Source organism: Leptotrichia sp. oral taxon 847 (assembly GCF_001553645.1).
Taxonomy (GTDB): Bacteria; Fusobacteriota; Fusobacteriia; order Fusobacteriales; family Leptotrichiaceae; genus Leptotrichia.
Window position 1 is genome coordinate 749,730 of the sequence record NZ_CP014231.1, and the last position, 57,671, is coordinate 807,400.

Here is a 57,671-nt window from a genome sequence, read left to right on the forward strand (position 1 = left end):
TTCATTTTTTATATAATATACATTGTATTTATCTTTTCCATATAATGTAGCATATATTATTCCATTTGGCAAAAATTCAAATGTTTCAGGATTTTTAATTTTTCCTAATAATGGAGAAGGATCTATTACTTCATTCCCGCTATAAACATGATTTTTATCCTTTGCATAATCTTCATTTAAAACTTTAAAACTCATAATATCAGCATTTTCTATTTTTTTATCCCGATAATAAATTTTATTCTCATTTCTCCAATAATTCCATCCCAATTTCTCAAAATTTTTAATTTTTAATTTTTTATTTTTTCACCCATATAATAAACATTCTTATCATCTTTCAAAAGATTATCTCCTATCAACTCAGCAGTTTTTGGATTTGCCCCTTTTAAAATTTTACTTTCATAATAAACCTTACCTTTATCTATCGAATAATATTCTCCTATAATTTGTGCAACATCCCCAAATTCCACATTTGATAAAACTAGAAATAACAATATTTTCAAGATATTTTTCTTCACATATTCTCCTTTCGATTCAAACTCAAAATTTTATAAATTTCTTTTCAAACAAAAATTACAATAAAAAATCTCACTCCCAAACATCATCTTTCATATCCGCTTTCCTTATCCCCGAAACAAACCTATTCCCGTCTACAAAAAACCTCAATTTTTTCTCAGTCCAAACACCTTTATTCGGGACTCCAATTCTCGCAGAAGTACCTATTTTCTTAGGAATTTTAGCATTTTCAAAATCAAGATACAAATATTTTTCATTTATTTTAGAAATGTCATATTTAATTCCAAAATTTTCATTTTCTAATTTTTCAGAAAAATTTTCAATTTCAAACATATTTTTCTCAATAATCTGAATTTCCGTCTTATAAAATCTATCGTCAATCCCAAACGCCTTTGTAAATTTTCCTGGACCATTACTCACTAAAATTCCACTTTTTCCACGATTTTCTTCCATTCTTTCGACATTCAAAATTGGCTCTATTGCTCTAATTAACACACTTTGCGGATTTCCTTCCTCACAAGTTACAATATTTAACATTTTATGAGAGTGTATCGAGTGAATATAGACAGTTCCAGCCTTTTCAAACAACGCTTCTACTTTTGGAGTCCGTTTTTTCGCGTAACCGTGAGCCGCTCTGTCAAATTCACCCAAATACGCCTCCGTTTCAACAATATATCCAGCAAATATCTCATTTTCATTCTTTGAAATCAAAATTTTCCCAAGTAACTCCTTTGCTATTGCAACAGTATCTTTTTGATAAAATTTCTCTATTTCTTCAAAAGTCATTCTTTTACTTCCTTTATTCTTTTGTATTCTCAAATTTCTGTATTTTAAAACTTTTAATCAACATATTTTTTCAACTGGCTTTTATGAATAAAACCTCTATATTCCTTTGTTTTTGAGAGTTTATTACTCTCATCAGGATACTCAACATCAAAAATATAATACCAGTCGCCAGATTTTGTAATATATTTTACAATAGTTCCGTTGTCCATTTTTGAAATAATTTTTGAGTCTGTTGTCGGTTTTTCACGCAAATTCGCATATCCATCCTTTGAACTCACTTTATATTTTTTCAAATCAAAAGGCTCATTAGGATCTGCAAACTCTTCTTCAGAATCCTTCGATTTTTTCGTTTTTATTTCAGTAATTTTCGATTTTGCACCATCAACTCTCTTTAATTCTGTAGCATAAGCGTAAACAGTCGTAAAATCACATTCCGTATACGGCAAAACCTTTTTTATCTTGACTGTCGCTGGAACTTCAAATTCTCCTTTACGAATTTTTTGCATTTTTTTGTACTCTTCTGGAAAACTTTTCTTCAATGTTTCAGTTATAATTTTCTCATCCTTAGCTGCTTCCTTTTCATAATCCACATTCACATCTGGATTATTATAGTCAAAATCTCTAAGTCTTAAAACCAGTGGCTTCCCATTCACAATATCCCTATTTTCAGGATAAAACAGCATCTCACCATACCCAGTACCCGAGCAAGGCACCTCTGGATCACTTTTATCCCAATCCATCTTAAAAATTCCTCTTAAATTCAAAATTACACCGTTATCAGTCAATAAAATTTCTTGAGCATTTGTATTTTTCCCAAAACTAATTACAGAAATTAATAGCAAAAATACAAAAAATAAATAATTTTTAAATTTCATCTTTCCCACCTCTTTTTTATTAAAAAAATACAAATATTTAATATCCAGAACCTTTACTTTTAGCCCAGTCACAATCGCAATTCCAGAACTTGTTCCCAATCTTTCAGCACCCAATTCAATATATTTTTTCGCAGCTTCAAAGTCTTTTACTCCACCACTTGCCTTAACCAACATACCTCATTTACGTAAACAGAATAAAATCTATACTTCTTAGCCTCTTCACAGAATTTTTTCACATCTTTTCTCACAGTAATCGCTTTCAAAATTGTATGATCGATAAATTTGTTTATTTCCATTATTCCCATTCTGTTATTTTTTTGTTTTTCTATTATATTATATCGGCTTTTTTGGGTTTTAGCAACATTATTTTATATAGCAGAAAATGCTGAAAAATATTATTTTTAATCAGTGTTGTTCTTTTCAATTATTCATTTTTTTAGCTATCTTCTTTTGTTAAAAATTCTATTAAGTTTACATGCTTTATCCCATTTCTTGACATATCAAATTCATCCATCGACAGCACATATTTTGGATAATTGTCTTTAATGTTTTCTAAAACTGAAAATTCTTTTTCTTTTGTATCTTCTGAGGCTAATAAATAACTTACTTGAATATATATTATTTTATCATTTTTTTTACAGACAAAATCTATTTCAAGATTATCTACCTTTCCAATTTTTACATTATATCCTCTTCTCAGCATTTCAAAATACACAATATTTTCCAGCACTTGATTTATATTTTTCTGATTATTTTCCATTATAGCTTCTCTTATCCCATGATCAGCTATATAATATTTTTCATTCACATTCAGTATCTTTTTTCCTAATAAATCATTTCTAGCAACTCTATAAATTAAAAATGCCTCTTCATATGCCTTTATATAGTTCAGTATTGTTTCTGTTGCCACTTTTCTATTTTCACTTTTAAAAAATTTAGAAATTGATGTCGCTGAAAATGTATTTCCAATATTCATAACAATATAATTTAGTATTCTTTCTAGCAAATCTGTATCTCTAATATTATTTCTCTGCGTAATATCTTTTAATATAATAGAAGCATATAAATCCTGTAAATACTGCATACTTGCTTCATAATTATAATCCAAATTATGAAGAAACGGCATTCCTCCAAATTTTATATATTTTTGAAATGCTTCTTTTACTTTTATTTCTTGATTTTTCTCCTGTATAATTTTAAAAAACTCTTTAAATGAAAACGGATACACAACAAACTCAATATACCTCCCAGCCAGATATGTTGAAAGTTCTCCTGAAAGCAGCTTAGCATTTGAGCCTGTAATATAAATATCAAATCTAAACTCTTCATCTACCCTCAAAGAGTTCACACAACTTTCCCATTCTTCCACTTCTTGAATCTCATCTAAAAAAATATAGTAACTCTTATATTTATCATCAACCTTATTTAAAATAAAATCATACAATTTCTCATAATTTTTTAGATTTCTATATTTCAAATTTTCAAAATTAATATGAATAAACTGATTTTCATTTATTCCTCTATTTTTCAATTCCTCCATTAAAAGTTTTAACATAACTGATTTTCCACTTCTTCTTATTCCTGTCAAAACTTTTATCACATCTTTATCAATAAAAGGTACTATTTTTTTTATATATTCATCTCTTTTTAACATCTTATCACCTCTTTTCAATTATAACTTACAAAAAATCGAAAATCAACATTTTTATTAGTTATATCTTACAAAAATATTTTTTTCTACAATTTTATCAGTTATAACTTAGGTAAATAAATATAAAAATTTAAAAAGATTAGCTTTCACTTTATACAAAAACTAATCCTTATTTAATCCATTAAAATTCATAATGTGTCCACATACTGATAATATTTATTCTTTTTTCTTCCTCAATAACTTCATATACAAGTCGATGTTGCTTATTAATTCTTCTTGAATAATATCCCCTCAAATCTTTCGTTAAAATTTCATAAGATGGTGGCGTCTGAAAAGGATTTCTCTTTAGAAGATTTATCAATTTATCTACATTATTTTTTAATGCTGGAAATTGTTTTATTTTCTCCTTGTCTTTATTAGCTTTCTTTAAAATATAAATCTTATATTCTTCTACCATTCAAAAACCTCATAATCTTCATCAGTAGCATTCTTTGCAGTTTCAATCTTTTCTTTCATATTTGGATCCGATAATAAGTATAAAGTTTCTAATAAACCGTTATATTCAGCTTCACTAATAATAATCGCATTTCCTTTTTTTGTATTCACGTTAATAACATCATTATAGTCAATCGCTGATTCTAAATAAGAAAATAAATTTTTTCTCAAATTAGTTGCATTTGTATTTGTCATAAAAATCACTCCTTTTACCTATGTACATAATACAGTACATAAATAGAAAAGTCAAGATTTTTTTCATATTTTCATGTTTATTTTTTTTGTTGCACTTGATTTGACAAGACATCACCTCTAAATATTTTGTTCAATCTTAATATTTTCTTAATAAAAAGTTACTAAAATTAAAACAGCTTATGATAACAGCTACATTTTTTAAATTTTAAAAAAAAATAAAACCCAGATAGTTTTATTTTAGTCAATTTATCTGAGTTTTTTTAAATTATTTAGTTTGTATTGGTTGTACTGGCTGTATATTTACATATCCTTCCAGTTGTTTAAATTTATTTGTATTCACAAATTTTTTTCGCATTTTTTCATAATCTACATCTGTCAATCTCTTAGCTTTTTCTCCATTTGAATATGAGCTTCTCAAAAATATTGCAACTTCAACCATTCCAAAAGCGTTTTTATCAGCATCATAATTATCTTTTAGTGCCTTTTTAGAAACTTTAGCGTTTTCAATATCATTTATATAATCATCCACAAGTCGTATCTTATCTCCAGTTTCAAGATATTTTTGAGCTTTTTTCATAAAATTTTCCAAGACTTTCGCATATTCTTGACTATTCAGCTCTTTCGAACTGCTTTTTATATTTTTCAACTTAATCGTAGTTTTTTTGCCATTTTTAAATCTTCTTTGTTTTACTTTTGCATTTCCAACAGAATTTACACACATTACTAACAAAATTGCTAAAATTATTTTTTTACCTTTTTTCATTTTGAACTCCTTTTTTACAATTAATAACTATTTTTACAATTGTTAAATTTCTAAATACTTATTTAGTCTGAACCTCTCATGACTGAAGTTGTGAGGTTCTTAAGTACTATTTAGTTTCTTTTGAATATCTAATATTCAAATACTAGCTAATTTCCTTAAGACTTTAATGGACAAACTCTCCGTTGAGAATATTTACATCCTGTTGGCTTGGTTCAAAACCAGTTTTTATTTTAAAATCCCATACATTTTAATGTTTTTACATTTCCTTTTTTTATTCTTTCAATTTCTTCTTTATGCAATTTAACAAAATTTTTAAATTCTTTTTGTGCTTTTTCTATATTTACTTCTTCTAAATTTTCTTTTACATTCTTTATTAAAAATGCAGAATACAAATCTCTTTGTATTTTATTTCCTAATATTTCTACCCATCTTTTTGATAGACTTTTCTTTTCATATTCATTTGTACTATGATTTAGTTGACTAGCTTTTACTTTAAAAGTATCAATTTTTATTATATTTTTTCCAATATATTCTAATTTTCTATTTATTATTTCAATTAATAATGCAGGTGCTCTATTTGATAAAGATTTTCCAAATCTCTTTTTCTTTTTAAATTTTCCAGTCTTTTCAGATATTTCAGTTTTCTTGCTTCTTCTCTGTAAACCTTTAAAACTCATATTTTCAACTTTTACTATTGTTCCAATTTCTAGTATACTATTCGCTAAAATATTATGAGATTGTTCCCTTTTCTCTGCGATTTTTCTCTGTAAATTTGAAAGTTTTAACTTTGTTTTTACATATGATTTGCTCTTTTTCCATTTTTCTTTATTTTCTATATTAATAGTACCATCAGCATTGTATTTATTAGGATTGTTTGCTCTTCTCTGTCTATCTAGTTTTCTTTGTAGCCTTGTTTTTTCTTTTTCATTTATTTCTATATTTTCAGCTAAAATCTTTAATTCTACTTTATTATCACTAACGATTGCTATTGTTGAAGTTCCTATATCAATTCCAATTTCATTTTCTCCACCGACTTTATGTTTTTTAGGAGGTGTCCCCTCAAAAGTTATTTGAACGTAGTATTTATTTTTTCCATTTACAACCCTCTTAAGTAATCTACAATACAATAACTTATCTAAAAAACAACTTTGTGCATATTTATCATTATTTTTTATTATTACAGGAATCTTTAAGCCTAACCAAGATATGCAACAATCTTCTTTAAAAAATCTAAGTCCTGTAATATTACCTTTTTCTCTAACTGAGTAGAAATTTCCATAACTTTTAAAATATACTTTTTTAGCTTTACCATACTTAAATTTTTCATAAGTCGCAAAAGCTCTTTCAGCTAATTCTTGTCCCATTTGTGAACCTATATTTTTTTTAAATTTTTGAGTCATAGCTTTTACAAATTTATTTAATTCAAATTTAGATATTAGATATTTTTTCTTAAGTTCTTTATATTTTTTAGATTGTTCTTTTTTATCTAATTTCTTAATTTCTTTATATTCAGAAGAATTTATCATTTTTCTATGTCTTTTAAGAATTTCACTAAGGCAAGAATTATATATCATTCTGGCTATGTTTAGTCTCTTTTCTAAAATATGTTCTTGCCATAGTTCAGTTTTTAAAGCTAATGTTAATACATAATTCGCCATAATTCCTCCTTCTCATCTTTCTTTTTGAGTTTGGATATATCTTTTTATTTGTTCTTCAGTATTTTCAGAAACAGTTGCAACAAAATAACTAGGGTTCCATAAGTGTCCATTCCATAACTTATTTTTTATCTCAGGATGTTTTAAAAAAAGTTTTCTTGCAGAAATTCCTTTGAATATTTTCAAAATATTAGGTATGAAATGTTGAGGACTACACTCAAGTAATATATGAATATGGTCTAAATTTGTTTCCATTTCTATTATTTTTATATTATTTTCATTAGAAATTTCAATTAATAATTCTTTTAAAGTTTTTTCAATATCATCAATTAATACTTTTCTTCTATATTTTACAAACCACACTATATGATATTGAATTGAATACACATATCCTCTTCCAAAATTAATATTTATCATCTTTTATCACTATTTTTATTATACCATATGTATTTAATTATTTCAAAGTCTTTGTAAACAAAAAAATTACTATTCATCTCATTCCTTGCGTTGCGAGTGTTCTGGCATAACTTCATAAACTATGACTATTATTACAATTATTGAACAAACTGTTAATTTACTTATATTTAGTATACTATATCTCGTTTTAAAGTTATTTCCACGATACAATACTCTTTAAAAAAAAATACAAAATTTTCCAAAAAAAGTAGTTGAAATTTCTTTATTTTTATGATATACTTAATAAGTAATGTGATGGTCGCATAGCTCAGTTGGGAGAGCACCTGCCTTACAAGCAGGGGGTCATTGGTTCGAGCCCAATTGTGACCACCATTTTTTTTGGAGGTGTAGCTCAGCTGGTTAGAGTGCTTGCCTGTCACGCAAGATGTCGCGAGTTCAAATCTCGTCACTTCCGCCATTTATTTGCCCAGATAGCTCAGTCGGTAGAGCAAGGGACTGAAAATCCCTGTGTCCGTGGTTCGATTCCGCGTCTGGGCACCATTATTCATGTGATAACGTAGGTTATCATTTTTTTATTTTAAACTTTTCTGAAATCACTTAACCAAATGAAATAATGAAATGAAATTACCCCGAAATCTTTAAAAAATATTCATTTACATTTTTACATAATTCTTAAAAATGTGCTTGTTTAATAAAAAATGTATCTTTTGATTTTTTACCATCAGATACATTTTTAATTTAAATTAACTAAAAGTTTTTATGATTAAGATTACAATTATTTCTACACTAATTCATAAGGAAAAAACGGTTAAAAAATTTTCTTATTTATTTGGATTATTTCCTGAATCATTTATTATGATTAAAATAATTATAATCCAAATAATTAAGTTTAGGTCCAAGATATCCACCTCTTACTTCAAAAACAAAAATTTTTATTTATTTTCTAATTTTCTTTCCAATTTTTTGACTTTTTTTACTAACTCAGGAACTCTTCCCATAGACATTTTTATTCGTAAATCATCTATATGCTCTCTTAGTGGAAATCCCGACATTTGTTTTCCATCTGGCACATTATTTGTAACACCTGATTTTGCAGCAATTACAACATTGTTTCCTATTTTTAAGTGTCCAGCTACTCCTACTTGACCCGCAAGAATTGTGTTATTTCCAACTTCTACGCTTCCTGAAATTCCCACTTGTGCTATTATAAAACAGTTTGAGCCTATTATGTCGTTGTGAGCGATGTGAACTAAATTATCAATTTTAGTTCCTTTTTTTATTATTGTATCACCGATCGCCCCTCTATCAACACAAGTATTAGCCCCTATTTCTACTTCATCTTCCAAGATTACATTTCCAATTTGTTCTATTTTTACATTATTTCCTTTTACTTTTATGTAGCCAAATCCGTCCGAACCAATTACTGCTCCTGGCTGAAAAATACATCTTTTACCTATTTTAGAAAACTCTCTAATTGTAACATTTGAATAAACTATTGTCCCGTCACCTATTTCAGTTCCTTCAAATATGGAAACATTTGGATAAATAACAACATTTTTCCCTATTTTTACATTGTGACCTATATATGTGTTAATATTTGAAACACTTGCAGTTTCGTCTATCACTGCTGAATCTTCTATTGCTTTTTCAAAAGATTTTATTTTAGGTTTAAAATAATTTAATAAAATTGGCATTATTTCTCTCGGATTTTCATCTACCACAATAAATGTCTTATCTTCTGGCAAATTTGGAATTTTGGGGACTATTAACGCTCCAGCATTACATTTATCAATATTTTTTAACATTTTTTCATCTGCGGCAAAAGCCAGTTCTTCTCCATTTGCTGCAAAAAAAGGAGCTAGCCTTGTAAATTTTATTTCATTATTTCCGATAATTTTTCCATTTATTAAGTTTGCTATCTCTTTTATATTATACATCTTTTCCATTTTTCACACCTCTTTTTATTTTTAAAAAATTAACAGGGAATCCCAAAATCCCCTGTTTATAAAATAACTTTGTATTTATAATTTTCAACTGTAAATTATATTTTAGAATGATTGTCCAAAACTGAAATAAAATTTACCGTGATCTTTTTTCTGACCTGGTTTTTCAGGATCCATTGGCCAACCATAATCAAATCTTAATGGACCAACTGGTGTATTTAATCTAAGTCCAATTCCGTAACCTTTTTTAAGATCTTTGAAATCGTGTGAATTTTTTCTATCTGGTGAATATGTTCTTCTTCCTGTTGCTGGATTTACTCTTTCTTTTTGCCAAGCGTTTCCTATATCAAAAAAGGCAACTAACTGTACTGTGTCATTAATTTTTGTTCTATTTTCAATACTTGCGAAAAATTCATCATATCCATCAAATGCTCCATATTCATACCCACGAAGTGTTTCAGCTCCTCCGACACTAAATCTCATTGCATCAGGAGTTCCACTTCCTGTTGTTCCCCAAACTGCTCTATATGCCATTATATTTCGTTTTCCAAATAATGGATGGAACGCTCTTAAATCTGCTTCAAATCTGTCATATTTTCTAGGATCTTTAAGTAGCTCTCCTCTTTCATAAGTTAGATTTGCATAAAGTCCTTTTGATGGATCATTTATATTATCTCTTGTGTCATAAATTAGTTGTGGAGTTAATGCTATTAAGTTATATTTGTCTTTAACTTCTCCTCCTGAATAAATTTCTTTTTTATGATCATATCTAGCTGCAAGTCTTACGTAAATATCTTTATTTAATCCCTTACCAATTGTCCATCTTGTTCCTATTGTTTTAACTTTTTCTAGTTCGTCCCAGTCAGCATCATCGTCAACAGATTGTGTCCAATAAGCAGAACCTCCTAATTGAACTCTTTCAGTTCCTCTTACCCAAGGATCAAACCAGTCTATTGAAAATGTTTTATCCCCTTTGTTTGAAGCTTCCAAGTTAATTGATGCCTGTTGATCTCTTCCTAAAAAGTTATCATCTGATAATTTAAGTCCTCCAACTAATCCAACTGAAGTACCATAAGAAATACTTCCATTAATTGTTGTGGTAGGTCTTTCTTCCACTATGAATTTTACATTTCTTTCATTTGGATCATCTTCACTTCCGTAAAGTTCTGGTGTTATTCTTGTAAAAATACCTGTTCTGTATAATTCAGCCATTGTTTGTTCTATATTTTTTTCTTCTAATACTTGCCCAGGTTTTACTTCTAATACTCTTTCAAAGACATAATCTTTTGTTTTTAATTTTGTATTCTTATCTGTTTGTCTGTCATCATCTTTTTTTGATATATATTTTTCAAAAGTTACATTCTTAACTATTCCTTCACTAAGACCTATATTTACATCTCCTGCTTCTGATACATTTATTGATTCAATTCTCGCCGTTGTATATCCATTTTTAGAATATAACTTAACTACACCGTTTGAATCAGGATCTAATAAATTACCGTTTAGTATTTCTCCTCTTTTTAATCCTAGTGCTTTTTCCAATTGATCATTAGTAAACAGAGTGTTTCCTTTAAAGTTTACACTCTGAACAGGTGGATTTTCCTGCACTATATACAATATTGAAACTGTATTGTCAGCTTTTCTATCTATCTTAGGCTCAACACTTGAAAAATAACCTGAAGAAAATATTTTTTTGGCACCATCAATTGCTTTTTGTGGAATAAGTTTATCTCCTTCTTTTATTGGAAGATCTTTTAAATAATCATCTTTATTTAAAGTTTTGATACCTTGAATATCCACACTTGTTACTGTAAAATTTGTTTCTTTTTGATTTTCTTCATTTTGCACTTCTCTTTGAACAATATTTGCTGCATTTGGAGCTTCTTCAACTCTAACATCAATATTTACCGCATTTCCAACGATAGTCGGAACTACATTTACATTTGAGATATATTTTTCTCTTTTTAATGCCAAATAAATATCACTTAAATCTTTATTTGAGTAGTTTTCACCAGAATGAACTGGAATTTTTGATCTCACTAAATCTTCTGGCAATTCATTTAAGTTAGAAATTTTTATTTCTCCAACTGTCAAGTCATTTCTGTTTACTACTACCTCTTTTACCTTTTTTTCTTTTTTCTTTTTACCTTTTTTTCCTTCATCTCCAACTTCTTCACTAAAATTCGCTGTAGAATTAGTTTCTTCATCAGCTGGCTGTATTTCCTGAGCTTGAGATGTTTTTTCATTTTCATCTTCAGCCGCCGGCGTCAAAGAATTTGTCGTGGTGTCCGCTACTAGCACTGCTGTAGATTTAGTTTCAGTTTTAGTTCCAACAGTTTTTTCTCCCTCTTCAGCTGCTTGTGCCATATTATTCATCGAAACGAATAATGTTACTACCACAATCAAAGCATAAATTTTACTTCTCATTTTTCCTCCTATTTTGTTAATGTATCCAATTTTCTTTTTTTGAATATTTTTCTAAATAAATCACCAATACTATTGGCTTTCGTTGAAAAATCAACTCCAAAATAATAATTTATTTTGTTTTGTTTTTTCGTTGTATTTGTATTTATTTTATTATTTTTTCTTGCTGTTTCTCCTCCAAGTCTAAAATCAAGACCAGTTGCGACATTATAACTTAACCAAGCATTGTAGCCTATCGGATTGTCTTCCTGTTCTTTTGAAGATTGGAAAGGAAATTTTATTGCTAAATTCCAGTACACTTTATCTTTGTATAATTTATCTTGTAGTGTTAATGTTGTTGAAGCACTGTATTTACCAGTTTTATCCGATTTATCCACATTTGTCGATACAGCTAGTTTTGATAGTCCTAATGCCCCTCCAATTTTATCAGTTATTGAAGAAAAAATCAACTCATTTAATGCAGTATTTAAAAGTGAACCTGCGACAACTAGCCCATCTTCTGAGTTATCTTTGCTATCTTTTTTTTCTTTATTTCCGACAACTGTGTCAAAGGCTAAAAGAGAAATTATTTCTTCTCTTGTTTTTCCAGAACTTGAACTAAATCTAATATCAGGATTATTTATATTTCCAGTAACATCTACTTCTATTCTTTCTCCACCAACTTTTGTACTAGCTTCAAATACAACGTATGCGTTTGACATAAAGTCAGTTTCTGAAGTTGATTTTGAAAGACGCACTACCGAGTTATCTATTTTAAATTCATTTCCATTTAAGTAAAATGAACCTTTTGAAACATTAAAATCACCTATTATTCCAATTTGTCCATTTTCAAAAGAAATTTCAGAAGTACCTTTTATTGTACCTTTTATATTTCTCACAAGACTGACGCTCGGAATATTTAATTTCACTTTTTCACCAACTTGAACATCTAAATTAACAGTATACTGTTTTAAGATTTTATCAAGCACTTCTTCAACTACACCTTCTACAATACTCTTATCTTTGGCTTGTTTTTCTTTTTGTTCCTCAGATAATTTTGAATCTTGTTTATTTGCAAAATCGGGTATCTGTCTAATTTCAGCATCACTTACAATTAGATTTCCAAACAATCTTTCTTCTGTCAATATCAAATTCCCTGTAAGAGCATAATCAATATCAGTTCCATAATGAAGTCCCAATTTATTCAATTCCGCATTTAATTCAAACTTGCCAAATTGTAAACGTTTTGTTTTCATAAAATCTGCTGGTATCGTTGGCACGTCCAAATTTCCACCGACATTAAATGTCCCGTTATTAAATCCACCGTCCAATCGATTTACAATAAGTTTTGTACCTTGCAAATCAATATTTGCGTTAACGTTGTCCACTAATGTCAATGCATCTTTCGTTTTATAATTGAAGTTATTTAGCAAAATATGTCCTGAAGTTCCATTGCTATTTGAAATAACGGCATCAATATTTGCTACTCCACTAGCTTCACTCACATCTTTATTCGCTGTTAAAAAGTCCAAATTAAAATTTTGTGCCAATACAGAAATATCGTATTTTATTGGTGAATAATCAACATATCCGCTTACTACAAGTGGATTATTTTCATAATTTAAGTTAAATAACCCTATATTTACCGTTTTATTATTACCTTGAAGATCTATGTCCACATCAGTTACTGGGAATCCAGCTAGAGTTACTTTATCAGATTTTATTCTTAATCCTGTTAAAAACTTTTCAAAACTTCCTTTATAAAAGAAATTAAAATCAATGTTTCCACTGTATCCTTTATTTTTTAAGTCCTGTACAGAATCTAGCGCAAAATTATGATCTTCAACCTTGTAGTCAATATTAACGTTCGCTAAATCAAATTTCGTATTTGTCTCAAATAAAGTTTCATTATTTTCTCCGACAAATTTCAAATTTTTTATATCAAATATACCGTATTTAAACAGTTTGTCAATATTTCCATTGCTATAATCAATATCTGCCACAATGTGTGGAATTTTATAACTTCTGTAACTCATATTTTCTAAGATTACCTGTCCAGACAAGTCAAATTTATTTAAATCACCTTTTAAATTAACTTTTGATCTTGTTCCAAATGTTAAATCGTTCTTTTTCAATAATTTTGGAATATCATTTTCATTCAAATTAAATGCCAAATTAGCTACTCCGTTTCTTAAATTATATGTTCCAGAAATATTATTATCTCTTAAAGAAACGTCCCTAAAGTTTATTACGCTATTTTTTACATCCAAATATGCTCTTGTTTTCCCAATCGTGTTAAAATTAATTTTTGTTGTCGATGGAGTTAAAACAATTTTACCGTTTAAATTATCTGGCGTTCCAGAAACATTTGCCTTTAAACTGTCCACATACATACTTACTTGCGGGTCAAATGTACCGTATAAAACATAATTTTTTAACTCGGCATCAAATTTTGTATGTCTTGTTTTTAAATTATAGCTTCCAGTCGCAAACAATTTATCATTTCCAAAACTTTGAATTTTTAAAATGTCATTTTTTAAATTAAGTTTTGCTGTTAAATTTTTTAGTCTTTGATATTCCAACCAAACTTCGGCAGCATTGACATACATATCCAGATCCAATTTTCTTAGATCATTAATCTTCCCATTTGCGTGTAAATTTTCATATTCTACTATATATTCTCCATAAGGACTGTAAAGTTCATAGCTTCCTGAAATTTTATTGTTTGTACCATTAATTTTCACCTTTATATCAAAAGGTAATTTTGCTTTATTTAATCCTTTAAAATTATAGCCATAATTTCTTAAAAGTTTCGCTAAATCCATTTTGCCCTTACTTTGTACACTGTAAGAATGTTTCATATTTGACGTTGTTGTACCTTTTACACTTATCACTGTTCCACCAGTATGCACATCAGCTTTTATGTCATAATTTCCTCTGTTTATATTTATATTTGCAATTATACTATCGATCATTTTTATCGGCAAATTTTTAATTTTTGCTTTTATATGTCCCGAACGAAGAATATGTTTTTCATCAAATTTAACAAATAATTTTTTCACATCTGGATTTAAAACATATTTTTTCCCATTGTATTTGATAGTTATGTAACCGTTTCCTTTTGCATTTACAAGAAGCGTTTTTGCCTTTGGATTTATAACATAATCGGCACTTAGTTTTCTTGAAATAAGTGTCCCAGAAATAACATTTTTACTTGAAATTTTAGCACTTCCTACAAATTTTGGAATATTGTAATCAGAGCCTTTGTTTATCAGAATATAATTACCTTTTCCTGTCTTTTTATTCAAATCGTATGTAAATTTTGGAACTTTTACGTCATTTTTTATGTGAAATCCGCTTATCACCTCATCAAAACGAAAAGCCGAATCGGTTAATGTCAAAAGTTTTTTTTCAGTGGAAAGTTTCATTTTTGTAGTTACATTACTAAAATCATAATTTGCTATAGTTATTTTTTTTGATGAAAATTTCCCATCTAGTTCAACTTTTGCATCTTTGAATTTCTTTTTTCCCTTATTCTTATTTTCTTTTTCGTTTTTTTGAGTGTCAACTCTCACATTTAATTCTCCAGTAATATTTCCTTTCGCCTTTACGTTAAAATCTTTTAAAATTTTGTACCTTGCAATTTGTGAATAAGGAACTTCCTTAGTTTTTATTTTTAAATTGAGCTTTTTGTCCAGATGTCCATAAGTCAAAAGTAGCGAAACCGGTTTTCCTGATAATTTTGAACTTGCATCAACGACAATTTTTTCTTTTGTAAGATTAATATTTGCATTAATTTTGTCAATATCGCCTTCAAAATCAACATAACTTAATCTTCCGTTTTTTACGTTCAAATTACCAATTGCTTCCATAGTTTTAGTAACTTTGTTATTTGACAAATTAAGTTTCCCGTTTAAAATTCCATCTTTTATTGTAATCATTTCCAGTGGAGCATATTGTCCTAGCTCTTTTGTTGCTCTCACATTTCCAAAATCAAAATTCAAATGAAATTCTTTTCTTCTATTATCACTATTTTTTATTTTATCAAACATTGATTTTGTAGACTGACTAGATTTTATCATCTGTTTTAACTCAATTTTCAAATTTTCAGTTGTATTATCTGGATTTAAATTTCCTATTCCCTTAGCCATCAATGAAAATCCACGAGATTTTGAAATTTCCAGATTTCCATTTACACTTTTTAAAGATTTTTTTATCTTATTTTTATAACTCGTATCAGCGTAGTTAAGTAGCACATCGTGAATAAAAAGTTTTCCAAGTCTACTTGTTCTGTCAAATGTTTTTGCCTTTTTATTCTCTTTCACTATGTGAAAAATATTAAAATCATTGTTTTTCCCTCGCTCCAAATTTACAGTTGCATTGTAAATATCTATCTTACTAAGCCTGGTTGGCATAAATAAATTTATTTTTGCAACCGCTCTTTTTGCATCAATTACCACATTTCCCGACAGATCTTTAACTTTCAAATTATCAATCTGAATTTGACTAAACCCATAAAGCCGGACTTTGGTAAACTCAACATTTAACACATTTGTTTTTAAAACATTCGTCAATGTCGACTTAAAATGTGATGTTGAAATATAATATTTTAATGCAATCAAAGACATTAGAAGCGGTATAAAAACCATTAAAGATTTTTTTAAATATTTCATTTCACAATTTTTACCTCCTTTTCCGTAACTTGTACATTTTAATCTGCACTGTCAATCAACTATAACTGACCATTTTGAAAAGGATAATTCTTATGCCTTTTATCTTTTTATTTTGTAATAATTTATCTTTATATTGCACATATTTTTTACAATAAAATCTAATTACCCTATTTTTTGATATTCTCCTGTTCATCAAACTAAAAATATCTTCCTGTATTTTAACACAATTTTGGATAAAAATCTATTTTTATTTAAAAATGAAGTTTACAAAGTAAAATCTTTTTAAAAAAATTCAAATTACAATATATAATTTAATAATATGTTAAAAATTAAAAAACATTACTAAATAAAATAACATTTTGTATCTCCAAAATAAATATTTAAAGAAATTTTTCTAAAATATAATATCCTATTGCAATTATGATTACCCAAAATATTAATTTTTTTGCTAATTTAAAAATCAATTTCAAAATGAAAAAAACTATAATTATCGTTATCAATGTCTTCATTTTTATTCCCCCAAAAGATTTATTTTATTATCTCAATTACATCTTTCATTGATTTTAGATTGTTTGAAAGTTTGTCAAAATCTTCTCTATTTCTTATCATTATTCCCAGATGCATAAGGCAAAGCTGATTTCCATTTTCTTTTAAAAGGTTTGTATTGACGTTTACAATTTCCATCTTATACTCATTTAAGATTCTTATGATGTCTAAAAGAAGTCCATTTCTATCGTATGCCTTCAATGAAAAATTAAACTGGTATCTTGTTGTATTTTTGCGGATTTCCTCTTCATCCCAAAATACTTCAACTTCTCTATCTGATTCAGTTTCCATCAATTTTTGAAAATTTTTACAGTCTTTTCTGTGAATTGCAATTCCTCTACCTCGAGTTACATATCCACAAATTTCATCTCCGGGAAGCGGACTACAACATTTTGCAAAACGGTACATCGTATTTTCTGTTCCTGAAATTTTTATTCCACCTTGACTTTTTTCTTTCCTTTTATTTCCTTTCTCCTGTTCTTCTTCCAAAACTTCTTCCAGTTTTTTTTCCTGTTTTGTCTCAAATTTTTTCAAAAATCCATCAAGTGATAAATCCCCTGTTGCAAATTTATAAAAAAGTAATTCTTTTGTAGAAATATTAAATTTTTTCATATACAAAAATACTTTTTCTTCTTCTTCAACATCTTTTAATTTTAGTCCTAATTTTTCAAATTCTTTTTCTAATAATTGTTCACCTTCTTTTGATTTTTCTAAAAACTCCTTATCTTTGAACCATTTTCTGATTTTTAATCTTGAGCTATGGTTATTTACCATCGTTATCCAATCTTTTCCTGGACCTTTTGTATTTTTGGAGGTTAGAACTTCGACTTTATCCCCATTCTCAAGAGTCTGGTTAAGCTGAACTATTCTATCGTTAATTTTAGCCCCAATTGTTCTGTAACCAATTTGTGTGTGAATTTGAAATGCGAAATCAAGAGCCGTTGAATTTTTTGGAAGCTCTATGACATCGCCTTTTGGAGTAAACACAAAAATTGTCTGATTTAGTACATCTCCTGTAACTTCTCTTGCAAAACTTTTCGTTCTTTCTTCTTCATTATTTTCATTATTAGCATTTTTCTCAATAATTTTTTTGACAGCTGCATAATATTCCTCGTCTTTTGATTTTTTTTCTTTGTATTTTTTATCTTTGTATTTCCAGTGCGCTGCAACTCCATCTTCGGCAATTTGATGCATCTGTTTTGTTCTAATTTGAATTTCCACTTTTTGCTTTTCGGGTCCTTTTACCGTTGTGTGAATGGACTGATACCCATTTGACTTTGGCGCAGCGATGTAATCTTTAAATCTCCCTGGAACTGGAATAAATAAATTGTGAATTATCCCAAGTGCATTATAGCATTCATCTTCCTTTTCAACAATTATCCTAACCGCTATCAAATCATTCAAATCAGCAAATTTCTTTTCCTTTTCAATCATTTTACGATAAATGCTATAAAGATGCTTAGGTCTTCCTGTAACCTCTCCTTTTAAATTATGTTTTTTAAGCTCTTTTTCAATTTCTAATATAACTTTTTTTGTGTAATCTTCCCTTTCCTGTTTTTTTGTATTTACAAGTTCTTTAATTTCTTGATATTCCTTTGGATGCAAATATCTAAAACTTATGTCTTCCAGCTCTGACTTTATTTTTGACATTCCAATCCTATGTGCAATCGGTGCAAAAATTTCAAGTGTTTCCTTAGACTTTTCAAGTTGCTTTGCAGGCGTCATATATTTTAGCGTTCTCATATTATGAAGTCTATCAGCAAGTTTTATAATTACGACCCTGATATCCTCAGACATCGCCACTACCATCTTACGAATATTTTCTATCTTTTTACTGTCCGTTCGTGGCAAATTTCTAAGTTTTGTAACTCCGTCAACCAGTTTTCTGACATCTGCTCCAAAAATATACTCAATATCAGGCAATGTAATTAACGTATCTTCCACAACATCGTGAAGTATCCCAGCAACAATCGTATCCGTATCCATCTTTAAATCAGCCAGAATTTTTGCGACTTCTATCGGATGTAAAATATAATTTTCTCCACTTTTCCTCTTTTGTCCAGTATGCGACTCATTTGCCAATGTAAAAGCTTGTGAAATCTCTTCAGTATCCACATTCAAATTATTTTTTTGAATTCTGTCCAAAAGCTGCTGCAATAGTTCTTTTGACGTTTTATTTATCACTTTTTCCTGTTCCATATTTTTCTTCCTTTCAGGTCAAAATTAAACCTACTTTTATTTTCTTCAATTTTACTATATATTTTAAAAAAAATCTATCTTTTTAAACGCTAAAACAGAGTAAAATACTTAAAGTAAATTTTAATTTCAATATTTTTTATTTATTTTGATTACAAGATGTTATTTTAATTAGTATAGTTTTTTATTTTTTACATAAGGGGAAAGGACCGCCATTTCCCCTTATAATCCCCACGCTCGTCTAAGAATTTTTTTGAAGCAAAGCCGAAACTCACTTCGTTCAGACAGTCGTCTTTACTCCAAAAAAATCACGACACCTTTTGTATAATAGTAGAATTTAAACCGTCGGAGCATTTTTATGCGCTGACAAAACTGTCTGAGCACAATCAGTGCGAGTTTTTTGGCAGTGCATAAAAATGTCTTGAGCCTTGCCGGGGTGCAGGGGTGCGGCGATGAGCACTTCTGCTTAAAAAAATAAATTATTTTAGTAATTTCGTGAGTTGAATAAGAAACTTAAAATAGAAATCTTTATTTGCTCCCAAAATTTTTATACTCAAATACTAAATTAAACGCTAAAGATAGATTAATAAAATAAAAGCTCAATTTACAGCGATTACTTTTAAATTTTATTAATATGATTTTGAAAAAATTTCAAATATTCATTTTCTCAATTACATAAAGCTTTTAACAACTTCATAGACTGAAAAAACAAAAAAAGCAAGAATTTAAAATCCTGCTTTTTTTATATCTTAAAAATTAAAAAGTATGTTTAAACCCGATAGTTCCTTTATATCCTGAACGTTTTTCATTTCCAAATGAATGTTCATATCTTGTATCTACATACAAATTGCTTTTTTGTCCTACTGGAGCTTGAGCGCCTATTCCTATTTCTCCCCAAGTTGTACCGTATTTTTCGCCTACTTTATCAAGTCCTATATTTGCGTACTTGTTATTATTTTTTATCAAATCATGCCATACATTTGCTATCGCATAATATGTGTTTGTTCTATTTGTGGCTTCTGAATTTTTATCGTATGAAATTCTTACTCCCGCTCTTGCTCTTAATCCGTTTCTATTGTCTTGACTTACATCTCTTAAACCGTCATTAAATGATTTTGTGTGTAAATATTGATAAGCTAACTGCGCTTGTGGCTCGATTGACCAGCTGCTGTCACTTATATTTTTAGAAAATTTAAACGGTCTTCCAACTTCCGCTGACAATAATAGTCCATAACCTTTTTGTTTTGCATCATAATTATCTCTTGAATCATATTTATTTTGTAAAAATGACATTTGTCCAACTAAATCGTAATATGAGCCATTTGGTGTATATTTAGTTTTTGTAAGTCCTAAAGAAATACTTTCCGATTTTCCTTTCCCTGTAAACTTATCATCAGAAATATATCCATTTTCTGCTCTGTATCTGTCAAAGAAATCCGTATTTGCTCTGTTATAGGCAATATATCCACCCAATAAATGAGTGTTTCCCTTCAAATCTTCATTTATTTTAAAGTCATATCCCGCTTGGACTCCATAAATATCATTTTCATATTCAAATCTTTCTTTTCCTTTTTCATTTAATCCACGCCCAAAAATTCTAGTCCAAATTTGACCTTTATCTTTTGACATATTTTCTAAATTTAAAATTTGATTTTCTCCTCTTCTTTCATGAAGTGTCCCAATAGTTTCATATCCCATTTCCAAATTAACTTTTGGCATCAAGACATACGCAGCAACTGGCTGTGCCATTATGTATATTGGTTTAGAAGAAGGGGTTGTTCCACCACTTGTTCCGCCTGTTCCAGCAATCACTCCTAAATTTGCACTTCCAAGCGGCGCAATAGTCCAGTAATATTCCCAAATTCCATTAACTCGTCTACTAGTAAGCTGTGCTTCTGCCGCTCCCGCAGTTTTTGCAGTTCCAGTAAACGTAGTTGGTGATGAATTTCCAGCTACTTTTACAACTGGGACACTGTTTATTCGTTGCGATAGTTGCTGAACATTTCCAGGAATATAATTTTCAAATATATTTTCTTGTGGGGTATCATCAATATAAATTGGTACTACTTTTGTTGTTCCAGTTGCATTTCCTGTGATGTAGACTAAATCTGATTCTGAATTTTCTCCATTTTCACCACCTGGTGCATTCCAAACAGTATTCATTTCAATTCTACCATTATCTCCATGATAATTTCCTTCTATAATAAGTTTATCCTTGTTGGAATCATTTGTTAACTGAATAAGTCCACTGTTATTTAAAGTTCCATCATTATTAATTCCATCAGATGTCAATTTTATATGATAAATTGAAGTTACCCCATCACTTTCTGTAACATTACTTTCATCAAATGATAGAAAGGATTTTTTATCTATATTTAATGAATTAATTGTCGCTCTTTGTTCAGAAAGAGAACTATTTTTACTTAATCCCCAATATGCTCCACCTACCAAATTTACATTTAAAATAGATTTTCCATGTTTTGTCATCAAACCTAATATTTGTGTCCCACCATCACCTTCAGTGCTATCATCTATTCCATTAACTGTCAATTCTGAATAAACACCATTTGCTTCATCTGCATCAACTTCAACTAACCAACCATCAGCAGCTGAATGAATTTGTGATTTAAAACCATTAGTACCGATTAAATTAAGTTCCGCATTTTTTATTCCGTATCCATTCTTAGCTTCAACTTTTACAGTAGGCACTGTTGAATTTGGTGCTGTTATAAAAACATCTTTTAAAGTTACTTTCTGATTTGTAGCACTAGAATTTGCTCCTGTAATTGGATTTGTTACTGTATATAAAATTGCTTCTTTTGATGAATCAAAATTCATGTCAATATGATTTGATACTCCAATCTGACCAATCGTTTTAAATTCAGTATTCGAATCTGTAACTGTTATCAAAGTTCTGGGTGTAAATAAAGGACTTGGCGTTCTTGAATCTATATCTCCTTGTCCTGTAAAAATAAATTTTTTACCTTCACTAATCCTAAAAACACCATGTGAATAATTATTATAATTAAGAACATCCCCATCTCCAGTACCAGAATTTACAATATATTCTCCATTTGCATTTGGAGTGATTGGAACAGAAAATCCTAATGCTCCTGTCATTAAAAATGTAATCAATAACGCTTTTGTGTATTTTTCTTTTCTTTTGATTAAACTTTTAAAATAATGTTCAATCTCCTTTAACATTTCCATTGCCTTCTTTCTTAATTTTTTAATTTATTAAAATAGTTATAACACAATTTTTTAATAAAGTCAAAAAAAACTTGGTGAAAGATGGTTTAAAAATTTTAGGGGCAGATTTTTTAATTTCAAATTTTTTAGGTTATTCTTGATTACAAGATGTTATTTTGTTTAATATTATTTTTTTATTTTTTACATAAGGGGAAAGGACCGCCATTTCCCCTTATAATCCCCACGCTCGTCTAAGCATTTTTTTGAAGCAAAGCCGAAACTCACTTCGTTCAGACAGTCGTCTTTACTCCAAAAAAATCACGACACCTTTTGTATAATAGTAAAATTTAAACCGTCGGAGCATTTTTATGTGCTGACAAAACTGTTTGAGCACGATTAGTGCGAGTTTTTTGTCAGTGCATAAAAATGTCGAAGACTAGCCGGGGTGCAGGGGTGCGGCGATGAGCACTTCTGCTTAAAAAAGAAAAAATTATTTTAGTAACTTTCTGGATTGAATGAAAAACTTAAAATAAGATTTTTTATTTACTCCTAACTATTTTACTCTGACCTTGGTGAAATAAAAATTTTAAAAATAAATAAACTTCTATAAGTTGATATTCTCACTCTTTTTTGGTATAATTAATTTAAGACAAATTAAAAAAGGTGATGATTTATGGAAGGGATTACATTGGAAAATTTAGATAACAATGACACAGGGCAATTTTTAGAAGAAGGAAAAAAATATCTTGAAAAAGGCGATTTTGTATTAGCGGAAAAATATTTAAAAAAAGCGACAAAATCAGGAAACAGAGAAGCATTTTTGCTACTTTTTGACATATTTTTAAAAGATGACAGAACTAATATTGCGGAAAAATATTTAAAACCAATTGCTGACGGTGGAGATCTTGAATTTCAAAATAAATTGGGAGAAGTTTACAGCCAAAAAGCAAATTTTGAATTAGCAGAATATTATTTTAAACTAGCGATAGGAAATGGAAATAAAAAAGCGCAGTATAATTTGGGAAAACTTTACTATGAATATCAAAAAAAAGATTTAGCAACAGAAAATTTAAAAATTGCAGCAGATCAGGGACAAGACCAGGAAGCACAAGTATTACTTGCAAAAATTTACAAAGATTCCGGTCAAACTGATCTAGCACAGCATTATTTAAGCGCTGCAAAAGACAACGCAAAAGCTTATTATTACTTAGGAAATTTATACGAAGAAAAAAATGAATTAGCTCTAGCTGAAAATAACTGGAAAATTGCAGCTGATGAATACGATGACAAGAGCGCTCAAAAAAAATTAGTCAATTACTACAAAGATAATTTGACACTACAAAAACACTATTTGTCGCTACTTGCTGATAAAAATAATCTAGAAGCATTTGTAAAATTGGGAGACATTTTTTCACAAGAAAAAAATTATGGACTAGCATTTTCAAATTACAATAATTTTTTTAATGCAACTTCTAATCTAAAAGACAAACCTAAGCCTGATATGTCTGGAATTGACAAGGAAAAATTGAAGCTTAACTACGGTAAAAGTTGTGTTTCGCTAGGAAAATTTGAAATTGCTGAAGAATGTTTCAAAGATAATAAATATTTAAGCGACAATGAAAATATTATCGAAGTAGCAAAATTATACGAAACAGCACAGCAGTTTAAAAAAGCTATTGAATATTATAAATTGGCACTGCATATTCAATAATAATTGAAATAGTAAAGATTGGAGAAATAAATGGTATCTACAAAGACAAAAATAGCAAATTTTGAATTTGATAACTGTATTATGAATGCAGCAGGCGTTTTGTGCTACGACAAGGACGAACTTGAGAAAATATTAAATTCAAAAGCTGGAACATTTGTTACAAAAACGGCAACATTGGAAAAAAGAGATGGAAATCAAAAACCTAGATACTATGACACAAAATTGGGAAGTATCAACTCAATGGGACTTCCCAATCTGGGATTTGATTACTACCTTAATTATTTACTGAAATTAAAGAAAACTCATCCAAAACGAAAATTTTTCTTTTCACTTGTGGGAATGTCGCAAAATGACACTCACACATTACTAAAAAAAGTACAAGAAAGTGATTTTGACGGGATAACAGAGTTGAACTTATCGTGTCCAAATGTGCCTGGAAAGCCACAGATAGCATACGATTTAGAAACAACCGAAAAATTACTGGCAGATATTTTTTCATATTTTGAAAAACCGCTTGGAATAAAATTGCCGCCATATTTTGATTTAGTCCACTTTGACCAGGCAGCAAAAGTTTTTAACAAATTTCCATTAGCTTTTGTAAACTGTATAAACAGTATTGGAAATGGAATCGTAATTGAAGATGAAAGCGTGGTTATAAAACCCAAAAATGGATTTGGAGGGATTGGAGGAGAATATGTAAAACCTACAGCTCTAGCAAATGTTCATGCTTTTTATCAAAGATTAAACCCAAGTATTCAAATTATTGGAACAGGCGGAATCTCATCAGGAAGAGATGCATTTGAGCATATTTTATGCGGTGCAAGTATGGTTCAAATTGGAACAATTTTACACAAAGAAGGTCCGAGCGCATTTGCAAGAATTACAAACGAATTAAAAAAAATTATGGAGAAAAAAGGATATAAAAATATTGATGAGTTTAAAGGGAAATTAAAATATTTATAAAAATATTTCAAAAAAACAGTTGCCAATAATATTAAAAAAGACGTAGCAAAAAACATAATATAAAATTACCGAAACATTAATTAAAGAAGGAGCATTATTTAAAATAAAAATGAGAATGAATAAAATAAAAAGTAAATTATTAGTATTTCTGATCTTTATGATGACATTCGTAACGGGATATAGTGCAAGTGATGAAATTAAAGTGGGGATGGAGTGTGGGTACGCTCCATTCAACTGGTTTCAAGACACAAATAAAAATGGCGCAATAAAAACTGATGGTGGATACTGTGGTGGTTACGATGTTGAAATAGCTAAGGTTATAGCTAAAAAATTAGGAAAAAAATTAGTAATAGTAAAAACGGAATGGGATGCACTACTTGGACCTGCACTAACATCTGGAAAAGTTGATTTAGTAATAGCTGGTATGTCAGCAACGCCTGAAAGAAAACAAAGTTTATTATTTACAAAACCATATTATGAATCAGATTTGGTAGTAGTAGTTAAGAAAAACGGAAAATATTCTAAGGCAAAAACAATTAATGACTTTTCAGGAGCAAGAATTACAGGACAGTTAAATACATTACATTATGGTGTAATTGATCAAATGAAGGGTGTCATTAAACAAACTGCAATGGAGAATTTTCCTGCAATGATAGTTGCTCTAAATTCCAATAAGATTGATGGATATGTGTCAGAAAGACCAGGAGCGATGGCAGCTAAGTATTCGAATCCAAATTTGACATTTATATCATTTGATAAAAATACAGGATTTAAGTATGAAACTTCCGAAGTAAATGTTGCAATCGGAATGAAACTGGGAAATACAGAATTGGAAGAGAAAGTAAACAAAATACTTGACGAAGATTTGACTCCAAAAGTAAGACAAAAAATAATGGAAAAGGCAATAAAAACACAACCTGGAAATACTTCAAGATCATTTTTTGGATGGGTAGCATTCTTTATCCAAAAAAACTGGCTTCAATTTGTTAAAGGGACAGTTATGACACTATTTATTTCATTGACAGGGACTGTGGTTGGATTTTTAATTGGAATAGTAGTTGCCTTGTCAAGACAAGTAGAAGCTGAAGCGGATAACAGAACTTCTAAATTTAAAAAAGCTGGATTTTATATTTTAAATAAATTTTTTGCAATATATATTGCAGTGTTTAGAGGAACGCCAATGATGGTGCAATCAATGGTAATTTACTACGGATTGTCACAAGTATTTGGATTAAATTTATCACCGATTGTAGCTGCGTTGTTTATTGTTTCGATAAATACGGGAGCTTATATGAGTGAAATTATAAGAGGTGGAATTGATTCGATTGATAAAGGACAATTTGAAGCTGCAAAAGCTATTGGTATGACAAATTTCCAAACAATGAAGAGCATAATTTTCCCACAAATGTTTAGAAATATTTTACCAATGATCGGAAATGAATTTATTGTAAATATTAAAGATACTTCTGTACTAAACGTAATCAGCGTTACAGAATTATTCTTTATTTCAAAATCTGTTGCGGGAACATATTCGAGATATTACGAAGTCTTTATCATAACAAGTGTGATTTACTTCTTCTTAACATTTACATTATCGCTACTTCTAAAACAACTTGAGAAAAAAATAGATGGGCCTCAAACATTTGAATTTTTAGAAGAAGTTGAAGAAGGAGAGAAATAATGTCAGATAAACAAAAAGTAATAGAAATTAAGAATATAAGAAAAGATTTTGGAAATAGAACGGTTTTAAAAGATATAAACTTTAATGTACACGAAGGAGAAGTCGTGAGTATAATAGGTTCTTCTGGAAGTGGAAAATCTACGCTTTTACGATGTATAAATTTACTAGAAACACCTACCAGTGGACAAATCTTGATCCACGGGAAAGATGTATTGAACGGCGATGTTCCTTTGGTTGAGTTGAGAGAAAAAGTTGGAATGGTCTTTCAGCAATTTAATTTATTCAATAACTTAAGTGTTCTAGATAACTGCGTTATTGGACAAATGAAAGTTTTGAAAAAAACTAGGGAAGAAGCTGAAAAAGTTGCAAAAGAATTTTTAGGAAAAGTTGGAATGTCAAGATTTATTAACGCAAAACCAAATCAAATTTCAGGTGGTCAAAAACAAAGGGTTGCAATTGCAAGAGCCTTATCTATGGAGCCAGAAGTACTGTTATTTGATGAACCAACATCGGCACTAGATCCTGAAATGGTTGGAGAAGTTTTAAAGGTAATGAAGGATTTAGCCAAAAGCGGACTTACGATGATTGTCGTTACACATGAAATGGATTTTGCTCATGATGTTTCAAGTAGAGTAGTCTTTATGGATCAGGGAATAATTTTAGAAGATGATAAGCCAGAAATCATTTTTGAGAAACCAAAACACAATAGAACAAAAGAATTTTTATCGAGAATGCTTCAAAAATAATAATTTCAAAAAATACGTCAAATATTAATAAAAAGACGTATTTTTTTATTATTACAAAATGTACCTATGATTGAGAGTGTAAACTTTTTTGTGTAAATAAACTAGTGAATCCTTATATTACTGGATTTGTATATACATTTACACAAAATTATGGACACTCTCCAATGATTATTAGAATGATTCCCGATATCTTGTCTATTGATTTCTTTAATAGTTTTTATTTATTCATAATCAATTTTTTTAAACAACATTCTTACATCAACTCCATCTTTTCTATTTTCCAGATAAATTTCCCCATCATTTAACAAAATTATGTCTTTTATAATTGAAAGTCCAATTCCTACTCCTTTTTTAGCATTTTTGCCTTGAAAATTACGGTTAAACAGTTTTTTCTTCTCTTCCTCAGGAATCCCTTCTCCATAATTTCTTACGATAATTTCAACCATTTCATCTTCTTTGGCAATTAATTCAATATTTCCAATAGAATATTTTATACTATTGTCTATTAACCCACGTAAAACTTCTGAAATTAGGTTTTTATCAGCGAAAATATTTATTTTCTCGTCCACTTTTACTATAATTTTTCTTTCAATATTTAAAAGCTCGTAATCTTTTTTTATTTTTTCAAAAAGAGAATTTACATTGATAATTTCTTTTTTTATTGTTATTTTTTCAAGATTTGAACTTAAAAATAATGTATTTATTATTCTTTCAATATTTTTTACTTCAAGATTCAAATTTTCAATGGCTTCATTTAATAAATCTTTGTCATTTTTCCCCCATTCTAATATATCTAAATAACCTTTCATTATAGCAAGAGGCGTCTTTAATTCATGTGACACATCGGAAGAAAATGTTTTTTGACTTTCTATAATCTCCTCTTTTTTCTTAAAAGTTTCATTTAAAACATCAATTAATTCTCCAATTTCATCATCTCTTGTTTTAGTCAATTGTGCGTCAATATTATGATTATTTATTTCCTTACTTTGAAAAATTATATTTGACAACGGATTTAATACATATTCTGCTACAATTTTTGAAATTATAATAATCGAAATTGTGATTAAAACAAACATTACAAGCATAACATACAAGATTTCATGTGCTTCCATAAATTTAAAATTTCTTATTGCATAATATTTTGTATTATTCACAGTATAAATTCTTTTGTAGACAAATCTGTCCCATTTTGTTTCAAGTTTATTTACTTCAATTTTCTTAAAATCAGAACGATTTTCGTCATCTGTCAAATAAATGAAATCCCCATTTTTTTCAACCGCAAGAGAAATGTATTGTTTATCGGCATAATCGTAGTTTTTGTAAGTCTGTTTCAATTTATCAATCGGAACATTATTTAATTTTTCAATGGCAGATAAGACAAGTTTATCCATTTCTTTAGTTTCAGCTTCAACAGCTTTATGAATTAAAAATATGGTCATTCCCAAGATAATTATAAACGAGATAAAAACTAGACTTACCGTATTTGCAAAAATTATTTTGTCTTTTATTTTTTTTAATCTTATTTTTTTCATATTTTTAAAATATACCCAATTCCTCTCACAGTCTTAATTTTTTCTTTTCCCAATTTTTGCCTAATTTTTTTTATTGTGCTGTCAAGAAGATTGTCGCTTGCATCCCAACCCCATATTTTTTCAACGATTTTATCCCGTGAAACAATTTCCTCTTTATGTTCAATCAACAATTTAACTAATTCAAATTCCGTCTTTGTCAATAAGATAGGTCTATCCTCCAAATAGACAGAATAATTTTCTGTATTTAATTTTAAAGTTTTGTAGACAATCTGAGAAAGTTTTTCCTTTCTAATATTTATATCAATTCTTGCATCAAGCTCCAAAAAATCAAAAGGTTTTGTAACATAATCGCTCGCTCCTGATTTTAATAATTCAACTTTTTCTTCCGTATTATTTTTCGCAGAAACAACAATTATAGGGACTTCTGATATTTTTCTAACATTTTTGCAGACATCATTTCCTTCCATCGAAGGAAGTCCCAAATCCAAAAGCATCAAATCATAAAAGTCCCTTTTTTTGTCAATTTCATTTAATGCGTCAATTCCATTTTCGATTATCGTTATTTCATGATTTTTGTGTTCAAGCTGTAATTTTAAAATACGTGATATTTTTTTATCATCTTCAACAATCAGTATTTTTCCCATTTTTATTTTATCTTTTTCCTTTCTAAAAATTTATTCAGGTTAAATTCATTTTTAAATTTATTTTTTGTGGTATTATTAATTATCAAAAATATTATATCTCAATTTTGTAAAAATGAAAAGATATAAATTTAATATACTAATAATTTTTTCATCAATAACGATAATTTTAACTAAAAAAGGAGCTTTTCAAAAGTTCTTTTTTTGTTTTACTTAACATAAAATTTATTCAGATTAAATTCATTTTTAAATTTATTTTCTGTGGTATTATTAATTATCAAAAATATTATATCTTAATTTTAAAGAAATAAAAAAATTTTTTTAACAAAAACAAAGAAGGAGAAGGTGATTTTGTTGCAATTAACTACTAATATTTTTTTTATTGACAGATTCTTTTTTAAACATTTATCATATATCTCAAAATCTAGTATTTTTCATCATTCAGAAAGCACTGAAAATTTTTTCCATTTTATTACTAAATTTGGAGAAGGATACTTTGAATTGCTGCTGACAGTTGTGTTATTATTGATTTTTTTAATTAATAAAAAGAAATACAATCATTTAAAAAAATATATTTTAGCACTAATTTTTACTTTGCTTTCCACTCAAATTACAGTAAATATAATGAAAGTATTGTTTGCAAGAGCAAGACCATCGATAACTATAAATCCTGATAAATTTTATGGAATTATGACTTTGATTAAAAATAGTTCATTTTGGAAAGGAAATTATGTATCTTTTCCATCAGGACATACAATTACTATTTGGGGAACAATTTGGATTTTATCTTTTGTTATAAAAAACAAAACTATCAAAATACCGTTATTCATCTTAGGAATTTTAGTAGGAATGAGCCGTATTTATTTAGTGCGACATTGGACTACTGATGTTGTTGCAAGTGTTATTCTTTCATATTTTATCGCAAAATTTGTACATAAAAAGATATTTGGAAATAAAGAAAAAATTAGAAAAACAAGATTATTTTCTTATGACAGAAAAACAAATATTGGAATCTTAAAAAAGATATAATGGCAAATACTTTAAATTATAAAAATAAAAAAATAGAAATTTAAAAACAGGATGATATTTTTATCATCCTGCACCATATATTATATTTTGAGTTTACACAAAATTCTGGACACTCTCCTGTCTTACAACAATGATTATTTTCAATTTTTATCTTTAAAAATACCAATCTTCTTTAATTAAAATAAATAAACAACTATCTTAATATAGAAAACATAAAAAAGTTATACGGTTTCTTTACTTTGTATTCTTTTGTAATATTTAAAATATCTTTCTTATTTTTATAATAAATCCCCCTATCTAATCCTTCATTTTTATTTATTAAAAAGTATTCGTTTTTACAATAAGAATATAAATCATATCCTTCTCTGTATATTGTTATACCGTCTGAACTAACCTTTCCATAATAATATATTCCTTTTTTACCGATTTCTAATATTTTACATCCTTCTTTTCCCTCAAGCCTATAATCTCTTTCTCTCCAATTATAAGAAACTGTATCCCAATAAAAACTTTTAAGAACAAAAAAGTTATTTATTATTAACAATTTAAAAGACAGTGCTATTATAGTTATCAAGACTATTAACATAATTTTTTTTAACATCTTTATTACTCCTATCTTCTTTTAGGCAATTCTGTTTTTACTTCGTTTTCCATTTCTTTTAGTGACTTTAAAGTTTTATTAATCTTTATTTCTCTTTTTCGTGTTTTTATTCCAAAAGGATTTCCGCCAATCAATTCTCTTCTTGAAGATTTTTGTGAACCAGAAGCTAGTACATTACCTACATTATCAAAAGTATCTCTATATTGAATTAGTATTGTTATATTGATATTGTATTCCATTAGTTTTTTTATCTTATCATATGAAAAAGTAAATAAATTAGTATTCTCTAATGCTGTAAATTCAGTATTAAATAGATTAAAGTCTACTATTTTACGTTCTCTTAGTCTATCTTTTTTCATTCATTAATATTTTTCCCTTTAATAAAATTTGTCCATCTATTTATAATTTTATTCATTAAACTTGTAGTAGTTTTATCATTAAATAATCTATACGTTTCATCTGGCATATAGTCATCCATAATGAATTTTTGTTTATTCCAACTTCTGTTCCTTTTTTTTATTATTTAACATTAATCATATACAAATGTAAATATCTGTTTAAAGAAAAAAATTAAAAATCTTGCTACTGCAAATTTTCTTATGTATGTACCGATTAATTTATAATTTTTAAGCATAAAATATGTTAAATAATTTAAAATTTAAAGAATAATAGCTAAAATCTTTCAAAAGATAAATTCCAGTTTTTCAAATTTCTTTTTTTATAATATTTATTCAGTTTAAATTCATTTTTTAAATATATTTTCGTGCTATATTTATTTTATAGAAGAAATAAAAATGTAAACTTTTTTAAAAATAAAATTAAAAATTAAATTATAGGAGGATCTTTTATGAACGTAACGATAATCGGAACAGGATACATCGGTTTAGTTCAAGGTGTTGTAATGTCGGATTTAGGATTTGATGTTGTCTGTATTGATAATGATGAAGTAAAAATTGAAACGTTAAAACAGGGAAAATCGCCTATTTATGAGCCAGAATTGGAAGAAACTTTAAAAAAGTCATTGAAAAACGGGAAAATTAAATTTACTTTGGATTATAATTCTGGGATAAAAAATGCTGATGTGATATTTCTTGCGGTAGGAACGCCACCTTTGGCTGATGGAAGTTCAAATTTGAATTATATCACGGCTGCAATTAAAAATTTAGCTCAATTTCTTTCAAAAGATAGCCTTATTATTACAAAATCAACTGTTCCGATGGGAACAAACAAAAAAATCAAAAAAATTATTTTAGATGAATTAAAAAAAAGAAATATGGGTAATCTTAATGTATCAGTTATTTCAAATCCTGAATTTTTAAGGGAAGGAAAGGCTGTTTATGACTTTTTAAATCCTGATAGGATTGTTGTGGGAATTGATGAAAATGATAATAAAGAAAAAATAAAAAAAGAAATTTATAAAATTTATGAATACTTTTTAAAAAAACAAATTCCAATAATTTTTACAAATCTTGAAACGGCAGAATTGTCCAAATATTCTTCAAATGCGTTTTTGTCTGTAAAAATATCATTTATTAATGAAATGGCGATGCTTTCTGAAAAAATAGGAGCGAATATTGAAGATGTTTCAAAAATTATGGGATTTGACCACAGAATTGGAAATGAATTTTTGAATGCGGGACTTGGTTTTGGAGGTTCCTGTTTTCCAAAAGACACTCTTGCGATACTAAACATTGGGAAAAATAATGACTGTGAGATGAGTATTGTAAATTCTGCTGTGAAATTTAATAATGATTTGAAAGATATTTTGATAAAAAAGATAAAAAATAAACTTGGAAGTACAAAAGATAAGACGATTTCGATCTTGGGACTGTCATTTAAGCCAGAAACTAACGATATAAGGGAATCCCCTGCGATAAAAATAATAAAAAAATTGATAAATTTAGGAGCAAAAATTAAAGTTTATTGTCCTCAAGGGATGGAAAAGACAAAAAAAGAACTTGAAAACTATTCAGATTGTATTAAATACTGTAAAAATGAATATGAATGTGCCAAAAATTCAGACTGTCTAATTTTGACTACAGAATGGGAACAATTTAAAAATATGGATTTAGAGAGAATAAAAAATGTTATGAAGAGTAATTATTTTTTTGATTTTAGAAATATGTTTTCAGATAATGAAAATATTAGAAATTATTTTCACTATTATCCGATTGGGAGAAATTAATGCTCTTTTATTATAAATTTTAAAAAAGGAGGAAAAATTATGGAAATATCATTTGTTGTACCGATTTTTAATGAAGAGGAGAATATACTTCTTTTAGTGGAAAAACTGGAATTGGCGGTAAAAGGGAAATATAGTGAATATGAATTTATTTTAGTTGACGACGGGAGTACCGATAAATCAAAGGAGATTCTTGAAAAATTGTCAAAAGATAAAAAATATTTAAAACCTATTTTTTTTAAGAAAAACTGTGGACAAAGTGCGGCACTTTCGGCAGGATTTAAGTATTGCAGCGGAGATATTGTCGTGTCAATGGATGGAGATTTGCAGACAAATCCAAAAGATATTTCTCTTCTTATCCCATATTTAAAGGAATATGATATGGTAAACGGAATGCGTGCGACAAGACAAGACGGCTTTTACAGAAAACTGGCTTCATTAGTTGGAAATTCATTTAGAAATTTTATTACAAAAGACAATATTCGCGATACAGGTTGTCCTTTAAAAGTATTTAAAAAAGAAGTTGTTAAATCTTTTTACCTGTATAAAGGAATGCACAGATTTTTACCCACACTTGCAAAAATAAATAGATTTTCTGTGATTGAAATAGCAGTACCGCATTACGACCGTATTTATGGAAAATCGAAATATACGACTTTTAATAGACTATTTGTCGGATTTGAAGATGTTTTTGCCGTGAGATGGATGAAAAAAAGGAGAATAGACTATGAAATTGCCGACAAAAAAAATTACTAAATTCAATTTTTACAAAGGTTTTAAGTTAAAAAGAAGAAAACTAAAATTTAAATTTGAATATTTTATCCCAATTGTGCTAATTCTCGTAACATTACCACTTTTTAATCGAATGTTTACTCAGAGAAATGAATTAAAATATTTGTATATTGCTCAAGATATAATAAAAAATAAAAATCCATTTGTGTATTATTTATCTGGAAAACTTTATACGGATAAACCGCCGTTATTCTTTTGGATAATTATCTTTTCAAAATTTATTTTTAGAAATTATTATACTTACGGAATTGTTATTTTTAACATATTTATTGAAAGTTTTTTACTCATAAAATTATATAGATTTTTAAAAATAAAATTTGACGAGAATATTGCTATAATGTCAATATTTATAACATTTACAGGAATTCTTCAATATATTTCTGTAATCGTAGTTAGAATGGACATTTATCTTAGCTGTTTCATAGCTTTATCGTTTTTAAATTTTTTTGAATGTTATGAAAAAAATGATTATCAAAAAAATTGGATAACTTTTGTCTACATCGGATTTGCCTTTTTATTTAAAGGAATTGTAGGACTTTTGACTCCATTATTAGTGATAATTCTTTTCAAATTTACAGCTTCAAAAAAATATTCTTTAAAAGAGGTAGGATTTTACAAAGGATTATCAATAATTCTAGCATTTGTCCTATTTTGGATAATTCCAGCCTACATAAGTTTAGGAAATATTTTCATTAATGAATTATTTTCTAAACAACTTTTTGGAAGAGCAGTGAAAGCTTTTGCCCATAAAAGACCGTTTTATTATTATTTATATACTTTACCAATGACAGTATTTCCGTGGACTGTGTATTCGGTGTATGTGATGTATAAATCCATCATTTCTTGGATTAAAGAAAAAAATACGAGCGATTTTGAAAAATTTCTATTAATATGGATTTTTTCAACATTATTTTATTTGTCAGTTTCAAGTAGTAAACTTGTCATTTACTTACTTCCAATTGTAACTCCAATTGGAATTTTGACGGCTATAAATTATAAAAAAATCCCTTTTGAAACAAAAAATATTCTTTTTTCATAACAATTTCTATTTTTATAGTAACTCCAATCGTTATGATTTTCTCAAATTCAAGAGATTTTGTTCCATTTAAAGTAATTTCTATTTTTTCACTATTCAATATAGGAATGGTAAGTTTATTATTATTTTTAAAAGCTGGAAAAAAAGTAGGATTTATATTTTTGGGATTACTATTTCCAATAGTTACTTTTGTTGCAGGATTTAATATAAGTAAAATAAACAAAATGACAGATGCGAGAAATTATGATTCAAACTATATTTACATAGAAAAAAAATAAAACTAAATGGGAGAAAATAAAATGGAAAAAATATTTATAATTTTAGGATTAGCAGGACAACTGATGTTTTCTGCAAGATTTTTAGTTCAATGGATTGCGAGCGAAAAAAGAAAAAAAAGCGTTGTTCCAATTTCATTTTGGTTTTTAAGCCTTTTTGGAAGTTTTCTTTTATTAATTTATGCAATTTACAGAAAAGATATTGTCTTTACTTTGGGACAATTATTTGGATTTATCGTTTATATAAGAAATTTACTTATTATTAAAAATACAGAAAAAATAGAAAAAAATATAAAGAAAGGAAAATTGAAATAAAATGAAAACTTATTTAATCACAGGTGGAGCGGGATTTATCGGATCCCATCTTGTAAAAAAATTATTATCAGAAAATTTTAAAGTAATTGTAGTAGATAATTTTGACGATTTTTATGATTACAAAATCAAAATTTCCAATTTGTGTGAAGCAACAAATACTTCTTTTCAAATAAAATATGACAAAAAAGAAAAAAATCTAAAAGAATTTGTCAACTTTATAAATAATGCAGATAAAAATATGATTTTATTAAACAAAGACATCAGAAATTTCGATGATTTGAAAGAAGTTTTTAAAAGCTATAAATTTGACGGAATCGTGCATTTAGCAGCAAAAGCTGGAGTGCGACCATCTTTTGAAAAACCATTGGATTACGAAGAAACAAATATAAAAGGAACTTTAAATTTATTGGAATTATGTAAAAAATTTAAAATTAACAATTTTGTCTGTGCTTCTTCATCTTCAGTTTACGGAGATACACCAAAATTTCCTTTTTCAGAAAACGATGACATAAAAAAAACTTTATCGCCTTATGCTCTAACTAAAAAAACTTGCGAAGAAATGGCGTATCTATATTACAAAAATTACAGTATAAAAGTCGTAATGCTCAGATTTTTTACAGTTTATGGACCAGGACAGCGGCCAGATTTAGCTATTCATAAATTTGCAAAAAAACTGAAATACAATGAAAAAATATCAATTTATGGAGATGGCAAGACAGGACGGGACTATACTTATATTGATGATATAATCGCAGGAATCATAGCTTCAATAAACTTTATAAACCAAAAAAATGAATGTTACGAAATCTTTAATCTCGGAAACAACAGAGTGATAACTCTTATGGAAATGGTAAAAACAATGGAAAAAATTTCAGGCTACAAAGCTGATTTAGAATTTTGCGACTTTCAAAAAGGAGATATGCCGATGACATACGCTGATATTTCCAAAGCCAAAAAACTTCTTGATTATAGTCCAAAAACAGATTTTGAAGATGGAATAGAAAAATTTTTTGAATGGTTTGAGAAAAAAGAAAGTGGTGAAATTTAATGAATATATTGCAAAATTTTGATTTATTAGTAATTGAAGCACTATACCACATCCATGAGCCGATTTTAGATAAAATTATGATTTTTTTTACAGATTTAGGAAATACAATCTGGGTAGTAATAACCATATGGCTTTTAATAAATAAAAAAACAAGAAAAACAGGCTTAAAAGCAGCAGCAGCACTTATTATATTTCTTCTGATAGTTAATGTTGGTTTAAAACCTTTCTTTCATAGAACAAGACCTTTTAAATATTTAAAAGACATAGTTTTATTAATCCCGGAACCAAGTAGTTTTTCGTTTCCATCGGCACATACAGCATCAGCTTTTACAATGGTTTATATTTTTTATAAAGATATTAAAAAATATTTTCCTGGCGTACTGATTTTAGCTATTTTAATATCACTTTCAAGATTGTATCTAAGCGTACATTTTCCCACCGATGTAATGGCAGGAATTGGGATAGGATTATTTTCAGGATTTTTAGGAAATAGTTTAATTAATAATTTTGAATTTAAAGGAGAAAAGCAATGAAAAAAATAATAATTTTATTAATATCTGTTTTACTTTTGATTTCTCAATGTACAAGTTATCAAAATAATGATGATTTTTGTTCGATAGTGATTCCGACTTGTGAGATTAATAAATAAAATATCTAAAATTAAAGTAAATACAAAAAACAAAAAAAATGAAATTCTAAAAAAATAATTTAAATTAAAAGTGTTCAAAATTTTGTATGATTTCTAAATAAATTGACATCTTATCAGTTTTATTTGAAACTTATAAAAATTATAGACACTTTTTTAATTTTTTAACTTAAAAAATAAGTTATAAAAATATATATAAATTATTTTTGTATACGTAAATAAATAAAAAAAATGAAACAAAGGTAAAATAAAGAAATATGGAATATAATATTTTGATAAACAGGTTAAATGGAGGAAAAAAATGAAAATTATAAAAAAAATAATATTATTTTTAGGTGCAATAACTCTTGTCTTATGGGGAAACTATGCTAGACAGCAATCCAAAATTACTGAAATAACCACAGAAAATAATTCTTCTGAAAATGTAAATTCTTTAGTAGACGGGACAACTATTGAAAATAAATCCTCTGAAAGAGCAATTTCTTCAGAAGAAAAGACTGATAATTCTGTAAAAAAAGAAAAAAAACGATTTAAGAGATCTTCAATTTCTTCAAAATTGAAAGAAAATTCAAAAAATAATAATTCAACTGTCGAACAAAAAGAGTCCGAAAAAACAACTTCTTCTAAAGTGGAAAATAAAAATTCAGAAAATATAAATAATTCAAATAATCAAAAAGAGAATAAAGATACCGGGAAAAAAACTGGTGAGGAGAAAAAAACAAATTCAACTGAAACAAAAAATCCTGAAAAATCAACTTCAATTAAAAATTGATAAAAATTGAAGGATATTTGATAGAAGAAAATGGGAAAATACATTATACTTACGGATTTTTAAAATATATTAAATAAAAAATTTTTAAATTTTAAACTATAAAAAATAAAAAATTGGAGAAAAAATGATTAAAGATATAATGAAAATCGATTCAATGAAACATATAACAAAAGTTTTGGAAATAAAAAAACTGGAAAAGAAAATTTAATGAAAATGGAGGTAAATAAATAATGGAAGTAAAAAATAGTTATACGCCTTGTTTAAGAACAGGAGATGATATAAAAACTGTAATGTTCGACGTAATTTTAGCTCTTACGCCAGCAATATTAATCTCAATTTTAGTTTATGGATTATCTTCATTTTTAATCATATTAATTTGTATTTTGTCAGCAGTTTTGACAGAAACTATTTTTTCAAAAATTTTTTTTAACGAAATAAGTAGCATAAAAAACTTGTCAGCTATAGTTACAGGGATTTTACTGGCATTCATACTGGCACCATACACTCCAATTTATGTAGCTGCATTTGGTGCTGCAATGGCGATAATCTTTGGAAAATTAATTTTCGGTGGAATCGGAAAAAATAGATTAAATCCTGCTGTTGTAGGAAGAGAGTTTATGACGGTATTTTTCCCACTTATTATGTCCTCACCTGCGATATGGTCTGGAAATTCACTAAATATATCAGAACTAAAAATATTTTCTTTTATAATTGACAACAATCTTACAAATTATCTTGACAAATTGTTAATAAATCCAACAGGTTCAATAGGAGAAGTCTCAATACTGGCACTAATTGCTGGAGGAACTTATCTATTAATAAAAAATAGAATTTCGTGGCACATACCAGTAGCTTTATTTTGCACAGTTTTTCTTGTTTCATCTTTTGTAAAAGAAGCCGAAATTTCAATGGGTGGACTTATGTTAGTAGGAATTTTTATGGCAACAGATACGCCAACAAGTCCAACATATTCTTTTGGAAAATTTTACTATGGAATGATGATGGGACTGACAATGGCTATATTTTGGAAATTTGGTATTCAATCTGAAACACTGTCGTATTCAATAATTGTTTTAAATATTTTTTCAAAAAAGATTAATAAAGTTTTTAGACCTGTAGTTTCCGGTTATAAATTAAATTTGATAAAGAAAATATTTTCATTTTTAAAAATTTCGATATTAATATTCCTCTTTGATTTACTATGGATACTTTTACACAAATTTGACATAATACCTTACATTGTATTTATCTACATTCTTGTAACAACTGTAAAACTTATCTCATCAAAAAATATAAAATAATATAACTAAAGTAAAAAGGATTGAAGTATAATCTTCAATCCTTTTTTGTTTTTTACAAATTTTCTCAAAATTTCAAAATTTAAACTAGGTAAATTAATGCTTTAGACATAGACTAATTATTTATTTTTTCTATAACGACTAAATTCTGGTGTGTTTTTAACATTTACTTTTGATGTATCTTCACTAGCTTTTTTCTTACCAATTGCGTCGTCTATTCCAGCTCGATTGACATTTTTATCGTCTTTTTTATCTTTTTTCTTTTTATCTACTTTTTTAAAAATGCTGTCTACGCCTTTTCTGTCAGTTGTTTTGTCTTTATCCTTTTTAACTATATTTGAAATTCTTCTTCCCAATCTTTTTAATCTTCTTGGAGATGAAAAGCTAAGTGCTGAACCCATAACTAAGAATACTAGTATATATTTTTTTATTTTCATTTTTATTCCTCCTCTTCTTTTTCAAGTCAAATAAGTATACTCCTAATTTCTTTGTTTTAGATTATAATAAACTTTTTTTATTGTTAATAAGTTAGCTGAGAATACACTTCATATCCGTCTAAAAGTTCTCTTCCTTTTAAATCGGAAAGTTCTATCATAAATGCCAATTCCACAACTTTGGCTCCCAATTTTTCTACTAATTGGACCATCGCTTTGGCAGTTCCACCAGTTGCCAGCAAATCATCCACTATTAAAATTTTATCACCTTTTGAAAAAGCATCTTTATGAATTTCTATACTATTTTTACCGTATTCTAGGCTATATTCCACACTTTCAACTTCAGCGGGTAATTTTCCTGGTTTTCTTGCTGGAACAAACCCCGCACCAATGTTATAAGCAATTGCAGAAGCAAAAATAAACCCTCTCGCATCGGCTCCTACAACATAGTCAATTCCTTTATTTTTGTATCTGTCAGTAAAGTCTTTTATCACAATTTGAAGTCCTTCTTTATTTTTTAGAGCAGTTGTAATGTCCCTAAAGACTACACCTTTTTCGGGAAAGTCATTTACGCTTCTCACCAAATTTTTAACAAATTCTTTTTCTTTTTTATCCATTGTTTGTCCTCTTTTTCTATCGTATTTTTTACATAATTTTTAATCATTCCACAAATTTCCTAAATAACATTCAAATTTTTGACCATCCATTATTTTCATAAGATTTTCTTTAATATTTGGATAAATTGTCAAATTTTCCAGTTCACTTTTTTTAAAAAATTTTAAATCTGAAAGTACAGCTTCATCACCTAATTTTATAACTTCATCGTTTTTATTTTCTCTGTGAACGCTGTAAAATAAATTTAATACATGTCTACTTTTATCTGGCGAAATTGTTTCGGAAAAAAATAAAAATTTGTCGACTTTTATGTCAATATTCGTTTCTTCTTTATATTCCCGAATTACAGCTTCTTTAGTACTCTCACCCCAATCGTTTCCACCGCCGGGAATTAACCAATATTTTTTATCATTTTTACTGTGCTGAATTAACAAGATTTTATCATTTTCAATAAGAATCCCTGCCACTCTTATACGAGGTCTCATCTCTTCCATTCTTTGCTTCTCCTATTCTTCTTCTTTTTTTTCTAAAATAACAATCCGAACTCTTTCCACTCTTTTATTATCTGTATCTATGACTTTCATAACAAATCCATCGCCTTTAATTTGATCAAAGACTTCCGCTACTTTTCCCAACTTATCTTGAATATAGCCTGATACCGTATCGTATTCCTCAGATAACGGAATATCTAAGTTGAGTTTTTCATTTATTTCTTCAATAAGCGTATCACCTTTTACATCAAATATTCTTTCCCGAATTTTTTGGATACTCTCTTCTTCCTTATCAAACTCATCTCTAATTTCTCCAACGATTTCTTCCAATAAATCTTCAATCGTTACAATTCCTTGCGTCCCACCGTATTCATCAATTACAATTGCCATATGCAACTGTTTTACTTTAAATTCTTCTAAAAGTTCTACCAGTGCTTTTGTAATCGGTACATAATATGCTTCTTTCATAAATTCTTTTAACAAAAGATTTTCATTATTTTTGTCATTGGCATAGCGAAGTAAATCTTTTATATGAACTGTTCCTACGATATTGTCAATTGTTCCCGTATAAATTGGAATTCGTGTAAATTCCTGCTCCAATATTTTACTCCAGACATCTTTTAATTTACTTTCAGAATCCAGCGCAAAAACATCCCTTCTAGGCGTTAAAATCTCTTTTACTGTCATATCGGCAAAGCCTATTATACTTGAAATCATTTCTTCTTCGCCTTCTTCTATCGCTCCACTTTGCGTCCCCGCTTTTACAAATGTCAAAATTTCTTCTTCCGTTATTTCAAACATCTGTTCTTTTACTTCTATTTTTAATAATTTCATAACAAATCGTGAAATGTGAATAAAAAGTAAAACAATCGGTTTTAGTAAAATTCTTAACGCATTTAACGGAATTATCGCAACTTTTGAAATCTCATACACTTTCGCTCTTGCGACTAGTCTTGGAATCATTTCCGTAAATACTAAAATTATTACTAAAAGAATAAAAAATACTAAATAAAAATATAAATTTTTTTCAAAAAATTTTTTTATCAAATTTATTCCAAAAAAAATCATAAAAGAATATGAAATCGTTTTTATAAACAAAAGTGTAGTCAGAAGCTCATTTGGATTTTTTAACCACAGCTCCAAAAGTTTTCCCTCTTTTACATTTTTTTCATTGTCTCCATTGTTTAAATGGATTTGCTTTAGTGAAAGTAAAGCCGATTCTGCCGCCGACAAAAATGCCGTGAAAAACAGCATAACCACCAATAACACAATATCTATTGATATTATTTTCTCTTCCAAATTTTATCCCTTCTTTTTTATAAACCTGTTTCAAAAAATATTACTTAATTTTTACAAAAAATTTTTTATGTCTATCATAAAAACTATATTTTAAAATAAAAATTTTAAATTATCCAATTATCATCAAAGTTTGTCCTTTTTTTATTGCATCCCCGTCTTTTACCAATATTTTTTTTACTGTTCCTGAAACTGTTGATTTTACTTCATTCATAAGTTTCATTGCCTCAACGATACAAAGTGTCTGTCCTTTTTCAACTTTTACTCCTTCTTTTACAAACGGAGGCATATTTGGCGATGGTGCTGAATAAAAAGTCCCAACCATTGGTGAAATAATTTTATTTCCCTCAATTTCCTGGTTTTCTTCACTTGCTGGTTTTGACTCTTGCACTTCCACAGTTTTTTCCTGTGTTGGTATTGCATTTGAAACTACATTTTGCGGAACTGCTCCCGCACTAACTACAACATTTTTTTCTTTTTTCTTTTTGCTTAGCATAATTTCAAAATTATTTTCTTCATATTTTACTGTTTCAATTTTATTTTCATTCATACTCTGTGCCAGTTCTTTAATAAATTTAATTTTTTCTTTCATTAATTTTCTCGCTTTCTTTTTTTTTCATAATTTTTTTACCCCTATATTATACATTGATTTTGAATAAATAACAATAAAAATATTAATCAATTTTTATTTAACAGAGTAAAATATTTAGTATAGATAATTTCCACTTAAAAAAAGAGAAAAACAGTTACAATGTAATCGCTCAATCTTATTGTAAGGTGTTTTTCTTTGTGATTAAATAGTAGTTTTTTCGTTACTTTTTCAAAGAGTGTCAATTTTTCTATTCTATCCGATTGTATCATTTCTAAGTATGTTTAGAATGGCAATGGTTAATGGTTAATAAAGTAATAAATAAAATAATTTCAATACACTAAAAACTTGCTTTAATTCCAAGTCCTCCTCTTACATTATCGCCTTTCGTATCATATCCCAGATTTGCAGTTACTCCCAATCCTTGATTTTGTATTCCAAAGTTTAAGTCAAGCTTCACATTCCCTTTTTTGCTCTCCTTTTCGCTTCTCAAATTGTACCAGTCTGCATCGGTATGGGCTACTTTTTCTCTATTCGCACCCATACTTCCAAGTTCTGTTTCATATGCTATTCCTGTACCTAGTACTAATGTTGTACTTGCTGTCAGTGGCTGAATATATTTAAATTCCGTTCCTATTTCAGGCTTTGCTGAAAAATAACCATTTTCTTTTACTTTTAATCGCATATCTCCATTTTTTTCCTTGATTCTGCTAAATCTTCCATATTCCATATTCAATGCCCCGTACGGTCTAATGCTCATCTTATCATTTAATCTTGTTTCTTTTCCAATTTCGTTCCTCATCCCCAATCCGTACGAATAATAATTTGATTTTGCATTAAATACATTGTCTACAACAAGAAATCTTCTGTTCATGCTGTTTATTCCAAAAAATCCTTCTCCCGATACTGTCCATTTCAAATTTTTATCCTTGCCAAATGTGGTCGTCTTAAACACTCCACCTTTGAACATTGTCTGATTTTCTCTTGACTTTCCTATATCCTTGAGCTGAAAGTTATTATTCACTATTCCTGCGTACCAACCTCTTGTATCGTCAGAAGCAAAATCATTTTTATGAACATAAGCTATCCCATAAGTATTATTTTTATAATCAGTTATTCCTGCTGTATCTGTTTTATATTCGTCTTTTGAACCAAATACTTTTATTCTGTCGCTCTGTTCAGTTTCATCTTTTATCAAATCGTTTACTTCTCTAGTTACTGCAGCCCCTGTTGTTTTTATCCTTGACTGGATATTTGCATACTGATGTCCCATCATTTCGTCTACTGCTTGAGTAAATAATATCTCTTCATTGTTTCCTATGCTGTTCAATTTATTAAACAATTCCTTTTCAGATCCTTCCTTTTCCACTCCATATCTCTGTTCCAGTCCATCTAAAAAATTATACGTCTGTCTTGAATTTTCCTTATCCCCCGCAAATACTGTATATGGAACTTTTGCTAAATATACATCTCCTGTTCCGTTTGCATTCGCCGTCATCCCAGCCATCCAAGTAAGACTTCCTGAATACACATTCCATTCTTTTATTCCTGAATTTTTTATCATACCGATGAAAGGAGACGTAATGTTTTGTCCTAACTGAATATATTTTTTATCAGTACTCTGTGTTGCTTCAGCTCCTATTATCAAATCTGCTGACCGCATATTAGCAAGAGCTCCTAAATTATTAACAGGATTAGTTTTCATTACTCCCGAGGTGTCCACATAAATACCCACTGATGAAACAGGATTTGAGACGTTTGATGAAGCTTTAGGATTAACTGTATTTACAAGTTGTATTTCCTGTGGTGTATTATTTAAAGTTATTGTTCCGTTGACAGTATTTATTTTTATTCTGTCTACTCCATCTGTTCCCATTGCTTTTTCAAGTCCTGTCGTTTTTTCCTCAAGTATTGGCAACGCTCCGCTTCCTGTTGTGATATTCATACTGCCGTAATTTTTTATAACAGCGTTCGACAGCACAAGTCCATAGCCGTTTGAAGCATCAATATTAATACTTCCTTTGTTATTTAAAGTACCATTGATTACCGCTATTCCTATCTGTCCATTATTTCCTGTACCTGCTGTTGTAATTGTTCCTGTATTTAATGCAGTTGCTCCGTTATCTACATACATTCCTATATTTCTTGATGTTCCGCTTAATTCAATTGTCCCTGCATTTTCCGCAATAGAGCCATTTCCTGTAGCGTACATTCCTACACTTCCAGGAGTTGTTACTTTTATTATTCCTGAATTTTTAACATATCCAAGTCCATCTGTATATCCTGCAGCCATTCCTATTCCAATATTTCCAGCCGCTGACTGCGATACTGTTATTGTTCCTAAATTCTCTGCCACCTGCGGAGCTGTTATGGCATTTTTAGAATAACTGTAAATACCTACATTTCCTGTTCCTGAACTAAAATCTATATTTCCATAATTAATCAACTTTCCTGCTGTTATCAATCCATAATTTTGATTCCCCGCTGATTTCAGATGATTATAATTTATGATATTTCCTGTTTTATCTGATGAATATAGAAATACAGAATTTGTATTTAATGTTACAGAGCCTGTATTTCTTGCATATCCTGTTACTATATTATTATTCTGACCTGTTGCAACATATCCAAATGAATTATTTCCAATAATGACTTTGTCGGTCTGACTGTTTAATACCTGATTACCACCCGATAAAAGAACATTTACACTGTTATTTCCTGTATTAAGTGCAGAATTCTGTCCTACAGATGTATTTTCTCCAACTGCGTATATTCCAACACTGTTGTCTCCTGTAAGAATATTTCCTGTCACTTGCAATGTTCCATTTGAAGCCGCTATTCCAACACTATTTGTCGCACTTGATAAATCAATGTTACCACTGCTGCTGACAGTGGAAACTGCTCCGTTATTTGCGGCAAATATTCCAACTATATCCCTACCACCTGCAGCGGTCGCTATATTCCCTGAGTTACTTATATTTATATTTTTATTACCCCATATATTGTTTGCGGGAAGAGCATTCACTCCATAAATTCCAACACTTTGAGATCCTACTTCTATATTTCCTTTGTTTTCTATTACGGAATTTGCTGAACCAAGCATCCCCACATTTCCTGCGCCTGTCATTTTGATTGATCCTGTTGTATCATTTGTTACAGTTCCATTATCAGACAGCAAGGCTGTTGTATTATTTCCAGTGAAATTTATTACACCTTTATTTGTTACCTGGATAGCGTTATTCCCTGATGAGCCCACATAATTTGTCTGCCCTAAAATATAATTTTTGTTTCCCGCAACAGTTGAACCTGAGATTGTATTCCCGGCATCAAGCGTAATATTTGACAGATTAAAGTTTGAACTGTAAAACAAATCTGATGAATTGTCCAAATTTACATTCTGTCTGATATTTAAATTTCCTGCTGTTACTGAAGTATTCATAGGACTTCCTGCATTCAAATTAATTGGTGCCAAAAGCCATGGTGCTGTTTTCATATCATTTTCTGCAACATGACCTGCCCAAGGAAGCTGATATTCTGTAGGCCATTGAGTCCAAGTCATAGCATAAGATGTACCTGTACCTTGAAGAGCCTGTGCAACAGGTGTCTGAAACCATGTATTATTTGTAGATGACATTGCATGGCTTCCCAAACGGCCGTATTCTGTAAGAGCTGCCACTTTTCCTGATGATTTTGCCTGATTTCCAATCATACGCATATCTCCTGCAACAAGATTAATCCAATTTGCTTCACTTTGACTCGCAGACTGCCAATACGCATCATATCCCAACACATCAATTACATCATCACCGGGATAATCTGCCATATATCTATTTAAATCACTTCCGCCTCCAAAATCACCGTTTGGTGCATATGCAAGAAGTATCTGATCTCTTACGCCTGCCGCAACAAGTGCTTCATGAACGCGTCTGAATGCAGCTTTTATTTTATCATGGGATTGATTTGGTTCTCCCCACCAAGGCCAATCTCCGTTTTGCTCATGGAATACTCTTAATACCCAGGGAATAGGTGTGCCGTCAGGCGCTACTGCGAGTTTTGCAGTTTCAACGATTGTCTGTATCCATGTATTAAATTGATTTGCATACGCCCCAGTTGATGAAAACTGATCCAAATCTGGATTCCCTGTTTTATCGTCACTTTTTCCATCGTGGTTATTTTCATATTTAGTGGGATTTGGAATCTCACTTGAAGCTGTAAAAACTGCTCCTAGGCTATTTGCTTTTTTTATATAATCTGCCATCAGCTGACTATTATCTTGTATGCTTTTTGTCCAGTGTGTTGGCTGTTCTCCAAAGTGCATTCCGATTACCGCGGGATATTTCCCCGTAACAGAATAAATATCTGAACTATAGCCTGAAGAATTTTGTGGTGAAATACTTACATCAATTCCGTGCTGCTGTCCCATAATAGGTGTTCCTGCATTAGCATAATATTTAAGCGCATTCATAAGTTTTTGTCTTGATGTTAAATTTGTTGGAGTATAAGTTAAAGCAGGCATCGTTATTCCTTTTATTCCCAGCGCTGTACCTGTACCCTGTAAATCATTTACCATAATGACAGGCAATGTTATCGATGCTTTACTCTTATCAAATTCTACAGGTTTTGTAGTAACGTTTAAATTAATATTTGGTGTAAGCGTAGAAGCAGAAGATGCTCTATCCGATACAATAGGCTCTTGCTCTATTTTTATATCTGCAATTCCATAATTATTATTGTTATTTCTATTATTTGGATTTGTCAGAGCCGAGTTTTTCATATTTTCGTCTTTCAAAGACTTTGTATAGGAATTATATGAATCGCTGTTTGGAGAAACTGTTCTTAAAAAAATATCATTGCTTCTTTTATATACACCTTCATATTGATATTTATCACCTTTATCATTTTTCCCTTTGTATAATTTGTGCTGATTATTAAAAAAGTACTCAGTTTCATATTTTAAAGAATTATTTTTATTACTGTTTTTTATCATTTGATCAAGTTTTAAATCATTTTCTGATAAATTATAGCTGTTTTCTTTATGGTCTGATGTTACAATTGTATCATTTTCTTCGTTTTTAAAAATAGGATTATCTTTAATGGATGAATAAATTTCATCTACCGTATTTATATTTGATTTTTCATAAAAATCATCTTTTTCGTTATCGGCTTCTTGTAAATTTTCATTGTTTACGTATAAATTCTTTTCCCTACTGACATTCTCATTTATTTTTACCAAAGTATTTTTGCCAATGTTATTTTTTTCTGCTAAAACAAGAGTTGAAATACTGGAAAAAATTCCTATCCATTTAAATTTGTTTCTCTTCATAAATTTAAAATACCTCTAAAATTACTATATAATTTATTAAATTTCAAAAATAAATATTATCTATTAAATTCAACATTTTTCACAATTTCTTTTGTGATTTCATTCTTATTCATCATCTAAATGCGTATTCTTTTGATTTTATAAGCAAATGCACTTTCCTTTTTTTTATAATTTACTTTTATAACTTTTAAATGTATTTTTTATAAGGCTTGCAATTGTCATAGGTCCTACTCCGCCAGGAACTGGTGTTATAAAACTAGCTTTTTCAAAAATTTCGTCAAAATCCACATCTCCGCAAAGCTTTCCATCCACACGATTTATTCCAACGTCAATTACAACTGCATTGTCTTTTATATCTTTACCTTTTATCAATTTTGGAACTCCAACGGCTGCGACAACTATGTCAGCTTTTTGCAATTTCTTACTTAAATTTTTAGTCTTTGAATTACAAACTTGAACAGTTGCTCCACTTTGAATTAAAAGCAGTGCAAGTGGCTTTCCAACTATATTGCTTCTCCCAACAATTACTGCATCTTTTCCAGAAAGCTCAATACCGTATTCTTCAAACATCTGCATAATTCCGTATGGCGTACATGGTAAAAATCCTGTTTTGTCGCCTATCATCATTTTTCCAATGTTTTCAGTGTGAAATCCGTCCACATCTTTTGAACTTGCAATTTCATTTATGACTTTTAGCTCATCAATATGTTTTGAAAGCGGCAATTGCACCAAAATTCCGTCAATTTTTTTATCTTCATTTAATTTTCTTATTTCGCAAAGCAATTCTTCTTGCGTAATGTCCTCTGGCAATCTTATAGTTTCAGAATAAAATCCAACTTTTTCACAAGCTCTTATTTTATTTCTCACATATACTTGTGAAGCCGCATTTTCTCCGACTATAATCACCGCAAGTCCCGCACTTCGCCCGACTTTTTCTTTAATTTTATCGTGTTCCTTTTTTATATCTTCAAAAATTTTTTGCGAAAGCGCCTTTCCATCAATAATTTTTCCCATAAGACCTCCATTTTATTTTTCTTCTTTATTCAATCTCCAAAAATTTAATTCTTGCAATTTTGCCGAAATGTCAATATTTACAACTGTTATATCTGAACCTAGCTCAAGTTTGTAAGTCGTCATATTCAAAATAGCTTTTATTCCATTTTTCACAAGCTGTTCTGCCGCAAATTGCGCCTGTTCCTTTACAACCGCAAGAATTGCCGTATCAACTTCTCCACAGAAATTTTCTCTAAATTCTTTTACATCGTTGACATCACGAATTTCAAGATTGTCAGAAACAACTTTTCCTATTTTATTTTTATCTTTGTCAAAAATTCCAACAATCTGAAAACCTTTTCCCAAGACATTTCTGTTAGACGAGATCATTTCTCCCATTTTTCCGTGTCCAACGATTATGACGTTATTAACTTTATTTATTCCCAAAATATCTTCGATGATTTCAATCAATTTAGAAATATCGTATCCTTTTCCGCGCACGCCAAAATCTCCAAAAGTTGACAAATCTTTTCTGACTTGAGCTGATGTCGTATTCATTATTTTGGAAAGTTCAATCGAGTTAATTTCATTTTCATATTTTTGAACATCTTTTAAAATTGATAGATATTCCGTCAATCTCTGAATCACTTTTTCTGAAATCTCTAATTTTTTAAATTTCATTCCACCACTCCTTTCAAAAATATGCAAAATTTTATAATATTTATAATTTATTTTTACAAAATAACTATTTTAAACACTCACCAATAGCCATTTTTCTACCATTAATGACATCTACTCCTCTTTGCAGTTTTTTTCCTTGAAATTTCACTTCAAGCAAAACTAAAGCTCCATTTTTAACTTTTATAACAGGTCCTTTTTTATTTATAATATCAACAATCTGACCATTTTGACCTTTATATTCTTTATCTAATTTTTCAGTTTTATAAATTTTTATATTTTCATTTTTTTCATTAAAAGTGTGTGCCGCTGGAAATGGATTTAACCCTCGAATTTGATTAAAAATTACTTCTTTTGTATTGTTCCAATCAATTTTAGTCTGTTCTTTCGTAATTGGTTTAACAAATGTTGCAAGACTTTCATCCTGTTTTGTAGCTTCAACCTTTCCAGCTTCAATCAATTTTAACACCTTTTCAAGCCCTATCGCTCCCAAGTCCTTTAATTTGTCATGCAAAGTTCCAAGCGTATCATTCTCCAAAATATCACAGCTTTCTTGCAGTATCACGTCACCTGAATCCAGTCCTTCCTCAATATACATTATGCTCACGCCACTTTTCACATCCCCATTTAAAATTGCCGAGTGAATCGGAGAAGCACCTCTGTATTTTGGTAAAAGCGAAGAATGGACATTAATTATTCCATATTTTGGTATATCTATAATTTCTTTTGGTAAAATCTTCCCATATGCTACAACTACGATTAAATCTGGATTTATCTCTTTTATTTTTTTGATTATTTTTTCATCTTTAACTTTTTGTGGCTGAATGACTTCAATTTCATTATCAATTCCAAACTGTTTTACTGGCGAAAAGATTATTTTATTTCCTCTGGCATTCACTTTATCCTCTTTTGTAAAAATTGCCCTCAAATCCGTATTTTTTGCTACAACTTTCAAACTTGGAATTGCAAATTCCGGCGTTCCCATAAATATTGTTTTCAAAAAATTTCACTCCTTTTTAATCCAAATCTTCCCTATAAATTCTACCTTTGCTAAAATCTTTTTTCAAAACTTCTATTTTTTTTGCGACAAGCCTTTTATTCATAACAGAAAGCCGCTCTGTAAACAAAATTCCGTCCAAATGATCAAGTTCGTGCTGAAATGCTCTAGCCCACATTTCATCAAGCTCTTCTTGAACTTCAGTCCCATTTTCATCAAAATATTTAACTTTAATTTTTTTAGGTCTTACAACCTTTTTATAAATTCCAGGAATACTCAAGCACCCTTCTTCAAAATCCACTTTTTCTTCACTAAATTCCAATATTTCTGGATTAACGACCTTTTTTAAAACCCCTTCGTATTCCAGCACAAAAAATCTTTTAGGAATGTCGACCTGATTCGCAGCAAGTCCCACTCCATTAGCTTTTCTCATCAAATTAACCATCTCACTCAATGTTTCTCTCAGCTCATCATCAAAATTTTCAACCTTCTCGGCAACTTTTTTCAAAGTTGGATGTCCGAATAAAACTATTTTTAATTCTTTCATTATATTTAATTTTTTCTCCTTAATTTTATTTTCTTGTTTTTTTATTTTTCTATTTTACTATTATTTTACCATATATTTAAAAATTTTTACAATTTTTTTGTTTTATAAACGGAGTAAAATATTTAGGGATAAATAAAAACTTCTATTTTAAGTTTATCATTCAATCCACAAAATTACTAAAATAACAATTTTTTTCTATTCCTTTTTAAGCAGAAGTGCTCATCGCCGCACCCCTGCACCCCGGCTAGTCTTCGTCATTTTTATACACTGCCAAAAAACTCGCACTAATCGTGCTCAGACAGTTTTGTCAGCACATAAAAATGCTCCGACGGTTTAAATTTTACTACCATATAAAAGTGTCGTGATTTTTTTGGAGTAAAGACGACTGTCTAAACGAAGTGAGTTTCGGCTTTGCTTCAAAAAAATGCTTAGACGAGCGTGGGGATTATAAGGGGAAATGGCGGCCCTTTCCCCTTATGTAAAAAATAAAAAACTATACTAAACAAAATAACATCTTGTAAACAAAAATAAATTAAAAAAAATATTGAAATTAAAATTTACCCCTAAATACCTTTCTTCATTATTTTATAAAAATACTAAAAAAATTCAAAATTTATTATTCTTTGTATTTTTCAAATAATTTTCTATTTTTTATTTTCTACAATCACTTTTAGTGAGTGCCAACTAAGTGTAGCACATTTTACTCGAGCAGGCATCTTAGCCACGTATTCCAAAAGTACTGCATCTCCTAATTTTTTCAGTTCTTCCTTTGTCAATTTTTCTTTATTTTCGTCTATACTCATCATTTTGAAAAAAATGTCAACTTTTTCTTTTGCTTCTTCCAAAGTTTTTCCTTTTACTAAATCAATTAACATCGCCATTGAAGCAGTTGAAATAGCACACCCAGAGCCGATAAATGCCGCATCCACAATGACATCATCTTCCACTTTTAATTCCAATGTCAAGTCATCGCCACAATTGGGATTATGCCCCCTCTCCACATAAGTCGGATTTTCCATCTCGTGATTTAATTCTTTTCTACGGCTATATTCTAATATTGTCTGCTGATAAATTCTCTCCAAATCCATTTTTTATATCTCCTTTTTATTCTTTTATTTTCTAAAATTTTTAATTTTCAATCTTTTATAGTTTAAAAACTCCCTTTACTTTCAAAAGTCCTTCAATCAATTTTTGAATATCACTTTCATCATTGTAAATGCTAAAACTAGCACGGCAGCACGACGCAACTCCAATATATTTCATAAGTGGCTGTGCACAGTGATGACCTGATCTCACAGCTACATCAAAAGAATCCAAGATGAATGCAACATCGTGTGAATGAACTCCAATCACATTAAACGCAATAACTCCTGTTCTTTCCACATCTTTTGTAAAATAAGTTTCCACAAAATCAAGTTTATTTAATTCTTCTAGTGCTTTATTTGCCAAATTTTCCTCAATTTTTTCAATTTTTTCATATCCAATTTTGCAAATAAACTTAATCGCCTCTTCCAGAGTCACAGCTCCTTCCACATTTTGAGTCCCACCTTCAAATTTATTCGGTAACTGCGCAAAAGTTGATTCCTGTTCTGTAACAAATTCTATCATATCCCCGCCATACAAAAATGGTGGCATTTTGTCCAAAATTTCTTTTTTCCCATACATCACACCAATTCCCATAGGCGCAAAAATTTTATGCCCTGAAAACACCAAAAAATCTGCATCTAATTCTTGCACATCGTGTTTAAAATGAAGTATTGACTGCGCTGCATCGACCAAAACTAAAGCATTTTTACTGTGAGCAATCTCAATTATTTCTTTTACTGGCTGAATTACACCCGTTACATTTACAACCGCAGAAACTGCGACAATTTTAGTTCTATCAGAAATTTTACTTTTTAAATCTTCCAAGTCAAATTGTCCATTTTCTGTAAGATAAACATATTTTAACTTAGCTTTTTTTTGCTTTGCCACAAATTGCCACGGTACGATATTGGCGTGATGGTTTGAAATTCCTAAAATAATTTCGTCGTCTTCGTTTATAAAGTTCATTCCGTAAGTGTAAGCAATTAAATTTATACTTTCAGTCGTATTTTTTGTGAAAATCACTTCTTCGGCTCTTTTTGCATTTATAAATTTTCTCACACATTCTCTTGCATTACTTAATAGCGACTGTGCTTCCACAGATAGTTTATGCGACCCTCGTCCAGGATTTCCATTATATTTTTCATAATATTCTCTAATTTTATCCAGCACAACTCTTGGCTTTTGAGAAGTGGCAGCTGTATCTAAATAATGATTTTCTATATTTGAAAAAATTGGAAATTTATTTTTATAATTCATTCTTGTTTTTTTATTCCTTTCGTATTTTATTTTATCTTGTATTATATATTTTATCTACTTTTTTATTTAATTTTTTTCCATTTTAAAATATTTAAAAAAATATAATTTAACCCACTTCACTACTATTTAAAGTATAGCACTCAGTGGGTATTTTTTCAAATTTTATATTCTTTCTTCCAATTCTTCTAATAAATGCTCTCTTAATGCTTCATCATCGATATTATTTAATATTGGTTTAAATGACGATTCCACAATTAATTTTTTGGCTCTGCTCTCAGATAGGCCTCGACTCATCAAATAAAACAGCTGTGATTCGTTGACTTTTCCGATTGACGCATAATGTTCTCCAACTACATCATCTTCGTCACAAAATAATGTTGGAATTGAGTGAACATTTATATTTTTGTCCAGCAAAATGGCAAATTCTCCTTCTCTTCCTTCCGATTTTGAAGCACCTTGCTTAAAGTACATATTTCCACGAAATACTTTGGTTGCTGTGTCTTTTACAGCTCCTCTTCCGTGAATGTCTCCCAATGTTTTTCTGCCGTAAAATACTGTCGAATATTCCAAGTCAACTTTTCTATCTCCGTCAGCCAAATATCCTGGAAATACATAAGCCTGTGAATTATCTTCCAATAAATATGAAGTGTGGCTAACTGCATTTACTTGTGCCCCCAGCTCAACGCTGTAATAATTTACAACTCCTTGCCCTTTCACTTCAATTTTAGAGCTCTCAAAATTTCTACTTTTTGTATTCAAAGTTTGAATTTTTATTATTTTCACATTTGAATTTGCTCTAGCAAACACTTTTATAACTCCATTGTGATAACTTTCGGTGTTATCACTTGAATTATAGCTTATAATAATTGTAGCGCTTGCAAAATCTTCCACTTCAATCACATTGTAGTCAACCAAAAAATTATTTTCTTTATCTGTTACATAAGTCAAATAAATCGGATGTTCAATTTTTTTTCTCTCTTTTATTTTAACAAATTGCCCTTGATTATAAAAAGCAAAATTTTGCAACTTAAAAAACTCTCCAAGCCCGTATTCATAGCTGCTTTTTAATCTCTCCAAATCTTTTAGCGCATCATTAATCCCGTTTATTTCCACACCTTCCTGGTTTTCATTTTTTGTCGAAAAATTATCAAATTTTTTAAATTCTTGTGGTTCTTCATATTTATATTTAACTCTGTTCCACTCAGGTTTTTTCAAATTTTTGTATTTTTCAAAAACTTTTAACCTGTATTCACTATTTTCAAGATTTTCTAAACTTTCTTTTTCTAGCATCCCATTTCTCCTTTACAAATTAATATTTTAATTATATTTATTTATCTAAAAATCAATACTTTTAATATTTTTAATATTTTTAATTTTAGCTTTTTAATTTTAAAAAAACTTTATCCAATTGTCCCTTCCAATTCCAATTCAATAAGTTTATTTAACTCAACCGCATACTCTAGCGGCAACTCTTTTGAAATCGGCTCAACAAACCCTCTTACAATCATCGCTTTTGCCTCATCTTCACTAATTCCTCTCGACATCAAATAAAAGATTGCCTCATCACTAATTCTTCCAATTTTAGCTTCGTGCCCTATATCGACGCTGTCATTTCTTATGTCAATTATAGGTATCGTATCTGAAGACGAAATATTGTCTAACATAAGCGATTCACATTCAACTGTCGCTTTAGTTCCAGTCGCTTCTGGCATAACTTTTAGCAGTCCTCTGTAAAAAGCCGCTCCCCCATTTTTAGAAATTGATTTTGAATGCACTGTCGAAGTAGTATTTTTTCCAATATGGACAATTTTACAACCAGTATCCAGGTTTTGTCCGCTTGAAGCAAAAGTAACTCCTGTAAATTCACAACTAGCACGGTCTCCTTTTAAAATGCTCATCGGATAAAGCATTGAAACTCTTGACCCAAATGAACCTGAAACCCACTCAATTACACCATCTTCTTCAACTAGCGCTCTTTTAGTATTAAGATTATACATATTTCTCGACCAGTTTTCTATCGTAGAATATCTAAGTCTAGCCCCTTTTCTCACAAAAAGCTCAACCGCTCCAGCGTGAAGCGCATTTTTCTGATATTTTGGCGCAGAACATCCTTCAATAAAATGTAAATCCGCTCCTTCGTCAACAATTATTAGTGTATGTTCAAACTGTCCAGCTTCTGGTGCATTTAATCTAAAATAAGATTGAAGCGGCATATTGACTTTCACGCCTTTTGGTACATAGATAAATGAACCACCTGACCAAACAGCTCCGTGAAGTGCTGAAAACTTGTGGTCATTTACTGTAATCAAAGTCATAAAATATTCTTTTAGAATATCTTCATATTGTTTGATGGCTGTTTCAATATCCGTATAAATGACACCTTGCTCAGTTAATTCCTTATGAATGCTGTGATACACAACTTCTGAATCATATTGCGCTCCAACTCCTGCAAGTGACTGTTTTTCCGCCTCAGGAATTCCAAGTCTGTCAAAAGTATCTCTTATATAACTTGGCACATCGTCCCAATTTTCATTCATTGGCGCAGAATCTGGCTCCAAATAGTGAATTATATCGTTCATATCCAAGTCCGACAAATCTGGACCCCAGTCAGTCATCGGCTTTGAATTATACACTTCTAGCGCTTTTAATCTAAAATTTAACATCCATTCCGGCTCATTTTTTCTAGCAGAAATTTTTCTAATTATTTCTTCTGTCAACCCTTTTTGAACTTTGTATTTATATTTAACTTCGTCTTTTATGTCATAGACTCCTCGCTCAATATCTGCAACATATGTTTTTTTTCTTGTTTCCATAATTTCCTACACTTTCTATTTTTTAATTTTTTCTCTTAAAATTCTATAACCCAAATTGCTTTTTCATTTCTCCATAACCATTTTTTTCAATTTCTTCAACTATTTCTTTTCCACCAGTTCTGACAATTTTTCCATCCATCAAAATATGCACGAAATCTGGCTCCAAATAGTCCAAAACTTTATCGTAGTGCGTTATAATTAAAAGCGCTGTATCATTTGTCTTCAATTTTTGCACACCTTCAAACACAATTTTTGTCGCATCAATGTCAAGCCCTGAATCTGTTTCATCTAAAATCGCTAATTTGGGCTCAAGCACTGCCATCTGTAAAATTTCATTTTTCTTTTTTTCTCCTCCAGAAAACCCGACATTCAAATGTCTTTGAGCATATTCTGGATTAATGTGGAGTTTTTCCATCTTTTCTTCCAATTCATTGTGAAACTGCATCAAATATTGTTTTTCTCCAGTTACAGCTTCTTTCGCCGTTCTCAAAAAATCTTCTACAGTTAGTCCTGGAATTTCTTCAGGATATTGAAATGACAAGAAAATCCCTTTTTTTGCTCTCTCATCGACAGAATCATCATTAATATTTTCTCCATCCAAAATAATATCTCCACCGATTAATTTATGTTTAGGATTTCCCACCAGAATACTTGCAAGCGTAGATTTTCCAGCACCATTTGGTCCCATTATAACATGAACTTCCCCCTTGTTGATATTTAAATTAAGACCTTTTAAAATCTCTTTTCCCTCAACTTCAGATCTTATATCTTTTAACTGTAATAAACTCATTTTATTTTTACCTCCAAAATATTTTATTTATAAATGTTTTTTTATCAAACAAAAATCACAATTACATTTTACCAAAAAATTGTAACAAAATCAATTGTGAAATTATTTATTTTTTTTATAAATTTAAAATAATTAAAATTTTAAAATTATTTTATTTTTTACAACAACTATTCTCCCATTTATATTGTTTAATT

General features: G+C 29.2%; 49 protein-coding genes and 3 tRNA genes (1 of these 52 only partly in view). 17 read left to right on the top strand and 35 right to left on the bottom strand.

The features are described 5' to 3' along the window. The 10 genes from AXF11_RS03380 to tnpA form a co-directional block, all read right to left on the bottom strand. Window positions 1-267, bottom strand: the 5' portion of a protein-coding gene (locus tag AXF11_RS03380; protein WP_231724758.1) for a DKNYY domain-containing protein. It extends 237 nt beyond the left edge of the window; 267 of the gene's 504 nt are visible here — the first part of the coding sequence; it begins with the start codon at window positions 265-267; the stop codon falls past the left edge of the window. A 20-nt stretch (window positions 268-287) separates the two neighbouring features. Next, window positions 288-515: a DKNYY domain-containing protein gene (locus AXF11_RS10820; RefSeq protein ID WP_231724759.1), complete on the bottom strand. Its 228-nt coding sequence runs from the start codon at window positions 513-515 to the stop codon at window positions 288-290. A 70-nt stretch (window positions 516-585) separates the two neighbouring features. Next, on the bottom strand, window positions 586-1,299 hold the full coding sequence (locus AXF11_RS03385; RefSeq protein ID WP_068154927.1) for a DNA-3-methyladenine glycosylase: 714 nt from the start codon (window positions 1,297-1,299) through the stop codon (window positions 586-588). A gap of 53 nt (window positions 1,300-1,352) precedes the next feature. Further along, window positions 1,353-2,348 (bottom strand): SH3 domain-containing protein, encoded by a 996-nt coding sequence (locus AXF11_RS03390; protein ID WP_231724760.1) that lies wholly within the window; start codon window positions 2,346-2,348, stop codon window positions 1,353-1,355. Between the two features lie 262 nt (window positions 2,349-2,610). Beyond that, window positions 2,611-3,828, bottom strand: coding sequence for an ATP-binding protein (locus AXF11_RS03395; protein ID WP_068154929.1), 1,218 nt, complete (start codon window positions 3,826-3,828; stop codon window positions 2,611-2,613). 178 nt (window positions 3,829-4,006) lie between these two features. Then, window positions 4,007-4,282 (bottom strand): Txe/YoeB family addiction module toxin, encoded by a 276-nt coding sequence (locus AXF11_RS03400; protein ID WP_068154932.1) that lies wholly within the window; start codon window positions 4,280-4,282, stop codon window positions 4,007-4,009. Beyond that, a complete protein-coding gene (locus AXF11_RS03405) occupies window positions 4,276-4,515 on the bottom strand; it encodes a type II toxin-antitoxin system Phd/YefM family antitoxin (RefSeq protein ID WP_036099819.1) in 240 nt (79 codons plus the stop codon). The genes AXF11_RS03400 and AXF11_RS03405 overlap by 7 nt, the downstream gene beginning before the upstream one ends. 265 nt (window positions 4,516-4,780) lie before the next feature. Continuing rightward, window positions 4,781-5,278, bottom strand: a complete 498-nt coding sequence (locus AXF11_RS03410) for a hypothetical protein (RefSeq protein ID WP_068154933.1) — start codon at window positions 5,276-5,278, stop codon at window positions 4,781-4,783. Between the two features lie 230 nt (window positions 5,279-5,508). Further along, on the bottom strand, window positions 5,509-6,936 hold the full coding sequence (locus AXF11_RS03415) for an RNA-guided endonuclease TnpB family protein (protein WP_068154935.1): 1,428 nt from the start codon (window positions 6,934-6,936) through the stop codon (window positions 5,509-5,511). A gap of 12 nt (window positions 6,937-6,948) precedes the next feature. Further along, complete coding sequence (gene tnpA / locus AXF11_RS03420) at window positions 6,949-7,350, bottom strand: IS200/IS605 family transposase (RefSeq protein ID WP_068154937.1); 402 nt, start codon at window positions 7,348-7,350, stop codon at window positions 6,949-6,951. Window positions 7,351-7,646: 296 nt separating this feature from the next. Between tnpA and AXF11_RS03425 the strand changes: the two genes are divergently transcribed. From AXF11_RS03425 to AXF11_RS03435, 3 genes are all read left to right on the top strand, one after another. Continuing rightward, a tRNA-Val gene (locus tag AXF11_RS03425) sits at window positions 7,647-7,722 on the top strand. 8 nt (window positions 7,723-7,730) lie between these two features. Then, window positions 7,731-7,807 (top strand) — tRNA-Asp (locus tag AXF11_RS03430). A gap of 7 nt (window positions 7,808-7,814) precedes the next feature. Next, window positions 7,815-7,890, top strand: a tRNA-Phe gene (locus tag AXF11_RS03435). A 392-nt stretch (window positions 7,891-8,282) separates the two neighbouring features. Here the strand turns inward: AXF11_RS03435 and lpxD are convergent. The 6 genes from lpxD to AXF11_RS03460 all read right to left on the bottom strand — a co-directional run bounded on the left by lpxD (window position 8,283) and on the right by AXF11_RS03460 (window position 22,315). Then, a complete protein-coding gene (lpxD, locus tag AXF11_RS03440; RefSeq protein WP_068158212.1) occupies window positions 8,283-9,287 on the bottom strand; it encodes a UDP-3-O-(3-hydroxymyristoyl)glucosamine N-acyltransferase in 1,005 nt (334 codons plus the stop codon). Window positions 9,288-9,398: 111 nt separating this feature from the next. Further along, window positions 9,399-11,720, bottom strand: a complete 2,322-nt coding sequence (locus AXF11_RS03445; protein WP_068154939.1) for a BamA/OMP85 family outer membrane protein — start codon at window positions 11,718-11,720, stop codon at window positions 9,399-9,401. A gap of 8 nt (window positions 11,721-11,728) precedes the next feature. Then, the gene (locus AXF11_RS03450) at window positions 11,729-16,369 is read right to left on the bottom strand and encodes a translocation/assembly module TamB domain-containing protein (protein ID WP_068154941.1); all 4,641 of its coding nucleotides are present in this window, start codon (window positions 16,367-16,369) and stop codon (window positions 11,729-11,731) included. A 380-nt stretch (window positions 16,370-16,749) separates the two neighbouring features. After that, complete coding sequence (locus AXF11_RS11005) at window positions 16,750-16,878, bottom strand: hypothetical protein (protein ID WP_257720980.1); 129 nt, start codon at window positions 16,876-16,878, stop codon at window positions 16,750-16,752. A 19-nt stretch (window positions 16,879-16,897) separates the two neighbouring features. Next, window positions 16,898-19,114 carry a RelA/SpoT family protein gene (locus AXF11_RS03455; RefSeq protein WP_068154943.1) on the bottom strand — a complete coding sequence of 739 codons (2,217 nt, stop codon included), beginning with the start codon at window positions 19,112-19,114 and terminating at the stop codon, window positions 16,898-16,900. 753 nt (window positions 19,115-19,867) lie between these two features. Next, window positions 19,868-22,315, bottom strand: a complete 2,448-nt coding sequence (locus AXF11_RS03460; protein WP_068154946.1) for an autotransporter outer membrane beta-barrel domain-containing protein — start codon at window positions 22,313-22,315, stop codon at window positions 19,868-19,870. Window positions 22,316-22,973: 658 nt separating this feature from the next. Between AXF11_RS03460 and AXF11_RS03465 the strand changes: the two genes are divergently transcribed. From AXF11_RS03465 to AXF11_RS03480, 4 genes are all read left to right on the top strand, one after another. Then, a complete protein-coding gene (locus tag AXF11_RS03465; RefSeq protein WP_068154948.1) occupies window positions 22,974-24,011 on the top strand; it encodes a tetratricopeptide repeat protein in 1,038 nt (345 codons plus the stop codon). A gap of 30 nt (window positions 24,012-24,041) precedes the next feature. Next, a complete protein-coding gene (locus AXF11_RS03470; RefSeq protein ID WP_068154949.1) occupies window positions 24,042-24,974 on the top strand; it encodes a dihydroorotate oxidase in 933 nt (310 codons plus the stop codon). 115 nt (window positions 24,975-25,089) lie between these two features. Then, entirely contained in the window at window positions 25,090-26,655 is a 1,566-nt protein-coding gene (locus AXF11_RS03475; protein ID WP_231724761.1) for an ABC transporter substrate-binding protein/permease, read from the top strand. Beyond that, entirely contained in the window at window positions 26,655-27,401 is a 747-nt protein-coding gene (locus AXF11_RS03480) for an amino acid ABC transporter ATP-binding protein (protein WP_068154954.1), read from the top strand. Before AXF11_RS03475 ends, AXF11_RS03480 begins: the two co-directional genes overlap by 1 nt. A 221-nt stretch (window positions 27,402-27,622) precedes the next feature. Here the strand turns inward: AXF11_RS03480 and AXF11_RS03485 are convergent, their stop codons facing one another. After that, entirely contained in the window at window positions 27,623-28,933 is a 1,311-nt protein-coding gene (locus tag AXF11_RS03485; protein WP_068154956.1) for a sensor histidine kinase, read from the bottom strand. Continuing rightward, window positions 28,930-29,577: a response regulator transcription factor gene (locus AXF11_RS03490; RefSeq protein WP_068154959.1), complete on the bottom strand. Its 648-nt coding sequence runs from the start codon at window positions 29,575-29,577 to the stop codon at window positions 28,930-28,932. The genes AXF11_RS03485 and AXF11_RS03490 overlap by 4 nt, the downstream gene beginning before the upstream one ends. Window positions 29,578-29,925: 348 nt before the next feature. Here AXF11_RS03490 and AXF11_RS03495 point away from each other — a divergent pair, with 348 nt between their 5' ends. Then, the gene (locus AXF11_RS03495) at window positions 29,926-30,603 is read left to right on the top strand and encodes a phosphatase PAP2 family protein (RefSeq protein ID WP_231724762.1); all 678 of its coding nucleotides are present in this window, start codon (window positions 29,926-29,928) and stop codon (window positions 30,601-30,603) included. 193 nt (window positions 30,604-30,796) lie between these two features. Here the strand turns inward: AXF11_RS03495 and AXF11_RS03500 are convergent, their stop codons facing one another. Further along, window positions 30,797-31,204, bottom strand: a complete 408-nt coding sequence (locus tag AXF11_RS03500) for a hypothetical protein (RefSeq protein ID WP_068154961.1) — start codon at window positions 31,202-31,204, stop codon at window positions 30,797-30,799. Window positions 31,205-31,215: 11 nt separating this feature from the next. Then, window positions 31,216-31,563 (bottom strand): hypothetical protein, encoded by a 348-nt coding sequence (locus tag AXF11_RS03505; protein ID WP_068154970.1) that lies wholly within the window; start codon window positions 31,561-31,563, stop codon window positions 31,216-31,218. 488 nt (window positions 31,564-32,051) lie between these two features. Here AXF11_RS03505 and AXF11_RS03510 point away from each other — a divergent pair, with 488 nt between their 5' ends. The 9 genes from AXF11_RS03510 to AXF11_RS03550 all read left to right on the top strand — a co-directional run bounded on the left by AXF11_RS03510 (window position 32,052) and on the right by AXF11_RS03550 (window position 39,571). Next, on the top strand, window positions 32,052-33,389 hold the full coding sequence (locus AXF11_RS03510; RefSeq protein ID WP_068154971.1) for a UDP-glucose dehydrogenase family protein: 1,338 nt from the start codon (window positions 32,052-32,054) through the stop codon (window positions 33,387-33,389). Between the two features lie 36 nt (window positions 33,390-33,425). After that, window positions 33,426-34,142 (top strand): glycosyltransferase family 2 protein, encoded by a 717-nt coding sequence (locus AXF11_RS03515; RefSeq protein WP_156440376.1) that lies wholly within the window; start codon window positions 33,426-33,428, stop codon window positions 34,140-34,142. Further along, a complete protein-coding gene (locus tag AXF11_RS03520) occupies window positions 34,114-35,217 on the top strand; it encodes an ArnT family glycosyltransferase (RefSeq protein WP_068154976.1) in 1,104 nt (367 codons plus the stop codon). Before AXF11_RS03515 ends, AXF11_RS03520 begins: the two co-directional genes overlap by 29 nt. 32 nt (window positions 35,218-35,249) lie before the next feature. Continuing rightward, window positions 35,250-35,492: a hypothetical protein gene (locus AXF11_RS03525; protein ID WP_068154978.1), complete on the top strand. Its 243-nt coding sequence runs from the start codon at window positions 35,250-35,252 to the stop codon at window positions 35,490-35,492. A 21-nt stretch (window positions 35,493-35,513) separates the two neighbouring features. Beyond that, a complete protein-coding gene (locus AXF11_RS03530; protein ID WP_018497872.1) occupies window positions 35,514-35,804 on the top strand; it encodes a lipid-A-disaccharide synthase N-terminal domain-containing protein in 291 nt (96 codons plus the stop codon). 1 nt (window position 35,805) lies between these two features. Next, window positions 35,806-36,852: a GDP-mannose 4,6-dehydratase gene (locus tag AXF11_RS03535; protein WP_068154980.1), complete on the top strand. Its 1,047-nt coding sequence runs from the start codon at window positions 35,806-35,808 to the stop codon at window positions 36,850-36,852. Next, window positions 36,852-37,385, top strand: a complete 534-nt coding sequence (locus AXF11_RS03540) for a phosphatase PAP2 family protein (protein ID WP_068154982.1) — start codon at window positions 36,852-36,854, stop codon at window positions 37,383-37,385. The genes AXF11_RS03535 and AXF11_RS03540 overlap by 1 nt, the downstream gene beginning before the upstream one ends. Before the next feature lie 414 nt (window positions 37,386-37,799). Then, window positions 37,800-38,270 (top strand): hypothetical protein, encoded by a 471-nt coding sequence (locus AXF11_RS03545; RefSeq protein ID WP_068154986.1) that lies wholly within the window; start codon window positions 37,800-37,802, stop codon window positions 38,268-38,270. 230 nt (window positions 38,271-38,500) lie between these two features. Further along, window positions 38,501-39,571, top strand: a complete 1,071-nt coding sequence (locus tag AXF11_RS03550) for an RnfABCDGE type electron transport complex subunit D (protein ID WP_082729374.1) — start codon at window positions 38,501-38,503, stop codon at window positions 39,569-39,571. Between the two features lie 116 nt (window positions 39,572-39,687). On the opposite strand, the gene AXF11_RS03555 is transcribed toward AXF11_RS03550, so the two are convergent. From AXF11_RS03555 to sufC, 15 genes are all read right to left on the bottom strand, one after another. After that, window positions 39,688-40,005 carry a hypothetical protein gene (locus AXF11_RS03555; RefSeq protein ID WP_068154990.1) on the bottom strand — a complete coding sequence of 106 codons (318 nt, stop codon included), beginning with the start codon at window positions 40,003-40,005 and terminating at the stop codon, window positions 39,688-39,690. A gap of 83 nt (window positions 40,006-40,088) precedes the next feature. Further along, the gene (locus AXF11_RS03560; RefSeq protein WP_068154992.1) at window positions 40,089-40,619 is read right to left on the bottom strand and encodes an adenine phosphoribosyltransferase; all 531 of its coding nucleotides are present in this window, start codon (window positions 40,617-40,619) and stop codon (window positions 40,089-40,091) included. A 39-nt stretch (window positions 40,620-40,658) separates the two neighbouring features. Next, complete coding sequence (locus AXF11_RS03565) at window positions 40,659-41,111, bottom strand: NUDIX domain-containing protein (protein WP_068154993.1); 453 nt, start codon at window positions 41,109-41,111, stop codon at window positions 40,659-40,661. Window positions 41,112-41,123: 12 nt separating this feature from the next. Then, window positions 41,124-42,407 (bottom strand): hemolysin family protein, encoded by a 1,284-nt coding sequence (locus AXF11_RS03570; RefSeq protein ID WP_068154995.1) that lies wholly within the window; start codon window positions 42,405-42,407, stop codon window positions 41,124-41,126. A gap of 109 nt (window positions 42,408-42,516) precedes the next feature. Further along, window positions 42,517-42,996, bottom strand: coding sequence for an acetyl-CoA carboxylase biotin carboxyl carrier protein (gene accB, locus AXF11_RS03575; protein WP_068154997.1), 480 nt, complete (start codon window positions 42,994-42,996; stop codon window positions 42,517-42,519). A 337-nt stretch (window positions 42,997-43,333) separates the two neighbouring features. Next, the gene (locus tag AXF11_RS03580; RefSeq protein WP_068154999.1) at window positions 43,334-48,316 is read right to left on the bottom strand and encodes a glycosyl hydrolase; all 4,983 of its coding nucleotides are present in this window, start codon (window positions 48,314-48,316) and stop codon (window positions 43,334-43,336) included. A 165-nt stretch (window positions 48,317-48,481) separates the two neighbouring features. Continuing rightward, a complete protein-coding gene (gene folD / locus AXF11_RS03585; RefSeq protein ID WP_068155002.1) occupies window positions 48,482-49,330 on the bottom strand; it encodes a bifunctional methylenetetrahydrofolate dehydrogenase/methenyltetrahydrofolate cyclohydrolase FolD in 849 nt (282 codons plus the stop codon). Between the two features lie 12 nt (window positions 49,331-49,342). Next, complete coding sequence (locus AXF11_RS03590) at window positions 49,343-49,990, bottom strand: redox-sensing transcriptional repressor Rex (RefSeq protein ID WP_068155004.1); 648 nt, start codon at window positions 49,988-49,990, stop codon at window positions 49,343-49,345. Window positions 49,991-50,054: 64 nt separating this feature from the next. Next, a complete protein-coding gene (gene fmt, locus AXF11_RS03595; protein ID WP_068155006.1) occupies window positions 50,055-50,987 on the bottom strand; it encodes a methionyl-tRNA formyltransferase in 933 nt (310 codons plus the stop codon). A 16-nt stretch (window positions 50,988-51,003) separates the two neighbouring features. Further along, the gene (gene def, locus AXF11_RS03600) at window positions 51,004-51,531 is read right to left on the bottom strand and encodes a peptide deformylase (RefSeq protein WP_068155008.1); all 528 of its coding nucleotides are present in this window, start codon (window positions 51,529-51,531) and stop codon (window positions 51,004-51,006) included. Window positions 51,532-52,175: 644 nt separating this feature from the next. After that, complete coding sequence (gene sufU, locus AXF11_RS03605) at window positions 52,176-52,619, bottom strand: Fe-S cluster assembly sulfur transfer protein SufU (protein WP_068155011.1); 444 nt, start codon at window positions 52,617-52,619, stop codon at window positions 52,176-52,178. Window positions 52,620-52,674: 55 nt separating this feature from the next. Further along, the gene (locus AXF11_RS03610) at window positions 52,675-53,874 is read right to left on the bottom strand and encodes a SufS family cysteine desulfurase (protein WP_068155014.1); all 1,200 of its coding nucleotides are present in this window, start codon (window positions 53,872-53,874) and stop codon (window positions 52,675-52,677) included. Window positions 53,875-54,036: 162 nt separating this feature from the next. Beyond that, on the bottom strand, window positions 54,037-55,164 hold the full coding sequence (gene sufD / locus AXF11_RS03615; protein WP_068155015.1) for a Fe-S cluster assembly protein SufD: 1,128 nt from the start codon (window positions 55,162-55,164) through the stop codon (window positions 54,037-54,039). Between the two features lie 110 nt (window positions 55,165-55,274). Further along, entirely contained in the window at window positions 55,275-56,687 is a 1,413-nt protein-coding gene (gene sufB / locus AXF11_RS03620; protein ID WP_068155017.1) for a Fe-S cluster assembly protein SufB, read from the bottom strand. 43 nt (window positions 56,688-56,730) lie between these two features. Further along, entirely contained in the window at window positions 56,731-57,477 is a 747-nt protein-coding gene (sufC, locus tag AXF11_RS03625) for a Fe-S cluster assembly ATPase SufC (protein WP_068155018.1), read from the bottom strand. Between the last annotated feature and the right edge of the window lie 194 nt (window positions 57,478-57,671).

Coding starts and splice junctions, on each gene's coding strand:
- AXF11_RS03385 (WP_068154927.1), bottom strand. CDS start 1,299: ATGACTTTTGAAGAAATAGAGAAATTTTATCAAAAAGATACTGTTGCA.
- AXF11_RS03390 (WP_231724760.1), bottom strand. CDS start 2,348: ATGTTGGTTAAGGCAAGTGGTGGAGTAAAAGACTTTGAAGCTGCGAAA.
- AXF11_RS03395 (WP_068154929.1), bottom strand. CDS start 3,828: ATGTTAAAAAGAGATGAATATATAAAAAAAATAGTACCTTTTATTGAT.
- AXF11_RS03400 (WP_068154932.1), bottom strand. CDS start 4,282: ATGGTAGAAGAATATAAGATTTATATTTTAAAGAAAGCTAATAAAGAC.
- AXF11_RS03405 (WP_036099819.1), bottom strand. CDS start 4,515: ATGACAAATACAAATGCAACTAATTTGAGAAAAAATTTATTTTCTTAT.
- AXF11_RS03410 (WP_068154933.1), bottom strand. CDS start 5,278: ATGAAAAAAGGTAAAAAAATAATTTTAGCAATTTTGTTAGTAATGTGT.
- AXF11_RS03415 (WP_068154935.1), bottom strand. CDS start 6,936: ATGGCGAATTATGTATTAACATTAGCTTTAAAAACTGAACTATGGCAA.
- tnpA (WP_068154937.1), bottom strand. CDS start 7,350: ATGATAAATATTAATTTTGGAAGAGGATATGTGTATTCAATTCAATAT.
- lpxD (WP_068158212.1), bottom strand. CDS start 9,287: ATGTATAATATAAAAGAGATAGCAAACTTAATAAATGGAAAAATTATC.
- AXF11_RS03445 (WP_068154939.1), bottom strand. CDS start 11,720: ATGAGAAGTAAAATTTATGCTTTGATTGTGGTAGTAACATTATTCGTT.
- AXF11_RS03450 (WP_068154941.1), bottom strand. CDS start 16,369: ATGAAATATTTAAAAAAATCTTTAATGGTTTTTATACCGCTTCTAATG.
- AXF11_RS11005 (WP_257720980.1), bottom strand. CDS start 16,878: ATGAAGACATTGATAACGATAATTATAGTTTTTTTCATTTTGAAATTG.
- AXF11_RS03455 (WP_068154943.1), bottom strand. CDS start 19,114: ATGGAACAGGAAAAAGTGATAAATAAAACGTCAAAAGAACTATTGCAG.
- AXF11_RS03460 (WP_068154946.1), bottom strand. CDS start 22,315: ATGTTAAAGGAGATTGAACATTATTTTAAAAGTTTAATCAAAAGAAAA.
- AXF11_RS03465 (WP_068154948.1), top strand. CDS start 22,974: ATGGAAGGGATTACATTGGAAAATTTAGATAACAATGACACAGGGCAA.
- AXF11_RS03470 (WP_068154949.1), top strand. CDS start 24,042: ATGGTATCTACAAAGACAAAAATAGCAAATTTTGAATTTGATAACTGT.
- AXF11_RS03475 (WP_231724761.1), top strand. CDS start 25,090: ATGAATAAAATAAAAAGTAAATTATTAGTATTTCTGATCTTTATGATG.
- AXF11_RS03480 (WP_068154954.1), top strand. CDS start 26,655: ATGTCAGATAAACAAAAAGTAATAGAAATTAAGAATATAAGAAAAGAT.
- AXF11_RS03485 (WP_068154956.1), bottom strand. CDS start 28,933: ATGAAAAAAATAAGATTAAAAAAAATAAAAGACAAAATAATTTTTGCA.
- AXF11_RS03490 (WP_068154959.1), bottom strand. CDS start 29,577: ATGGGAAAAATACTGATTGTTGAAGATGATAAAAAAATATCACGTATT.
- AXF11_RS03500 (WP_068154961.1), bottom strand. CDS start 31,204: ATGTTAAAAAAAATTATGTTAATAGTCTTGATAACTATAATAGCACTG.
- AXF11_RS03505 (WP_068154970.1), bottom strand. CDS start 31,563: ATGAAAAAAGATAGACTAAGAGAACGTAAAATAGTAGACTTTAATCTA.
- AXF11_RS03510 (WP_068154971.1), top strand. CDS start 32,052: ATGAACGTAACGATAATCGGAACAGGATACATCGGTTTAGTTCAAGGT.
- AXF11_RS03520 (WP_068154976.1), top strand. CDS start 34,114: ATGAAATTGCCGACAAAAAAAATTACTAAATTCAATTTTTACAAAGGT.
- AXF11_RS03525 (WP_068154978.1), top strand. CDS start 35,250: ATGATTTTCTCAAATTCAAGAGATTTTGTTCCATTTAAAGTAATTTCT.
- AXF11_RS03530 (WP_018497872.1), top strand. CDS start 35,514: ATGGAAAAAATATTTATAATTTTAGGATTAGCAGGACAACTGATGTTT.
- AXF11_RS03535 (WP_068154980.1), top strand. CDS start 35,806: ATGAAAACTTATTTAATCACAGGTGGAGCGGGATTTATCGGATCCCAT.
- AXF11_RS03540 (WP_068154982.1), top strand. CDS start 36,852: ATGAATATATTGCAAAATTTTGATTTATTAGTAATTGAAGCACTATAC.
- AXF11_RS03545 (WP_068154986.1), top strand. CDS start 37,800: ATGAAAATTATAAAAAAAATAATATTATTTTTAGGTGCAATAACTCTT.
- AXF11_RS03550 (WP_082729374.1), top strand. CDS start 38,501: ATGGAAGTAAAAAATAGTTATACGCCTTGTTTAAGAACAGGAGATGAT.
- AXF11_RS03555 (WP_068154990.1), bottom strand. CDS start 40,005: ATGAAAATAAAAAAATATATACTAGTATTCTTAGTTATGGGTTCAGCA.
- AXF11_RS03560 (WP_068154992.1), bottom strand. CDS start 40,619: ATGGATAAAAAAGAAAAAGAATTTGTTAAAAATTTGGTGAGAAGCGTA.
- AXF11_RS03565 (WP_068154993.1), bottom strand. CDS start 41,111: ATGGAAGAGATGAGACCTCGTATAAGAGTGGCAGGGATTCTTATTGAA.
- accB (WP_068154997.1), bottom strand. CDS start 42,996: ATGAAAGAAAAAATTAAATTTATTAAAGAACTGGCACAGAGTATGAAT.
- AXF11_RS03580 (WP_068154999.1), bottom strand. CDS start 48,316: ATGAAGAGAAACAAATTTAAATGGATAGGAATTTTTTCCAGTATTTCA.
- folD (WP_068155002.1), bottom strand. CDS start 49,330: ATGGGAAAAATTATTGATGGAAAGGCGCTTTCGCAAAAAATTTTTGAA.
- AXF11_RS03590 (WP_068155004.1), bottom strand. CDS start 49,990: ATGAAATTTAAAAAATTAGAGATTTCAGAAAAAGTGATTCAGAGATTG.
- def (WP_068155008.1), bottom strand. CDS start 51,531: ATGAAAGAATTAAAAATAGTTTTATTCGGACATCCAACTTTGAAAAAA.
- sufU (WP_068155011.1), bottom strand. CDS start 52,619: ATGGATTTGGAGAGAATTTATCAGCAGACAATATTAGAATATAGCCGT.
- AXF11_RS03610 (WP_068155014.1), bottom strand. CDS start 53,874: ATGAATTATAAAAATAAATTTCCAATTTTTTCAAATATAGAAAATCAT.
- sufD (WP_068155015.1), bottom strand. CDS start 55,164: ATGCTAGAAAAAGAAAGTTTAGAAAATCTTGAAAATAGTGAATACAGG.
- sufB (WP_068155017.1), bottom strand. CDS start 56,687: ATGGAAACAAGAAAAAAAACATATGTTGCAGATATTGAGCGAGGAGTC.
- sufC (WP_068155018.1), bottom strand. CDS start 57,477: ATGAGTTTATTACAGTTAAAAGATATAAGATCTGAAGTTGAGGGAAAA.